The organism is Xanthomonas sp. BRIP62418 (genome assembly GCF_003993495.1).
In the GTDB taxonomy this organism is placed as follows: Bacteria; Pseudomonadota; Gammaproteobacteria; order Xanthomonadales; family Xanthomonadaceae; genus Xanthomonas; species Xanthomonas euroxanthea.
This window is the reverse complement of record NZ_QEZG01000059.1, coordinates 1-49,961: the sequence shown is the minus strand read 5'-3', so window position 1 is coordinate 49,961 and position 49,961 is coordinate 1. Positions and strand designations below refer to the sequence as shown.

At 66.0% G+C, this 49,961-nt stretch carries 38 protein-coding genes, 3 tRNA genes and 2 pseudogenes; 27 read left to right on the top strand and 16 right to left on the bottom strand.

All coding sequences use genetic code 11. The features are described from left to right. The 13 genes and pseudogenes from EO174_RS22125 to EO174_RS22060 all read left to right on the top strand — a co-directional run. Positions 1–392 (top strand): annotated as a pseudogene (locus EO174_RS22125) (tRNA (adenosine(37)-N6)-dimethylallyltransferase MiaA); the annotation flags it as partial. A 77-nt stretch (positions 393–469) separates the two neighbouring features. Continuing rightward, complete coding sequence (gene hfq, locus EO174_RS22120) at positions 470–748, top strand: RNA chaperone Hfq (protein WP_005915027.1); 279 nt, start codon at positions 470–472, stop codon at positions 746–748. An 11-nt stretch (positions 749–759) separates the two neighbouring features. Then, complete coding sequence (gene hflX, locus EO174_RS22115) at positions 760–2,079, top strand: ribosome rescue GTPase HflX (protein WP_104648528.1); 1,320 nt, start codon at positions 760–762, stop codon at positions 2,077–2,079. Between the two features lie 350 nt (positions 2,080–2,429). Continuing rightward, positions 2,430–2,924, top strand: coding sequence for a CinA family protein (locus tag EO174_RS22110; protein ID WP_164740302.1), 495 nt, complete (start codon positions 2,430–2,432; stop codon positions 2,922–2,924). Between the two features lie 223 nt (positions 2,925–3,147). After that, positions 3,148–3,351 carry a hypothetical protein gene (locus EO174_RS22105; RefSeq protein ID WP_241240063.1) on the top strand — a complete coding sequence of 68 codons (204 nt, stop codon included), beginning with the start codon at positions 3,148–3,150 and terminating at the stop codon, positions 3,349–3,351. A 370-nt stretch (positions 3,352–3,721) separates the two neighbouring features. Further along, positions 3,722–5,398: a 2-polyprenylphenol 6-hydroxylase gene (gene ubiB, locus EO174_RS22100; protein ID WP_115677095.1), complete on the top strand. Its 1,677-nt coding sequence runs from the start codon at positions 3,722–3,724 to the stop codon at positions 5,396–5,398. A gap of 91 nt (positions 5,399–5,489) precedes the next feature. Further along, a complete protein-coding gene (lexA, locus tag EO174_RS22095) occupies positions 5,490–6,134 on the top strand; it encodes a transcriptional repressor LexA (protein WP_126947571.1) in 645 nt (214 codons plus the stop codon). A gap of 172 nt (positions 6,135–6,306) precedes the next feature. Next, positions 6,307–7,341, top strand: coding sequence for a recombinase RecA (recA, locus tag EO174_RS22090; RefSeq protein ID WP_016904265.1), 1,035 nt, complete (start codon positions 6,307–6,309; stop codon positions 7,339–7,341). A gap of 274 nt (positions 7,342–7,615) precedes the next feature. Next, complete coding sequence (recX, locus tag EO174_RS22080; protein ID WP_104582899.1) at positions 7,616–8,104, top strand: recombination regulator RecX; 489 nt, start codon at positions 7,616–7,618, stop codon at positions 8,102–8,104. A 101-nt stretch (positions 8,105–8,205) separates the two neighbouring features. Beyond that, positions 8,206–10,854, top strand: coding sequence for an alanine--tRNA ligase (gene alaS / locus EO174_RS22075; RefSeq protein ID WP_126947565.1), 2,649 nt, complete (start codon positions 8,206–8,208; stop codon positions 10,852–10,854). Between the two features lie 138 nt (positions 10,855–10,992). Then, entirely contained in the window at positions 10,993–11,205 is a 213-nt protein-coding gene (csrA, locus tag EO174_RS22070) for a carbon storage regulator CsrA (RefSeq protein WP_003481884.1), read from the top strand. A gap of 83 nt (positions 11,206–11,288) precedes the next feature. After that, positions 11,289–11,381, top strand: a tRNA-Ser gene (locus EO174_RS22065). Between the two features lie 234 nt (positions 11,382–11,615). Further along, complete coding sequence (locus EO174_RS22060; protein ID WP_241240064.1) at positions 11,616–13,580, top strand: PAS domain-containing protein; 1,965 nt, start codon at positions 11,616–11,618, stop codon at positions 13,578–13,580. Positions 13,581–13,777: 197 nt separating this feature from the next. Here EO174_RS22060 and EO174_RS22055 read toward each other — a convergent pair whose 3' ends face one another. Continuing rightward, positions 13,778–14,479 (bottom strand): pirin family protein, encoded by a 702-nt coding sequence (locus EO174_RS22055; protein ID WP_126947561.1) that lies wholly within the window; start codon positions 14,477–14,479, stop codon positions 13,778–13,780. A gap of 137 nt (positions 14,480–14,616) precedes the next feature. On the opposite strand from EO174_RS22055, the gene EO174_RS22050 reads away from it, so the two are divergent. Together EO174_RS22050 and EO174_RS22045 are read left to right on the top strand one after the other, a co-directional pair. Then, complete coding sequence (locus EO174_RS22050) at positions 14,617–15,561, top strand: LysR family transcriptional regulator (protein WP_126947558.1); 945 nt, start codon at positions 14,617–14,619, stop codon at positions 15,559–15,561. A 44-nt stretch (positions 15,562–15,605) separates the two neighbouring features. Beyond that, positions 15,606–16,598, top strand: a complete 993-nt coding sequence (locus EO174_RS22045; RefSeq protein WP_126947555.1) for a DedA family protein/thiosulfate sulfurtransferase GlpE — start codon at positions 15,606–15,608, stop codon at positions 16,596–16,598. Positions 16,599–16,744: 146 nt separating this feature from the next. Here the strand turns inward: EO174_RS22045 and EO174_RS22040 are convergent. The 10 genes from EO174_RS22040 to EO174_RS21995 form a co-directional block, all read right to left on the bottom strand. Beyond that, positions 16,745–16,821: transfer RNA gene (locus tag EO174_RS22040), tRNA-Arg, on the bottom strand. A 107-nt stretch (positions 16,822–16,928) separates the two neighbouring features. After that, positions 16,929–17,005: transfer RNA gene (locus tag EO174_RS22035), tRNA-Arg, on the bottom strand. A gap of 40 nt (positions 17,006–17,045) precedes the next feature. Next, the gene (locus EO174_RS22030) at positions 17,046–17,927 is read right to left on the bottom strand and encodes an alpha/beta fold hydrolase (protein ID WP_126947552.1); all 882 of its coding nucleotides are present in this window, start codon (positions 17,925–17,927) and stop codon (positions 17,046–17,048) included. Further along, complete coding sequence (gene thiD / locus EO174_RS22025) at positions 17,924–18,733, bottom strand: bifunctional hydroxymethylpyrimidine kinase/phosphomethylpyrimidine kinase (RefSeq protein WP_164740301.1); 810 nt, start codon at positions 18,731–18,733, stop codon at positions 17,924–17,926. Before thiD ends, EO174_RS22030 begins: the two co-directional genes overlap by 4 nt. A 37-nt stretch (positions 18,734–18,770) precedes the next feature. Then, positions 18,771–19,442: a YoaK family protein gene (locus EO174_RS22020; protein WP_126947544.1), complete on the bottom strand. Its 672-nt coding sequence runs from the start codon at positions 19,440–19,442 to the stop codon at positions 18,771–18,773. A gap of 6 nt (positions 19,443–19,448) precedes the next feature. Beyond that, positions 19,449–19,931 carry a hypothetical protein gene (locus EO174_RS22015; RefSeq protein WP_126947541.1) on the bottom strand — a complete coding sequence of 161 codons (483 nt, stop codon included), beginning with the start codon at positions 19,929–19,931 and terminating at the stop codon, positions 19,449–19,451. Further along, positions 19,931–21,328 carry a PhoH family protein gene (locus EO174_RS22010; protein WP_104582909.1) on the bottom strand — a complete coding sequence of 466 codons (1,398 nt, stop codon included), beginning with the start codon at positions 21,326–21,328 and terminating at the stop codon, positions 19,931–19,933. Before EO174_RS22010 ends, EO174_RS22015 begins: the two co-directional genes overlap by 1 nt. A gap of 82 nt (positions 21,329–21,410) precedes the next feature. Continuing rightward, positions 21,411–21,893 carry a peroxiredoxin gene (locus EO174_RS22005; RefSeq protein WP_104582910.1) on the bottom strand — a complete coding sequence of 161 codons (483 nt, stop codon included), beginning with the start codon at positions 21,891–21,893 and terminating at the stop codon, positions 21,411–21,413. A 37-nt stretch (positions 21,894–21,930) separates the two neighbouring features. Further along, complete coding sequence (locus tag EO174_RS22000; RefSeq protein WP_104582911.1) at positions 21,931–22,281, bottom strand: ribonuclease E inhibitor RraB; 351 nt, start codon at positions 22,279–22,281, stop codon at positions 21,931–21,933. 13 nt (positions 22,282–22,294) lie between these two features. After that, positions 22,295–22,921, bottom strand: coding sequence for a glycine cleavage system protein R (locus tag EO174_RS21995; RefSeq protein ID WP_002813792.1), 627 nt, complete (start codon positions 22,919–22,921; stop codon positions 22,295–22,297). A 92-nt stretch (positions 22,922–23,013) separates the two neighbouring features. On the opposite strand from EO174_RS21995, the gene dapA reads away from it, so the two are divergent. Both dapA and EO174_RS21985 read left to right on the top strand, forming a co-directional pair. Beyond that, the gene (dapA, locus tag EO174_RS21990) at positions 23,014–23,922 is read left to right on the top strand and encodes a 4-hydroxy-tetrahydrodipicolinate synthase (protein ID WP_126942543.1); all 909 of its coding nucleotides are present in this window, start codon (positions 23,014–23,016) and stop codon (positions 23,920–23,922) included. Positions 23,923–23,938: 16 nt separating this feature from the next. Next, positions 23,939–24,457, top strand: coding sequence for a hypothetical protein (locus EO174_RS21985; protein WP_104582913.1), 519 nt, complete (start codon positions 23,939–23,941; stop codon positions 24,455–24,457). A 121-nt stretch (positions 24,458–24,578) separates the two neighbouring features. Here the strand turns inward: EO174_RS21985 and fdxA are convergent, their stop codons facing one another. From fdxA to EO174_RS21960, 5 genes are all read right to left on the bottom strand, one after another. Further along, a complete protein-coding gene (fdxA, locus tag EO174_RS21980) occupies positions 24,579–24,902 on the bottom strand; it encodes a ferredoxin FdxA (protein ID WP_006453280.1) in 324 nt (107 codons plus the stop codon). Between the two features lie 116 nt (positions 24,903–25,018). Then, positions 25,019–25,897 carry a 2-dehydro-3-deoxygalactonokinase gene (locus tag EO174_RS21975; RefSeq protein WP_126947538.1) on the bottom strand — a complete coding sequence of 293 codons (879 nt, stop codon included), beginning with the start codon at positions 25,895–25,897 and terminating at the stop codon, positions 25,019–25,021. After that, entirely contained in the window at positions 25,894–26,805 is a 912-nt protein-coding gene (locus tag EO174_RS21970; RefSeq protein ID WP_126947535.1) for an SMP-30/gluconolactonase/LRE family protein, read from the bottom strand. The genes EO174_RS21975 and EO174_RS21970 overlap by 4 nt, the downstream gene beginning before the upstream one ends. Then, positions 26,799–27,947, bottom strand: coding sequence for a galactonate dehydratase (dgoD, locus tag EO174_RS21965; RefSeq protein ID WP_104582916.1), 1,149 nt, complete (start codon positions 27,945–27,947; stop codon positions 26,799–26,801). Before dgoD ends, EO174_RS21970 begins: the two co-directional genes overlap by 7 nt. After that, positions 27,944–28,576, bottom strand: coding sequence for a 2-dehydro-3-deoxy-6-phosphogalactonate aldolase (locus tag EO174_RS21960; protein ID WP_126947532.1), 633 nt, complete (start codon positions 28,574–28,576; stop codon positions 27,944–27,946). The genes dgoD and EO174_RS21960 overlap by 4 nt, the downstream gene beginning before the upstream one ends. 374 nt (positions 28,577–28,950) lie before the next feature. Here EO174_RS21960 and EO174_RS21950 point away from each other — a divergent pair, with 374 nt between their 5' ends. The 10 genes and pseudogenes from EO174_RS21950 to EO174_RS21905 form a co-directional block, all read left to right on the top strand. Continuing rightward, positions 28,951–29,922 (top strand): LysR family transcriptional regulator, encoded by a 972-nt coding sequence (locus EO174_RS21950; protein WP_104582918.1) that lies wholly within the window; start codon positions 28,951–28,953, stop codon positions 29,920–29,922. A 262-nt stretch (positions 29,923–30,184) separates the two neighbouring features. After that, positions 30,185–33,115, top strand: a complete 2,931-nt coding sequence (locus tag EO174_RS21945) for a TonB-dependent receptor (protein WP_126947529.1) — start codon at positions 30,185–30,187, stop codon at positions 33,113–33,115. A gap of 340 nt (positions 33,116–33,455) precedes the next feature. Then, positions 33,456–36,179 carry a TonB-dependent receptor gene (locus EO174_RS21940; protein ID WP_119128403.1) on the top strand — a complete coding sequence of 908 codons (2,724 nt, stop codon included), beginning with the start codon at positions 33,456–33,458 and terminating at the stop codon, positions 36,177–36,179. Positions 36,180–36,288: 109 nt separating this feature from the next. After that, a complete protein-coding gene (locus EO174_RS21935) occupies positions 36,289–38,547 on the top strand; it encodes a cellulase (protein ID WP_126947526.1) in 2,259 nt (752 codons plus the stop codon). A gap of 106 nt (positions 38,548–38,653) precedes the next feature. Next, positions 38,654–40,570 (top strand): sialate O-acetylesterase, encoded by a 1,917-nt coding sequence (locus tag EO174_RS21930; protein WP_126947523.1) that lies wholly within the window; start codon positions 38,654–38,656, stop codon positions 40,568–40,570. An 83-nt stretch (positions 40,571–40,653) separates the two neighbouring features. Next, positions 40,654–42,324: a GH35 family beta-galactosidase GalD gene (galD, locus tag EO174_RS21925; RefSeq protein ID WP_126947574.1), complete on the top strand. Its 1,671-nt coding sequence runs from the start codon at positions 40,654–40,656 to the stop codon at positions 42,322–42,324. 122 nt (positions 42,325–42,446) lie between these two features. After that, positions 42,447–45,350, top strand: coding sequence for a TIM-barrel domain-containing protein (locus EO174_RS21920; RefSeq protein WP_126947520.1), 2,904 nt, complete (start codon positions 42,447–42,449; stop codon positions 45,348–45,350). A 91-nt stretch (positions 45,351–45,441) separates the two neighbouring features. Further along, positions 45,442–47,814 (top strand): glycoside hydrolase family 95 protein, encoded by a 2,373-nt coding sequence (locus tag EO174_RS21915; protein WP_164740299.1) that lies wholly within the window; start codon positions 45,442–45,444, stop codon positions 47,812–47,814. After that, positions 47,811–49,304, top strand: coding sequence for a xylulokinase (xylB, locus tag EO174_RS21910; RefSeq protein WP_104648549.1), 1,494 nt, complete (start codon positions 47,811–47,813; stop codon positions 49,302–49,304). Before EO174_RS21915 ends, xylB begins: the two co-directional genes overlap by 4 nt. A gap of 47 nt (positions 49,305–49,351) precedes the next feature. Next, a pseudogene (locus EO174_RS21905) lies at positions 49,352–49,961 on the top strand (xylose isomerase); the annotation flags it as partial.

Below are 49,961 nucleotides of genomic sequence, written 5' to 3'. Positions count from 1 at the left end.
TCGTACTGGCACCGCGCGAGCGCGCAGTGCTGCATGCGCGCATCGAACGACGCCTGGACATGATGCTGGCACAGGATTTCCTGGCCGAAGTGGAACGTCTCCGAGCACTGCCGCAACTGCGCGCGGTCGCCGCACCGCTGGATCTGCCAGCGGTGCGCGCGGTGGGGTATCGCCAGGCCTGGGAGTATCTGGATGGGGCCGGTAGCCTGGCTGAGTTCCGCGACAGGGCGGTGCAGGCCACCCGCCAACTGGCCAAGCGGCAACTCACCTGGCTGCGTGGCGAGCTCGACGCACGCTGGTTCGACCCGGACACTGACCGGCATCGACTGGAACGCGCACTTGTCGGCTTCCTCGGTCAACGTCCCGATGTACCGCAGGCTTCAGGCGTGTAACATCCCGTTTCCGGGACCGGCTGGGGATGGCAGGTGTCGACCGGGACTATAAGAACAATAATGACGAGGAGTTTTCGATGGCTAAGGGGCAATCTTTACAGGATCCATTTCTCAACGCGCTGCGGCGCGAGCGGGTGCCGGTCTCTGTGTATCTGGTCAACGGCATCAAGCTGCAGGGCACGATCGAGTCGTTCGACCAGTTCGTGGTCCTGCTGCGCAATACCGTGAGTCAGATGGTCTACAAGCACGCCATCTCCACGGTCGTGCCGGCGCGCAACGTGCGCGTGGGACCGGGTGGTGGGTATGTGCAATCCAATGAAGGCAACCAGGCGGAAGATGACGACGTCGAGCAGTAATGGAGTAGTGCGTGTTTGATCGCTCACGCAAGGGTGAACACGCGTTGTTGATTCAGACCCACTCCGGTGGGCCTGCCGAAGAGGATGTGCTGGAGGAGTTCGCCGACCTTGCCAAGTCGGCGGGCGCCACGGTGGCGGCCACGCTCACCGCGCGCATCGACAAACCGAACCCGTCGACCTTGATCGGCAGCGGCAAGCTGGAAGAGATCAAGGCCGCCGCCGAGGCCACCGGCGCGGATCTGGTGTTGGTCAACCACACCTTGTCACCCGGCCAGGAGCGCAATCTGGAGCGCTACCTGGAGCGGCGCGTGATCGACCGCACCGGCCTGATCCTGGACATCTTCGCGCAACGGGCACGCAGCCACGAAGGCAAGCTGCAGGTGGAGCTGGCGCAGTTGCGGCACATGGCGACCCGCTTGGTGCGCGGCTGGACCCACCTGGAGCGTCAGCGCGGCGGTTCGATCGGTCTGCGCGGGCCTGGCGAAACCCAGCTGGAAACCGACCGCCGCCTGCTGCAGAAGCGGGTGGAGCAGTTGCAGCAGCGGCTGGAAAAGGTCGAGGTGCAGCGCACCCAGATGCGGCGTGCGCGTATGCGCAGCGAACTGCCGCGGATTGCGTTGGTTGGCTACACCAATGCCGGCAAATCCACCTTGTTCAATGCCCTGACCGGTGCGGAGGCCTACGTGGCCGACCAGTTGTTCGCCACGCTCGATCCCACCGTGCGTCGCATTGCGCTGCCGGGCGGCAGTGCGATCCTGGCCGATACGGTCGGCTTCGTGCGCGATCTGCCGCATCAACTGGTCGCTGCGTTCCGTTCGACCTTGTCCGAAGCGCGCGACGCCGATCTGTTGTTGCATATCGTCGATGCGGCCGACCCGCTGCGCGAAGAACGCATCCAGCAGGTCGATGAGGTGTTGCATGCGGTGGGCGCGGGCGATTTGCCGCAGCTGCTGGTGTTCAACAAGATCGACAAGATCGAAGGCGCGCAGGTGCGTCACGATGCGCAGGACGGCATTCCCGACCAGGCGCGGCGTGAGCGCGTGTGGGTCTCTGCGCGTGATGGGCGCGGGCTGCCGGAACTGCAGCACGCCCTGGGGCAGCGACTGGATCTGCGCCATGTGACCGGGCAACTGCGGTTGCCACCGTCGGCAGGCCGCCTGCGCTCCAAGCTGCATCAGCTGGAAGTGGTGCGCGGCGAGCAGTCCGACGAGGACGGCTGGTTGCTGGATGTGGACCTGCCGATGGTCGAGGCCGAGCGCCTGGCTGCCGGCGACGACGGTGCACCACTGCGCGCGATGCTGCCGGATCGTCGCGAAGACTGGGAGTCGTAATCGGCGCTGCACGGTCGGCTTGGCCGGCCGTGCAGCGCGACGCTGGCAGGGCAGGCCAATGGCGTCGGAGCAGTGGGGTCGGACGGTCCGGTGATCGCGCCACGCCGGTCTTGGCGCTTTGGCAGATGGCGGCCAACACAGGTCTGACGCAGTCGCCAGGGCAGGACAATGCAGCCCATCGCAGCCGACAGCCTGACGATCCGCTCGCCATCGCAGCCGATGCCTGCTGCGATGGCTGCACACTGCCACTGAATCTGGGCCATGTCGTCGCTGGTGCCGAATGGACGCCGGCGCAGACAGGGGCGGCAAATTGGGCTAAAACGTCGGCTGCCCCTTCATTCGCCGTGCCCATGTCCATGTCCGCCGATTCCGAACTGCAGCAGCTGGCCGAACACCTCGGGCAACAGCTGCTTGCCGCGCGCGAGCGCCTGGTCACTGCCGAGAGCTGTACCGGCGGCTGGATCGCCAAGGCGGTCACCGATGTGGCGGGGTCTTCGCACTGGTTCGATTGCGGCATGGCCGCTTACAGCTACGAGGCCAAGCAGGCCTTGCTGGGAGTGCGCCCCCACACGCTGGAAGTGCATGGTGCGGTCAGCCGCGAAACGGTGATCGAAATGGTCTCGGGCGCGCTGGTCAATTCCGGCGCGAGCATTGCGGTGGCGGTGACCGGCATCGCCGGGCCGGGGGGCGGCAGTGAGGACAAGCCGGTCGGCACGGTATGGATCGGCTGGAAGCGGCGCGGCGGCTATGCCACTGCGCAGTTGTTCCACTTCGCTGGCGATCGCGATGCAGTGCGTCGCCAGACCGTGGTTGCCGCGTTGCGGGGCTTGAGCGCGCTGCTCTAGGCCACGCCGCAGCAGCCACGCGCACGTACCTGCTGCGCGGGGTGTGGCTCTGGCCGCGGCGGTTCTCGTCGACAGCGGGCGGTTGCGCATGTGATGCATGGTGGCAATGCAGCCTTGGCTGCGCCGGGTCCGCTGCGCGCTCCGATCTGCATCCGCAGAAGGTGCAACCGGGCTATACGGTGCTCGATGCGTGGCTGGGCATCGGCGCCGACGACGAGCGCTGGTGCTGATGCTGATGCTGATGCTGGAAGCGTGGGCAGAAGATATCGGCAACGCAACCTGTCGCCAGATCGTCATCGATGCGCCGCTACAGGGGGGGGCGTGGAATGCATTTCTGGGCACCCCTCGCACTTACGCGGGGCTGAGCTTGCGGTTGCGGCATCAGGCCCTGGTGCGGCCTTGCCACGGCATCAGGATGCCTGCGTGAGCGCAACCTCGGCTAAGCCCGCAGCTGTCCATGGCGCGACAGGCACGTGCAGATCGGCTACAAACAAGGTCTCGCCTTCAACCTGCGTGCCGATGCTTCCGCTTTCTGCTCATGTGCTGTCGTTGTCCGCGCCGCATCCATCTGCTGGCGGTGTCCTGGCATTGCTGGATGACCGGTGCGCAGCCCTCTGGCGCCCGATGCGTGAGGCAGCCGGTGATTGCGCTGTCCTGTGCGCGAGCAATCGCGCAGCGATGGGTGTTGCGCATGGCGGTGCGTGGTCAACCTTGGTTTCAAACGACGACAAGCGGCCGGCGATGCGGCATGGTGCTATGCCGCCTGTTGCCGCAGCGCAGTCGCAGGCGGTGTGCTGATGTGGGAGGCACTCGGCACCGTTCGTGATCTCGGGCGGCTGCAGGAAATCGCCGCGGTGCTGATCCGTTACGGATTTGGCGACGTGGTGCGGCGTATCGGCCTGGCCGACGTGCTCGAACGTGCCGGCAAGCTGCTGCACTGGCACAACGCCGAGGGGCGCCTGCGCCTGTCCGCGGCGATGCGGGTGCGGCGCGCGCTCGAGGAGCTCGGGCCGACCTTCGTCAAGCTGGGGCAGGTGCTGGCCACGCGCGTGGACCTGCTGCCGCCGGAGTGGATCGAAGAGCTGAGCGAGCTGCAGAACGCAGTGCCCGCGCTGCCGTTCGAACAGATCCGCCCGCAACTGGTCGCGGCCCTGGGCGCGGAGCCGGAAAGCGTGTTCGCACGCCTGGACGAACAGCCTTTGGCTGCGGCATCGCTGGCGCAGACGCATCGCGCCTGGCTGGCCGATGGCACACCGGTGGTGCTGAAGATCCGCCGCCCGGGCATTGGCGATGTCATCGATGCGGATCTGCGCCTGCTGGCACGCCTGGCGGAAATCGTGGAAACGCGCGCGCCCGATCTCAAGCGTTATCGCCCCGCCGAAGTGGTGCAGCAATTCACCGTCTCCTTGCGACGCGAGCTGGATTTCGCCGCCGAGTGTCGCAATGCCGAGCGCATCGCGGCCAACTTCGTCAACGACCCCGGGGTGGTGGTGCCGTCGGTCTACTGGCAGTGGACCTGCGAATCACTCAACGTGCAGGAATTCATCGACGGCATTCCCGGGCGGGACATGCGCGCTGTGGACGCGGCTGGACTGGACCGCAAGGCACTGGCGCGCACCGGCGCCGGGATCGTGCTGAAGATGGTGCTGCAGGATGGCTGCTTCCACGCCGACCCGCATCCGGGCAACATCTTTTACCTGCGCGACGGGCGCATCGCCGTCATCGATTTCGGCATGGTCGGGCGTGTTTCCGAGCAGCGTCGTTTCCAGGTCGCGCAACTGCTGCATGGCATGGTCAGCTACGACGCCGAAGCGGTCATCGATGTGCTGCTGGAATGGGCCGGCACCAGTCTGGAGATCGATGAATCGCGGCTGCAGCAGGACATCGGCGCCTTCGTCGACGAATACCGCGGCGTGCCGCTGAAAGAGCTGCGCATCGGTGCGATGCTGGGCGATGTCACCTCGATCCTGCGCGATCACGGGCTGACCCTGCCATCGGATCTGGCGCTGATGATCAAGGCGTTTCTCACCCTCGAGGGCATGGGCCGCCAGCTCGATCCGGATTTCGACATGGCCACCGAGGCGCGCCCCTATCTCGAACGCGTGGTGTTGCAGCGTTATGCGCCCAGCGCGATGCTGCGGCGCAGCCGTCGCACCGTGACCGGCGCAATCGATCTGATCGGCGACCTGCCACGCGATCTCAAACGGCTGCTGCAGGCCGCACGGCGCGGCAAGTTGCAACTGCAGGTCGAAACGCGGGCATTGCGCGAATTCGGCGAACAGGTCGATCGCGCGGCCAACCGGCTCACCATGGGCATCGTGACGGCCGCGCTGGTGATCGGCTCGTCGATCGTCATGAACAGTGTCGGCGGCAGTGCCAGCCGCTGGCTGCTTGCGTTGGGGGTCGGCGGCTTCATCGGCGCAGCCATCTGCGGTGTCTGGATCCTGTTTTCCATCTGGCGGAGTCGGCGCTAGACGCGGCGCCTGTACCGCCCGGTTGCCGGTCTGCGCGTGAGGCACCACGCGGCGCTTGCGCAGGCGTCAGTTAGTAGTAATACTACTAACCATGGACCTGACCGATACCCAGCAAGCAATCCTGGCCTTGATCGCCGAGCGCATCGATGCCGATGGCGTACCGCCCTCGCAGACCGAGATCGCGCGCGCCTTCGGCTTCAAGGGTGTGCGCGCCGCGCAATACCATCTGGAGGCATTGGAGCAGGCCGGCGCGATCCGGCGTGTCCCCGGGCAGGCCCGCGGCATCCGCCTTGCCGGGCAGGGCGCCCAGTCACGCACCCCGCCTGCCGCAAACGAGCCGATGCGCGACGATGTACTGCGCCTGCCGGTGCTGGGACGTGTGGCGGCAGGCCTGCCGATCGGTGCGGATATCGGCTCGGACGACTTCGTGGTGCTGGACCGGGTGTTCTTCTCGCCGTCGCCGGACTACCTGCTCAAGGTGCAGGGCGACTCGATGCGCGACGAGGGTATCTTCAACGGCGACCTGATCGGGGTGCACCGCACCCGCGATGCGCGCTCGGGGCAGATCGTGGTGGCGCGCATCGATGAGGAGATCACGGTCAAGTTGTTGAAGATCGGCAAGGACCGCATCCGCTTGCTGCCGCGTAACCCGGACTACGCGCCGATCGAAGTATTGCCGGATCAGGATTTCGCGATCGAGGGCCTGTACTGCGGGCTGTTGAGGCCGAATCGTTGAGCACTGCGCCGATGGCTGCACTGGCGTTATCCCGAGCCGCTACCACAGGATTTCCCGCTGCCATCGCCATGGCCACCTTTCTAATCTGAGTGTGTCGCAGCCAGTCTCAGCCTGTGCGATACACCGCCGTTACATTAGCCCTACACCGAAATCACTGACAAGGATCACCCAGATGGATGAGAACAAGAAGCGCGCCCTTTCCGCCGCACTGAGCCAGATCGAAAAGCAATTCGGCAAGGGCTCGGTGATGCGCATGGGCGACCGTGTGATCGAGGCCGTCGAAGTCATTCCGACCGGCTCGCTGATGCTGGACATCGCACTGGGGATCGGCGGCCTGCCCAAGGGCCGTGTGGTCGAAATCTACGGTCCGGAATCGTCGGGCAAGACCACCCTGACCCTGCAGGCGATTGCCGAATGCCAGAAGAAGGGCGGCACCGCAGCCTTCATCGACGCTGAGCACGCGCTGGACCCGATTTATGCCGCCAAGCTGGGCGTCAACGTCGACGACCTGCTGCTGTCGCAACCGGATACCGGCGAGCAGGCGCTGGAAATCGCCGACATGCTGGTGCGTTCCGGTTCGGTGGACATCGTGGTGGTCGACTCGGTCGCCGCGCTGACCCCCAAGGCCGAAATCGAAGGCGAAATGGGTGACCAGCTGCCGGGTCTGCAGGCCCGCCTGATGAGCCAGGCGCTGCGCAAGCTGACCGGCAACATCAAGCGTTCCAACACCTTGGTGGTCTTCATCAACCAGTTGCGCCACAAGATCGGCGTGATGATGCCGGGCCAGAGCCCGGAAGTGACCACCGGCGGTAACGCGCTGAAGTTCTACGCTTCGGTCCGTCTGGATATCCGTCGTATCGGCGCGATCAAGAAGGGCGACGAGATCATCGGCAACCAGACCAAGATCAAGGTGGTCAAGAACAAGCTGGCGCCTCCGTTCAAGCAGGTCGTGACCGAAATCCTCTACGGCGAAGGCATCAGCCGAGAGGGTGAGCTGATCGACATGGGCGTGGAAGCCAAGCTGGTCGAGAAAGCCGGCGCCTGGTACAGCTATGGCGAAGAACGCATCGGGCAGGGCAAGGACAACGCACGCGGCTATCTTCGCGACAACCCGCAGGTTGCGGTGCGGCTGGAAGCCGAGCTGCGCGAGAAGTTCCAGCCGGCCGAAGCGCCGCGCGAAGCCGGTGACGACGTCGAGAAGGAATGACAGCAGCCCGTCAGAGCGAGCTGAGCCGTGATCAGGTCGGTGTCGGAGGCAAGCGCGAACCAGGATAGCCGAGTAGGCCATCCCTGGTTCCGCCCACCGGCCGCGCCCGGCTGATGGCAGAACGGCCGAACTGATGGCTGCGGCAAGTTTTCTATCGCGGGGACGGCGGAGTCAGTGCCGTCGCTTCCCGCGGTAGATCTATCGAAGGCCAGGAGGGCAGGCGCCACGGATGGCGCGTTGATGCTGTTTGAGTTTCGTACTCGGGACACCCACGATGGACGAGCAACCGCCCGCGCCAAAGCGGGGACGCCGGTTCAAGGAACAGACGCCGGTTCAACGCGCACTGGGACTGCTGGTGCGGCGCGAGCATTCGCGCAAGGAATTGAACCGCAAGCTGCTGGCGCGCGGGATCGAGCCGGACGCCGCACAGGCGGCCGTAGAGCGCCTGGCGGATGAAGGATGGCAGGACGACACCCGTTTTGCGGCTTCGGTCGTGCGCAATCGCGCAGGCTCGGGCTACGGCCCGCTGCATATCCGTGCCGAGCTCGGAACCCATGGACTGGACAGCGACGCCATCAGTGCCGCAATGGCGACATTCGAGGGCGACTGGACCGAAAACGCGCGCGATCTGATCCGCCGTCGCTTTGGCGACCAGGGCCCCACCGACCTGCCGCAGCGGCGCAAGGCCGCCGATCTGCTGGCCCGGCGTGGTTTTGATGGCAACAGCATTCGTAGTGCCACGCGCTTCGACCTTGAGGACTGAGGGCGTCAGGCCTGCTACCCTTCGTGGTTTCAGGTTGTTCCGCTCATCTGCGCCCACATCTCATTGGGTGACCGGGACTGCCGCCCGCCCAATGCCAGCACATGAACGCACCCGCCAAATTCAGCACTTCCCAGATCCGCAGTGACTTCCTCGCGTTTTTCGAGGGGAAAGGCCACACCATCGTGCCATCCGCGCCACTGGTGCCGGGCAACGACCCGACCTTGCTGTTCACCAACTCCGGCATGGTCCAGTTCAAGGACGTCTTCCTCGGCGCGGAAAAGCGCAGCTACGTGCGCGCGGCCGACGTGCAGCGTTGCCTGCGTGCCGGCGGCAAGCACAACGATCTGGATTCGGTGGGCTACACCGCGCGGCATCACACCTTCTTCGAGATGCTGGGCAACTGGTCGTTCGGTGATTACTTCAAGAAGGACGCCATCAGTTGGGCCTGGGAGCTGCTGACCCAGGTCTGGAAGCTGCCGGCTGACCGGCTGCTGGTCACCGTCTACCATACCGACGAAGAAGCCTTCGCCTTGTGGCGCGACATGATCGGCATTCCCGAAAGTCGCATCGTGCGCATCGGCGACAACAAGGGCGCGCCGTATGCGTCGGACAACTTCTGGCAAATGGCCGATACCGGCCCGTGCGGTCCGTGCACCGAGATCTTCTTCGACCACGGCGACCACATCGCCGGTGGTCCGCCCGGTTCGCCGGACGAGGATGGCGATCGCTTCATCGAGATCTGGAACCTGGTCTTCATGCAGTTCGACCGCCAGCCCGACGGCACCCTGGTGCCGTTGCCGGCGCCGTGCGTGGACACCGGCATGGGCCTGGAGCGGCTGGCTGCGATCCTGCAGCACGTGCATACCAACTACGAGATCGATCTGTTCCAGGCCTTGATCGGCAAGGCCAGTGCGCTGACCGGGGTCGCCGATCTGGAGAACAAGTCGCTGCGGGTGATCGCCGATCACATCCGCGCCTGTTCGTTCCTGATCGTCGATGGTGTGCTGCCGTCCAACGAGGGCCGTGGTTATGTGCTGCGCCGGATCATCCGGCGTGCGCTGCGACATGGCTGGATGCTGGGGGTGCGCCAGCCGTTCTTCGGCAAGATGGTGCCGACCCTGGTCGAGCTGATGGGCGAGGCCTATCCCGAACTGGTGGTCGCACGGGAGACCGTTACGCGGGCGCTGCTGGCCGAAGAGGAGCGCTTTGCCGAGACGCTGGACGCCGGCATGAAGATCTTCGACGAGGTCGCCGCGCGCTCGCAGGAAGTGATTCCCGGCGCCGATGCGTTCCGCCTCTTCGACACCTATGGATTTCCGGTCGATCTGACCTCCGACATCGCCCGCGAGCGTGGCTTGCGCGTGGACATGGAGGGCTTCGAGTTCGCCATGGAGCGTCAGCGCGAGACCGCGCGTGCCGCCGGCAAGTTCGGCGGTGGCGTCGCATTGCCGGCCGATCTGGTCGCCACCATGTCGCCGACGGTGTTTCTGGGCTATGAAGCCTATGACGCCGATGCGCTCAAGGTGGTGGCGTTGCTCAAGCAGGGCCGCCCGGTCGAGCGCGCGCAAGCCGGCGACGAGGTCATCGTATTCACCGATCGCACGCCGTTCTACGCCGAATCCGGTGGCCAGGTCGGTGATAGCGGCCAGCTCAGCGGTGGCGATGTCTCCATCGAGATCGTCGACACCCAGAAATTTGCCGGCCAGTTCCATGGCCATGTGGGGCGCATCACCGAGGGTACGCTGGCAGTGGGTGATGTGCTGGCGGGCGGCATCGACGTGCAGCGTCGTGGCAAGACCATCCTCAACCACTCGGCCACGCATCTGCTGCATGCGGCCCTGCGCGAGGTGCTGGGCACGCATGTGCAGCAGAAGGGGTCGCTGGTTGCGCCGGACCGCTTGCGCTTCGACTTCTCGCACTTCCAGCCGATCACGCCCGAAGAGCTTGCTGTGATCGAACGCAAGGTCAACGCAGAGGTGCGCACCAACCACAGCGTCGAAGTGCACAACATGGCGATGCAGGAAGCGCTGGATTTCGGCGCGATGGCCTTGTTCGGCGAAAAGTACGGCGAGAACGTGCGCGTGCTGAAGATGGGTGGCTATTCCACCGAACTCTGCGGTGGCACGCACGTGACCCGTACCGGCGATATCGGCCTGTTCAAGATCACCTCCGAAGGCGGTGTGTCCTCGGGCGTGCGTCGCATCGAAGCGGTGACCGGGCAGGGCGCGTTGGATCATGTCGCCGATGAAGAGCGACGTCTGTTCGAGGCGGCCAGCCTGCTCGGCGGCAACGCTACCGAGGTGGTCGACAAGGTGCGCGCGCTCACCGAGCGTCAGAAGCGGCTTGAGCGTGAGCTGGAGTCGCTCAAGGCCAAGCTGGCCTCCGGTGCCACTGCGGACCTGGGTTCCAGTGCCGTCGACGTGGCAGGCGTCAAGGTGGTCGCTGTGCGTCTGGAGGGTTTCGATGCCAAGGCGCTGCGCGATGCGATGGATCGTCTCAAGCAGCAGCTGGGCGATTCGGTCATCGTGTTGGCAGGTGCCGCGGGCGGCAAGGTAGCGCTCGTGGCCGGTGTGAATGGCAGCCCAACTGGCAAGGTGAAGGCGGGGGAACTCCTCGGCCATATCGCCAGTCAGATCGGGGGCAAGGGCGGCGGTCGTCCGGATCTCGCCCAGGGTGGTGGCGAGGATGGTCCCGCCCTTGCGACCGCGCTCGACGGCGTGCCCTCCTGGGTCAAGCAACACTTGGGCTGAACACTTGTGCTGGTATGCCTTGCTGGTTGGCAGGGTGTCCCGCTACCATTTCCGGTCTATTCCCTTTACCTAGGGCGGGCCTTATCAATCGGCCGCCGATGCTGGTGGGAAGCCCACCGGTTCCAGGAGATTTGCAAAATGTTGATCCTCACTCGCCGGGTAGGCGAAACCTTGATGATCGGCGACTCGGTCACTGTGACCGTACTCGGCGTCAAGGGTAATCAGGTGCGCATCGGCATCACCGCACCGAAAGATGTTGCTGTACACCGCGAAGAAATCTATCAGCGGATCCAGCGTGGGGATGAGCCGGTCGCTTCCGGTGCGCATCACGGCGACGATTCTTCGAATTGATCGTCATAAAGGGTTTACGTTAGCCCCTCTTACCCGGTATTCTTCGCGGCCTGCAACGGACACCGCGGCAGGACGCAAAAACTGGAGCGATGCCCGAGCGGCTGAAGGGGCTCCCCTGCTAAGGGAGTATAGGGTCAAAAGCTCTATCGAGGGTTCGAATCCCTCTCGCTCCGCCAGTGTTTTGAACGCCCGCAAATCCATGATTTGCGGGCGTTTTCATTTGTGTCGCCGTGGTGGCGACGATTGCAGGCAGGCGCCGGCGCAACGCCGGCAGCCGCACCGGCGGCAGCGTCTGAATTGCCATAAACGTGCCGTAGGCAGCGATTCAAGTAACCCGGGCATGGGTCGCTAAGGCTGTGACACCTCTTTCGGATCTCAACCCGATGCGCCTACCGCCGCTACTTGGACGCCTGTTTTCTTCCCGGAGCCGTGGGCTGCAGCACAAGGCCGATGCCGTGGACCGGGTGATGGCGGTGATCGAGTTCGATCTGGATGGCCGCATCCTGCATGTGAACCAGAACTTCCTGTCACTGATGGGCTACCGGCTGGACGAAGTCGTCGGTCAGCATCACCGCATGTTCGTGACCCCTGCCGACCGCGACAGCGAAAGCTACCGGCAGTTCTGGCAGGCGCTGCGCCGCGGCGACTTCAACGCCGGGCGGTTCTGTCGCCTGGACAAGCATGGGCGCGAGGTATGGATCAACGCCTCCTACAACCCGTTGCTGGATCGTGCGGGCAAGGCCTATCGGGTGGTCAAGTACGCCACCGACATCACTGCGCAGGTGCGCCAGACCGCCGATTTCGAAGGCCGCATCGATGCGATCGACAAGGTCATGGCGGTCATCGAGTTTTCGCTGGACGGCACGGTGCTCGATGCCAACGAGAATTTCCTTGCGGCCATGGGCTACCGGCTCGATGAGATCCGCGGCAAGCATCACGGCATGTTCGTGGACGCGCAAACGCGTCAGTCGGCGGCCTATCGCGCGTTCTGGGACAAGCTTGGGCGCGGCGCGTTCGACGCGGGCCGCTACAAGCGCATCGGCAAGGACGGTCGGGAGGTGTGGATCCAGGCGTCCTACAATCCTGTCCTCGACGAGCACGGGCGGCCGTACAAGGTGGTCAAGTACGCCACCGATGTGACCCGTCAGGTGATCGATTCGGCCGATGCCGATGGCCGCATTCAGGCCATCGACAAGGTCATGGGCGTGATCGAGTTCGATCTGCAAGGGCGTGTGCTGACCGCCAACGACAACTTCCTGGCCATTTTGGGGTACTCCGCGGAGGAGGCGATCGGCCAGCATCACCGCATCTTCGTCGACGCAAGCTACGGCGCCTCGGAAGACTACCGGCATTTCTGGATAAAGCTGGCGCGTGGCCAGTTCGATGCGGGCCGCTACCGTCGGCTGCACAAGGATGGCAGTTCGGTATGGATCCAGGCGTCCTACAACCCGATCCTGGACGTGTCCGGGCGGCCGTACAAGGTGGTCAAGTACGCCACCGATGTCACCGACCAGGTGCGCTCTGCCGAGCGCATGGGACAGTTGATGCAGCAGACACTGAGCATCGCGCAGAACGTGCAGCGCGAGGCACACCATATCTCGGTCAGCAATCAGGAGCTGGTGAGCCGCTCGTCCACGCAGTCGGCAGCGGTGGCGCAGACCTCGACCACCATCGACCAACTGGCAGAGACCGTCCGTACCAATTCCGACAGCGCCAATTCGGCCCAGCGCATGGCCGAAGCATCGGCCGATGTTGCGCGACGCGGCGCCACCGTCATCGCCGACATGGTCAAGACCACGGCCGGCATCCGCTCGGCGACCGATCGTATCGGCCAGATCATCGAGGTGATCGACGGCATTGCGTTCCAGACCAATATCCTGGCCTTGAATGCCGCCGTGGAAGCGGCACGTGCTGGCGAGCAGGGCCGTGGATTTGCCGTGGTGGCGACCGAGGTGCGTAGCCTGGCGCAGCGCTGCAGCGTCTCGGCGAAGGAGATTCGTGGCTTGATCGACAATGCGACCGACCAGGTGGGCGACGGTTCGCGCCTGGCCGAGCAGGCCGGTGTGGTGATGCAGGACATGGTCGGCTCGGTGCTGCGCGTCACCGCGACCGTGGAGCAGATTGCCGCTGCCAGCCAGGAGCAGGCGCGGGACATTTCCACCGCCAATACCGCGCTGCAATCGATCGGTGTGCAGGCGCGCGACCAGGCGCAGATGGTCGACGACCTGGCGCGTTCGGCGCGTGTGCTGGAAGCCGATGCCGATGCGCTGTTTGCCTTGGTCAATGGCGATGGCGAAGGTGATCGCGACACCGGGGCGGCGGCTGTGCGCAGCGAGGCCCCGATCAAGCCGCTTGCCAAGCCGCAGGCCGCGTGATCCCGCGCAGGGATGTGCTGATGCGCGGCCGCGTCGATGCATGGCGTCATGCATGGCAGCGGCATCGCCGGTGCCTTGCAGGCTGATCGCCTGAGCACAAAAAAGCCCGCCGGAAGCGGGCTTTGTGCTGTCGGCAAGTCTCCAGCGCGCAGCGTGCCGCATTGTCTGCTGCACGCTGCATGCCGGGCTGGCGCCGTTTACCGCGGCAGGTCGAACACCAGCACTTCCGCATCGCGTGCATCGGCCAGCACGATCTCCGGCTCGCCGGTGATCTGCAGCGCGTCGCCGGCCGACAGTGCCTGGCCATTGACGCTCAGGCTGCCGCGCGCCACCTGCACGTAGCCGATGCGGCCATCGGCCAGCGGCTGTTGCAGGCGCACCTGGCCATCGAGGATGGAGGCATACAGGCGTGCATCCTGGTGCAGGCGCAGCGAGCCGTGCTCGCCACCGGGCGAGGCGATCAGGCGCAGCTGGTTGCGCTTGCTGTCGGCATCGAAATGCTTCTCCTCGTAGCTGGGCTCGATGCCGTTGCGTTCGGGCATCACCCAGATCTGCAGGAAGTGCACCGGCTCGCTGGCCGAGTGGTTGAACTCGCTGTGGGTGACGCCGCTGCCGGCGCTCATGCGCTGCACGTCGCCGTAGTGCAGCACCGAGCCGGTGCCCATGCTGTCCTTGTGCTCCAGCGCGCCACCCAGGACGTAGGAGATGATCTCCATGTCGCGGTGGGCATGGGTGCCGAAGCCTTCGCCCGGGGTCACCTTGTCCTCATTGATCACCCGCAGCGGGCCGATGCCCATGTGGCGCGGGTCGTGGTAGCTGGCGAAGGAGAACGTATGGCGCGAGGACAGCCAGCCATGTTCGGCGCGGCCACGGGTTTCGCTCTTGCGGATAGTCAACATGCTGCTTCTCCTTGAAAGGTTCGAGTGTCGCCGGGAAGGGGAAATCGGTGTCCCAGCGGTTTGATGCGTAGTCTGGGCCTGCGTATCGGCCACGAAAAGCGAGTAGATTTGGCAGCTACCATCGAAAAAATCGAACAATGAATATCAGCCTGGAAGCGCTGCAGATCCTGGATGCGATCGACCGCCGCGGTTCGTTCGCGGCGGCGGCCAAGGTGATGTTCAAGGTGCCGTCGACGATTTCCTACACGGTCTCCAAGCTGGAGGACGACCTGGGCGTGCAGTTGTTCGAGCGGGTTGGACCGAAGGCCACGCCCACGCAGGCGGGGCGTGAGTTGCTGCGCGAAGGGCGGCAGCTGCTGCGCGCCGCGCAGGAGCTGGAGGTGCGGGTGCGGCGGGTGGCGTCGGGCTGGGAGTCGGACTTTGCGATCGGGCTGGACGCGATCCTGCCGGTCGCCCTGCTGCAGGCGCAGATCCTGGACTTCTACACGGTGGCCGACAGCACGCGCCTGCGCGTGGTGAGCGAATCCTTGTCCGGCAGTTGGGAGGCACTGCTGGATCGGCGCGTGGACCTGATCGTCGCGGCGGGCGAGGGCCCGAGCGGTGGTGGCTACGTCGCCGAGGCGATCGGGACGCTGCGCTTTGTGTTCGCGGTGGCCTCCACGCATCCGCTGGCCGGCGCCGGCACGCTGGGCGCGGCCGAACTGGCCGAACATCGTGCGATCGCGGTAGCCGATTCGGCACGGCGTCTGCTGCCACGCACGGTCGGCCTGCTGTCCGCGCGCGATGTGCTCACCGTGCCGGACATGCAGACCAAGCTGCAGCTGCAGCTGGCCGGCGCTGGCTACGGCTTTCTGCCCGAGCCATATGCGCGCGGCGCGCTGCAGGATGGCCTGCTGTGCGAGCTGCAGGTGGAAACCCGCAAACCCGACGAAACGTTCTACCTGGCCTGGCGGCCGGGCGAGGAGGGCGAGGCGCTGGGCTGGTGGCGGCGCGCATTGCGCAGCGATGGGCTGTTCGATGGCTGGTTGCAGTCGCTTGCCGAAACGTATCGTTCCGTCGCCGCCGGGCAGTCGCGCGCTTGAAGAAGGGCCGATAATGGGCCCTCGCCGTCGCGCAGGGGCGCCGCATGCAGGGCTTGATCGAACAGTACGGATTGGCGCTGGTCTTTGCCAACGTGCTGGCGTTGTCGCTGGGCCTGCCGGTGCCGGCGCTGCCGACCCTGGTGCTGGTCGGGGCCGGCTACGCGCTGCAGGGCGGGGAGGATGCCTGGCTGGCCGGACTGACGGCCTTGGCGGTGTCGGTGCTGGCAAGCCTGCTCGGCGACCTGGCCTGGTATCTGGCCGGCCGCCGTTTCGGCAATCGCACCTTGCAGTCGCTGTGCCGGCTGTCGCTGTCGCGCGATACCTGCATGAAAAAGACCGAGCGGTTCTTCTCGCGCTGGGGTGTGCGGGTGCTGGCGGTGGCCAAGTTCGTGCCCGGTCTGTCGATGGTCTCGGTGCCGATGGCCGGTGCGATGCGGGTGCGCCCGGCGGCGTTCCTGCGCTACGACGCCCTGGGCGCGTCGCTGTGGGCATTGGTCGGCCTGGGCCTGGGCGCGCTGTTCGCGCATCAGGTGCAGGACGTGCTGGCGTTGCTGTCCGACCTGGGGTCCGGTGCGATCGTCGTCGTGGCCGTGTCGCTGGCCTGCTACGTCGGCTGGCGCTGGTGGCGCCGGCATGCCCTGCTGCGTTCGCTGGAGCATGCGCGGATCGCCGTGGAGGAGCTGGTGCCGCTGCTCGATGGCGACGAAGCACTGCGGCCAACGGTGCTGGATATCCGGGCGCCGGGCCACCGCGATCTGCAGCCGTACACGATTCCCGGCGCGGTGTTTGCCGACGAGCGTCAGCTGGCGCAGATCCTTGCCAGCGTGCCGCGCGATCGCAGCGTGGTGATCTATTGCGCGTGTCCGGACGAGGTGTCGGCGGCGTGGCTGGCCGCTCGGATGCGCGAGCGCGGATATCGCGACGTGCGGCCGCTGTTGGGTGGGCTGGATGCCTGGCGCGACGCCGGGCATCCGGTGACCTCGCTGCTGCCGGTCGTGGTGATGGCCGGGGCCGATGCGCTGGATGCGATGGCCTGATCGCCATGATGCGGTGACTTGCAGCGCGCATGCCGGCCTGTCGCGCGTCTTGCTTGGCGTTCGCTGCGTCATAACGGCGCAGCCACGATTCGTCCTCGAACGGCAGGCAAAAAAAAGACCAGCAAGCTGGTCGTTTTCTTCAAGATTGGTGCGCCCGGAGAGATTCGAACTCCCGACCGCCTGGTTCGTAGCCAGGTACTCTATCCAACTGAGCTACGGGCGCATTATCTTGTTTTGACTTGCGTTTCGACTTGCAGATCCATCGCAGTGCGATAAGACCTTTTAACTAAAAAGACAGCGTTTGAAGGCTGTCTCTCGTTGTTCTGAAGATGGTGCGCCCGGAGAGATTCGAACTCCCGACCGCCTGGTTCGTAGCCAGGTACTCTATCCAACTGAGCTACGGGCGCGTCGTCAGGAGCGGAATTATGCGGATGCCTGGAGTGCTCGTCAATCCCTTTGTGAAAGTCGATTGTCGCTGCCCGCATCGCCAAGCTGCCGCCGCAGCGCAGCGGCAACGGCAGCAGGCGTCTTCATCCACGCAAAATGATCGCTACGCGTGCCCAGTTGCGCATCGTCCAGGGCGATGCGCTCGGCAGGTGCCTGCGGCATTTTCTGCAGCAAGGCCTGCAAGGCGCCGGGCGGGCCGAGGCGGTCGCGTGCGAAGGTTACTGCGCTGATCGGCATGCGCAGTTGGCCCAGCGCCTGTTCGAGATTCCATGACGTGCCGACCGCACGATAACGATTGCTGCGACCGACCTGCGCCCAATCGGCGATCAGACTGCGCGCCTCGGTTCCGCCGAAACCGAGCGTTCGTCCATGCAGCACGCCCTGGGTACGTGCCAGCCATGGCAGCAGTCGGAAGATCAGCGGCAGGCCGTAGCGCATCGGCACCGGGAAATTGCGCCAGTACGGCGAGCCGCTGGCGACCAGCCACAGCTGCGCAATCCGTGCAGGCTGCAACGCGGCATGGCAGCAGGCCAGTTGGCCGCCGAGGCTGTGACCGCCGAGCACGCACGGCAGCTGCGGGTCATGCAGGTCGAGCAGCGCCCGGCTGGCGGGAATATCGTCGGCAAGCAGCGTGCGATAGCCCCAGTCGTGCTGGCGCGAGGGGCGCAGGGTGCTGCTGCCATTGCCGCGCCATTCGTGCAGGTACACCGCAATGCCGGTGCCGGCCAGTGCATGCGCGAACGGCTGGTAGTGTCGCGCGGCGACCCCGAGTGCCGGCAGCCACAGCAGGCTGGCGATCGGCCGCGCCGGGGCGTGGCGCAGCACCTGCCAGGCATGTCCATCCACGGCGGTGACGGTGAGCGTGCTGGCGTGCAAGCTCATGGGCTGGGCGCGGCACCGAAATGGTCCAGGACCAGCACCTCGCCGTGACCGGGGCTGTGGCCGAGGCGGATGGCGCGCGCGACGTAGTCGATGGCCGCTTCGCAGGCATTGAGCAGGGACAGGCCCTGGCACACCTGCGCGGCAATAGCCGCCGACAAGCTGCAGCCGGTGCCGTGCGCATCGACCTGCAGGCGCGGATGCATGAACACGTCCTGGGTGACGCCGTCATCGAAGCGGTCGATCACGCGCGTGCCCTCGTGCAGGTGACCGCCCTTGAGCAGCACCGCGTTGGCGCCGAGGTCGAGCAGGGCGGCGGTGGCGTGCTCGGCGGCATCGGCATCGTCGATGCGGCGGCGGGTTAGCAGTTCGGCTTCGGGCGTATTCGGTGTGATCAGCGTGGCCAGCGGCAGCAGGCGCGTGCGCAGGGCCTCCAGCGCGGCGTCTTCGAGCAGGCGGGCGCCACTGGTGGACACCATCACCGGGTCGAGCACCACGAACGGCGGGCGATGGCTTTCAAGCAGATCGGCCACGCAATGGATGACCTCGGCATTGGCGAGCATGCCGAGCTTGACCGCCTGGATCTGGAAGTCGGCAAAGCAGGCATCGATCTGCGCCTGCAGGAACGCGATCGGCGGGACATGCACGGCAGTGACGGCGCGGGTGTTCTGCGCGGTCAACGCAGCGATGGCCGACAAGCCGTGCACGCGGTGCGCGGCGAAGGTCTTGAGGTCGGCCTGGATGCCGGCGCCACCGCCGGAATCGGAACCGGCGATGGTCAGGGCGGACAGCGTGCTGGACGTGGTCATGAGGGGATTCTGCACTGCCGCCTGGCGGAAGTGCGGATCATTGCGTGCGCCAGCGACGCCATTGCAGGTAGGCAATGTAGCCGGCACCGGTCAATCCGGTGAGGCCGGCTGGCAGGTAGAGCGCGTCGTAGTGCCAGCGCTGGAACAGCCAGGTGCCAAGCATGCTGCCGGCGAGAAAGCCGCTGATGATCAACCCGCTCAGCGTGAGCCGGCGCACCTGCAGCGGGCGCCCGCGCAGCAGGTGCCCCAGGCCGATGCCCAGGTCGGTGAACATGCCGCTCAGGTGCGTGGTGCGGACTGCGGCGCCACTGAGGGTGGTGGCCATGGCGTTCTGCAGCCCGCAGGCACCTGCGGCGACCAGCGCGCCGCCGACGTGATGCAGCTTGAACAGCGGAATCGCGGCCAGCAACAGCAGCGCTTCGAGCAGCAGCGCCGCGCCGTAGCGCTGTCCGAGCCGCAGGACATCGTCCTGGATGATCAGGCCGCTGAGCATGGAGCCTGCGCAGAAGGCGATCAGGATGCCCCACAGGAAGCCGATCTCCGGTGCGCTGTCCTGCACCAGGGCCACGCCGAGCAGGCTGGTGGTGCCGGTGAGGTGGCTGACCACCTGGTGTTCGGAACCCAGGTAGCCGACCACGTTGACCATGCCGGCCACACCCGACAACGCGACCGCGCCGATCCAGACCCAGCGCGGCAGCAACAGGCCCATCGCCGGTCAGGGCGTGCCGTTGATGGCGATCTGCGAAAACGCGCCGGTTTGCGGGTCGTACAACGCGCCCCAGAACGCACCGCCGCCATCGCACACCCGGATCGCGTCCCTGGCCGGTTTCACTGGCGGATCGTTCGGCAGCCTGAAGGCGTTAATGTAGATCAGCTGCTGGCCCTGGATCACCACGCCGACATACTGGCGGTCGAAATCACGTGGCTCGGGGATGGTCGGGGTCAAGGCATCCTGCCTGGATTCGAGCTGCTCGATCTGCTGCTGGCTCGGTGTCCAGTAGCCGGTGATCTGGCCAGGATGACGCGCCGGGCTGTCGCGCGAGCAGGTGTCCAGCACCTGCTCGGCGACGCTCTGGCGGGTGATGACCCAGGATTGCCCGCTCTTGAGGTTGGTGGGCACGCTGGCCGGAGGCGGCGTGGTCGCGCAGCCGGCAAGTGCCAGGACGGTGAACGCCGCCGCGCCGCGCAGCAGGTGCATCACAGCACCTCCGAGGCGAAGTCGGCCAGGCGCGACCGCTCGCCACGACGCAGCGTGATATGCGCGCTGTGCGGCCAGGCCTTGAAGCGGTCCACCGCATAGGTCAGGCCCGAGGTGGTCTCGGTGAGGTAGGGCGTATCGATCTGTTCGACATTGCCCAGGCACACGATCTTGGTGCCGGGGCCGGCACGGGTGATCAGCGTCTTCATCTGCTTGGGCGTGAGGTTCTGCGCTTCGTCCAGAATCAGGTAGCGCGACAGGAAGGTGCGCCCGCGCATGAAGTTCATCGAGCGGATCTTGATGCGGCTGGCGAGCAGGTCGTTGGTGGCCGCGCGGCCCCACGAGCCGCCTTCCTGGTTGTGGGTGAGCACTTCCAGGTTGTCGGTCAGTGCGCCCATCCACGGGGTCATCTTTTCCTCTTCGGTGCCGGGCAGAAAGCCGATGTCTTCGCCGACGCTGACGGTGGCGCGGGTCATGATGATTTCGCGGTAACGCTGCTGATCCATCGTCTGCGCCAGGCCGGCGGCCAGGGCGAGCAAGGTCTTGCCGGTACCGGCGGTGCCGAGCAGGGTGACGAAATCGATCTCCGGGTCCATCAAGGCATTGAGCGCGAAGTTCTGCTCGCGGTTGCGCGCCACGATGCCCCACACCGCGTGCTGGCCGCTGCGGAAATCGTCGACCAGGCACAGCGTGGCCTTGCCGCCGCCGACCTTGGCCACGCGCAGTTCCACTTCGTCCTCGCCCGGCAGATACAGGTACTGGTTCGGATACCAGTCCTCGTCGTCGGCCAGCACGATCTCGTAATGGGTGCGGCCACGCTCGTTCCAGCTGCGCAGGTCCTGGTTGTGCTTTTCCCAGAAGTTTTCCGGCAGCTCGATGGCGCCGGTGAACAGCAGGCTGAAATCGTCCAGCGCGCGATCGTTCTGGTAGTCCTCGGCATTCAGGCCGCTGATGTAGGCCTTGATGCGCAGGTTGATGTCCTTGGACACCAGGATGACCGGTACATCCGGATTCTCCTCGCACAGCGCCAGCACCGATGCCAGGATCTTGTTGTCCGGAATCATCGCGCCGAAGGTGCGGCCCGGGTCGATCGGATGGATCTGGAAATACAGCCGGCCGATCGCGGCCTGGCCCTTGAGCTGGATGCCCTGCGGATGGCTGAGCAGGATGCCGGCCTGGATCTGCTCGGCGTTGGTGTTCTCCAGCAATTCGTCCAGGAAGCGGCTGACCTGGCGCGCATTCCGGCTGACTTCGGACGTGCCCTTCTTGGCGTTGTCCAGTTCCTCGATCACCTGCATCGGCAGGAACACATCGTGTTCCTCGAATTTGAACAGCGCGGTGGGATCGTGCATCAGCACGTTGGTGTCCAGCACGTAGATGCGCTTGCCTCGGGTCATTGGGTCTTCCAAGTGATGGAACAGGGGCGAGCCATCACGCCTGCGGGGCAGGGTGATGGAGGACACGGGAAACCAGGGGGCGTCACTGTCTGGCGTGCGCCTTCAACGCGGCCAGCACGGCGTCGGCGTGGCCGGCCACCTTGACCTTGCGCCAGGCCTGCACCACCACCCCTTCGGGCGACAGCAGGAAGGTGCTGCGCTCGATACCGAGCACCTGCTTGCCGTACATGTTCTTTTCCTTGATCACGTCGAAGGCGCGGCACAGGGCCTGGTCGCCATCGCTGACCAACGGGAAGGCAAAGCCCTGCTTGGCGCAGAAATTGTCGTGCGACTTCACCGAGTCGCGCGACACGCCCAGCACGACCGCGCCGGCCTGCGTGAACTGCGGCAGCAGCGCGTTGAAATCCAGGCCTTCGGTGGTGCAGCCGGGCGTGCTGTCCTTCGGGTAGAAGTACAGCACCAGCCATTTGCCGGCGTAGCCGCGCAAGGTGGTCTGAATGCCACCGGACAGCGACAGTGGCAGGTCCAGGCTTGCGGCGGGGAGGTCAAGTACAGCGTCGGTCATCGTTGCTCAGCCCAAAGTGGAGGGGCGTGCGGCGCGGTCATGCCGGGCCGACGTCCATCCCATCATAAGCAGCCACGTGGAAACGTTTGGCAAGCGCGTCGAACTGCGCATTGCGCTGATTCAGCGACTCGATGGTGTGCTGTTCCAGCTTGTCCACATGCAGGAAGTAGGACTCCTCGTCGTCGCCATCGTCTTCGTCGCGTTCGCCGAGGAAGATGTCGATGACGCGATAGCCGTCCTGGGTCAGTTGCGCGGCGAGCTGTTGCAGCGGTTGCTGCGCCGGGTCGGCGAAGAAATATTCCCAGCGCAACGGCCCGTCGAGATTCCAGTCGGTCTCGGAGCGGATGTGCTCGAACATCTGTTTCAGTGCGGAAAGGGCAATGGCCATCGGGACGTCTGCCTCAGAACTTCATCGGGTCCATGATCGCGTCGAGATTGAGGTGATCACAGAATTCCAGGAAATCATCGCGCAGTGCGGCGATGTGCATGTTGGCCGGCACGCCGATCGTCACCTGCGCAGAGAACATCTCCGCGCCGGTCTGCATGGCGCGGTAGCGCGTGCTCTGCAGGTTCTCGATGGTGATGCCCTGGCGGTCGAAGAAATCGGCCAGCTGGAACAGGATGCCCGGCTTGTCGGCGGCGATGACTTCGACGATGTAGGGCAGCAGGTTGGACTGGGTCTGCTTGGGGCCGGTGCGGTACCACACCAGCTTCAGGCCTTCCTCGCGCTCGAGGCGGGTCAGCATGGCCTCCAGCTTGGCGACCGAGTCCCAGGAGCCGGTGGCCAGGGCGGTGACCGAGACATCGCGCCCCACGGTGGCCAGGCGGGCGTCCACGAGATTGCAGCCGCTATCGGCGATGCGGCGGGTGACGGGCAACAGGGGGGACTCCGGATGCGTCGTGTAGGCGTTGATCAGGAGGTGGTTTTCGGTCGGCGAGGGCCGGGGAGTTGAGTCGGTCAAAGGGGCTTCCGGCATTGCATCAGGCTGAATGGCCGCCCGGGCAGGCGCCCTGGCGGTGACCAGCATACTTGCCCGTGGTTTCGCGCCGCAAGTAACATGCAGGCGGCCACAACCCGCGTGCGCGCGGGCCTTTCCTGTCACGTAAGAGCAGCAGAATCTTGTCCCTTTCCGGCATCATCACCGCGCTGGCGACCCCTTTCGGTCCGGACGGCGCACTCGACCTGGATGCCTGGCGGCGGTTGCTGGAACAGCAACTGCACGGCGGCGTGCAGGGAATCGTCGTCGCCGGTTCCACCGGCGAGGCCGCCGCATTGAGCGACGAGGAGTACGACACCTTGTTGCGTGCCGCCGTCGCGCAGGTGGCCGGCCGCGTGCCGGTGCTGGCCGGCACCGGCCTGTCGGGCACCGCCAAGACCATCGCGCAGACGCGCCGCGCCGCTGCGCTGGGTGCGCAGTACGCGCTGGTGGTGACGCCGCCGTACGTGCGTCCGACCCAGGCCGGCCTGCAGGCGCATTTCCTGGCGGTTGCCGACAACGGCGGCTTGCCGGTGGTGCTGTACAACGTGCCTGGCCGCACCGGATGCGACCTGTTGCCGGAGACGGTTGCCGCGCTGGTCGGGCATCCGAACATCGTCGGCATCAAGGAAGCGCGCAGCGAGCCGGAGCGCGTTGCCGCGCTGGTGGCGCTGCGCAGCGAGTCCTTCGTGGTGCTCAGCGGTGATGACGGCAGTGCCGCGCAGGCGATGCTGTCCGGCGCCGACGGGTTGGTTTCGGTGGCGTCCAACGCCTTGCCGTCAGCCTATCGGCGCCTGTGCGACCTGGCCCGCGACGGCCAGCGCGAGGCAGCCACCACGTGGGACGCACGCCTGAGCGAGTACCACAGTTTCTGCGGCATCGAATCCAATCCCATCCCGGTCAAGGCGCTGCTGCAGCGCGCCGGGATCGGGCACGGCCTGCGTTTGCCGTTACTGCCCCTTTCTGCGGCGCACCAGCCTGCCGCCGACCGCCTTGCCGCCGACGCTATTGCGTTGGAAGCGCTTTCCAGCCGCGAAATGCTCGCGGCCTGACCCAGGAGATCTATCGATGCGTCATTCCGTTTCCCCCGTCCGCGTGCTCTCGCTCGCGTTGCTGGCGACCGCCACCGTCGCCGCCACGAGCGGTTGCAGCTGGTTCCACAAGGGCGCACGCGGTGACTACGCGCTGGCCCCGGAAGCCCGTCCGCTGGAAGTGCCGCCGGATCTGAACCTGCCCGATACCTCCGGCGCGATGAAGGTGCCGACGCTGGCTTCGACCGCGCAGCAGAACACTTCGGCGCCGCCGTCCGCCAGCGCCAACAGCGGCTTCACCGTGCCGGGCGAGCGCGACGAGGTGTTCGCCAAGGTGGGTGCGGCACTGGCCGACATTCCCGGCCTGACCATCGCCAGCAAGGCGCAGATGCTCGGTTCCTACGACGTGAGCTACGAAGGGTCCAGCTTCCTGGTGCGCGTGGTGAAGGTCGACGCCGGCAGCTACGTGTCGGCAGTGGATCCGCGCGGCATGCCGGCCACCGCGGCAGCGCCGGTGGCGGTGATCACCGCGTTGAAGGGCAAGCTGGGCGGCTGAGGCCGCTGCAGCCATCGCAGACAGCAGAACGGGCGCTTCGGCGCCCGTTTTGCGTTTCTGATGCGGTGTCGTCGCAGCGCTGCCGTGGCGTTGCTGCGGCTGGAGGCGGTCAGGCGCTATGTCAGCGCTGCAGCAGCGGCAGCTTGTTCGGCTTGCCGTCCCATTCGGCGGCATCGGGCAGCGGCTCCTGGCGCACGGTCAGCACCGGCCAGGCCTTGGCCAGCTCGGCGTTGAGCGCGACGAAGCCTTCCTGGCCTGCCGGGACGTCGTCTTCCGGGTAGATCGCGTTGGCCGGGCATTCCGGCTCGCACAGCGTGCAGTCGATGCACTCATCCGGGTCGATGACCAGGAAGTTCGGGCCGACATGGAAGCAATCCACCGGACAGACCTCGACACAGTCGGTGTATTTGCACTTGATGCAGTTTTCGGTGACAACAAAAGGCATGGCGGAATCCGGCGTTTAGCCTGTCAATTCTAAAGCAGTCCGGTGGCCGGTGTGGGATTGGCGGGGATTTGTCCGCCCCGGCCGTGGCCGGCCGGTTGCGTGCTGGGCGTCTGCGCTCAGGCCAACCCGCGCTGCCTGGCCAGCGCGAACAATCCCGTGGCGGCCAGATCTTCCGGATGCCGCTGTGTCTGCACGCCCAGATGCGCCAGCGCCAGCGCATAGCGTTGTGCCAGGCCGGGGCTGCCGACCAGGTGCACGGTGGCGTGATCGCCGCGGTGCTCGCGCAGTTCGTGGCCGATCAGCAGGCCCGACAGATAGGACGGCAGTGCGGCGGCGGTGAGGCGGTCGAACAGGCCCAGGGTACGCGCGCCGAACAGGTGGTGGCTGAGCCCGCCGGGCTCGGCGCTGCGATCAACGCCTTGCGCGAATGCGTCGGTGTCCAGGTCCGCAGGATCGTCCTGCATCAGCTTGCCCAGGATGCTGTGCTGGCGCAGCACCGCATACAGCTCGCCGGTCATGACGGTGGCAAAACCGGTCAGCTGGCCGTGGTCGAGCTGTGCCCATTTGCTGTGGGTTCCGGGCAGGCAGGCGACGTGCGTGCCGTCGCCGAGCGCGGCGAGCAGGCCGACCAGCTGGGTTTCCTCGCCACGCATGACATCGGGCACGCCATGCTGCTGGCCGGTGCTCACGCCGGGCACGAACCACAGCGTGCGTCCGGGCAGCAGGTCGTCGTAGCTGCGCATCGCCTGCGCCAGCGCGGCGGTATCGGCCGGGCAGGGCAGATAGGCCTGTTCGACCCAGCCATTGCGGCTGCCGATCATGCCCGACAGCAGCAGCGGGCCGTCCCAGCCCTCGGTCAGCGTGCTCAGCACCTCGCCGAAGCGGCCCTGGCAGGCCAGGATGCCGTCGCTGCCGCGGCGCTGCTCCAGCACCTGGCCGTCGGCAGCGAGCAGATAGCCGCGCAGGCTGCTGGTGCCCCAGTCGATGGCGATCATGCGCTGGCCACCCGACTCTCGGGCAGGCCGTTGATCGGCACGTCGCAGACGTACAGGCCGCCGGCTTCCGGGGTGCGGGCCAGTTCCTCGGCGCTGTGGTCCAGGCGCGAGCTGATCACGTGCAGGCGGTCCAGCGCGGCGCCGCCGAAGGCGCTGCAGGTGGGGTGCTTGACCGGCACTTGCACGATGCGCTCGGTGCTGCCGTCGGGGCGGTAGCGCACCACGCGCCAGGCGCGCCACTGCGCATTCCACAGATGGCCCTGGCTGTCGATGATGGAGCCGTCCGGCTCGGCATCGGCGCGGTCCAGCGTGGTGAACACGCGCACGTTGCTGGTCTGGGCGGTGTCGGCATCGTAATCGCAGCACAGGATCTGCGGGCGCAGCGAGTCGCAGTAGTACAGCGTGCGGCCGTCGGGGCTGAAGCAGATCGAGTTGGGGATCGACACGCCCGGCAGCGGCAACGCACGCAGGCCGTGGCGCAGCGAGAACTGGTACATCGCACCGCGTGCGGCCTTGTGGTCGTGCTCGTCCATGGTGCCGAACACGAGGTTGCCGTTGCGGTCGGCGCGGCCATCGTTGCTGCGCGTATGCGGGTTGTCGGCTTCGATATCGGCCAGGTGCTGGAGCGGCAGGCTGTCGCCGTCGGCATTGTCCGGGTCGGCGATGCAGATCGACTTGGCCAGCGCGATCAGCACGCGGCCGTCGTCCATCAATCCCAGGCAGCCGGGGCGGTCCGGCAACGTCCAGTACCGGGTGTGGCCGCTGTGCGGATGATGCCGCCACAGGCGCTTCTCGCTGATGTCCACCCAGTACAGCGCTTCACGCTGCTCGCACCACAGCACGCCTTCGCCATGCGTGCAGCGGCTGTCGACCGCCAGCACGGCGGTGTGTTCGGGCGTGCTCACCATTCGGCGATGCTGCCATCGCTGTGACGCCAGACCGGGTTGCGCCAGTCCGGCGGATTTTCGTTTGCGCGCTTGAGCATGTCTTCGTCGATCTCCACACCGAGCCCGGGCTTGGGCAGGGCGGCGATACTGCCATCGACACACTGAAAATCGTCTTTATTGATGACGTAGTCGAGCAGGTCGGCACCTTCGTTGTAGTGGATGCCGATGCTCTGTTCCTGCAGCACCGCGTTGTGCGACACGAAGTCCACGTGCAGGCAGGCGGCCAGCGCGATCGGGCCGAGCGGGCAGTGCGGCGCGAAGCCGACATCGTAGGCCTCGGCCATCGCGGCGATCTTGACGCACTCGGTGATGCCGCCGGCATGCGACAGGTCCGGCTGCACCATGCCGATCCCGCCGGCGCACAGCACGTTCTTGAATTCGAAGCGCGAGAACATGCGCTCGCCGGCGGCCAGCGGAATCGAGGTGCTTGCGGCCAGGCGCGGGTAGTACTCGGCCTGTTCGGCCAGCACCGGTTCCTCGACGAACAGCGGCTTGAACGGTTCCAGCTCGCGCAGCAGCGCCTTGGCCATCGGCGCGCCGACGCGGCCGTGGAAGTCGATACCGAAGTCGATGGTGTTGCCGAAGGCCTCGCGGATCTCGGCGACCTTGACCACCGCCGCATCGACCGCGCGCGCGCTGTCTATCAGCTTCATTTCCTCGGTGCCGTTGAACTTGAAGGTGTCAAAGCCCAGTGCACGGTAGTCGGTGATCTGCTGGATGATCGCACCGGGGCGGTCGCCGCCGACCCAACGATAGGTCTTCATGCGATCGCGCACCAGCCCGCCCAGCAACTCGTACACCGGCACGCCCAAGGCCTTGCCCTTGATGTCCCACAAGGCCTGGTCGATGCCGGCGATGGCGCTCATCAGGATCGCGCCGCCACGGTAGAAACCGGCGCGGTACATGGTCTGCCACAGGTCGTTGATGCGCGCCGGATCCTTGCCGATCACATAGCCGGCCAGTTCATGCACGGCAGCTTCCACCGAGCGCGCGCGGCCTTCGATGACCGGCTCTCCCCAGCCGGTGATGCCCTCGTCGGTCTCGACCTTGAGGAACAGCCAGCGCGGTGCGGCGTGGTAGGTGGTGAGGCGGGTGATCTTCATCCTTGCAGTTCCTGGTAGGCCTGCACGAAGGCGCGTGCATGCGTCTGGGTCGTTTCGAGCGATTGCGCGGGTTTGTACAGTTCGCCACCGATGCCGGCGCCGGCGGCGCCCTGGGCAACGAAGCCGGCCAGGGTCTGCGGGCTGACGCCGCCGACCACGTAGACCGGAATGTGGGTGGGCAGCACCGAGCGCAGCGCGCGCACATGCGCTGCGCCATAGGTGGCTGCCGGGAACAGCTTCAGGATCGTTGCGCCGGCATCGATGGCGTCGAACGCCTCGCTGGCGGTGGCGAAACCGGCCACCACGGTGAGCCCGCGCGACACCGCATGGCGGATCAGCGACGGGCGCGTGTTCGGGGTGACGATGAAGCGCGCACCAATCTCGGCCAGGGTGTCAACATCGTCGTTGCGCAGCACGGTGCCGGCGCCGATCCAGGCGCGCTCGCCGTAGGTCTGCTGCGCGAGCGCGATGCTCTCGGCCCAGCGCGGCGAATTGAGCGGGATCTCGATCGCGTCGAAACCGGCGTCGATCAGTGCACCGACATGGTCGAGCGTTTCTTCCGGCGTGATGCCACGCAGGATGGCGATCAGTGGCAGGGCGAACAGGCTGGCGGTGGTGTCTGAGGTCATCGTGTTACTCGCGATAGAGCGGAAAACGGCCGTCGGCGACCGAAGGGCCGCCAACGTCGGGGGAGGGTGCAGCGCTGCACGGCGCTGCGCGGAGGATGGCAGGCAGCGACGACGCGGTGGCTGCGGCACCTGCGTGCGCACTCCAACGGCCTGCAATTGGCCGGCAAGTTACCGTCATCGTCGTCCACCTCCGCAATCATGGCGTGCGTGTTGCCATCTCGTGGAAGATGGGGTCACGTCTGTTCTGGCCGCGCCCGGGAGGTAGGGGCTCCTGCTGCGGCGTTCGATAGCCTCGCGCGCGGAGATATGTGCTGCAAATGAAATTTTCGGCATATTCTATTCCTCCTACGAATACACCTGCGTGGCGATACCCCATGGCAAATTCCAGCACTCCCTGGTTCAACGCTGCCCGCCTCAAGACGCGCCAGCTGCTGCTGCTGCTGCATCTGCACGAACAACGCTCGGTGCTGCGTGCGGCCGAGGCCGCCAGCATGACGCAACCGGCCGCCTCCAAGCTGCTGGCGGAAATGGAAGACATGCTGGGGGTGAAACTGTTCGAGCGACATGCCCGCGGGGTGGAGCCTACCTGGTACGGCCATGTGCTGATCCGGCGTGCGCGTGCGGCGATGTCGGAGATTGGCCGGGCGCAGGAGGAAATCGCCGCGTTGCGGGCCGGGCGCATGGGCCAGGCCTCGATCGGCACAGTGGTCAATCCAGGCACCAACCTGGTGCCGCAGGCGATCGCCGAGGTCAAGCGCGAGTTCCCCGACATCCTGGTGCGGGTGGAAATGGACTACAGCCGTCCGCTGGTGGCCAAGTTGCTGGACGGCCAGCTGGATATCGTGATCGGCCGCATCCTGGGGCCCGAGGGCGTAGGCGAGCTGGAATTCGAGCCGCTGGCCGACGAGCCGCATTCGGTGATCGCGCGGGCCGGCCATCCGCTGGCCAGCCGGGTCGGCCTGCAGCATGCGGACCTGGTACGCCATGGCTGGATCCTGCCGCCAGCCGACAGCGTGCTGCGCGCGCGGCTGGACTCGATGTTCATGGAGCACGGCGTGCAGACGCCGACCAATGCGATCGAGACCTCGTCGCTGCCGGTGACCTCCACGCTGCTGCGCGGCACCGACATGCTGACCGCCTTGCCGGTGGAATCGGTGGCGCCGCTGATCCAGGCCAAGCTGCTGACCGTGCTGCCGATCGAGCTGGGTGTGCGCATGGAGTCGTTCGGCATCATCCGCCGACGCGATTACATCCTGCCGCCGGGGGCCGAGCGCATCCTGCAGGCGCTGCGCACCACTGCACGGCGTTTGTATCCGGCCTTGCGCGGGCCGGAATCCACTGGATAAGCGGGCTCTTCCATTCGTATTCCAGAAGGGCATACCAGACTGTGAATTTTTCATTGGCTGGCGCTAGACCACGCGCCTATATCTGTGAGCCAGATCGCACGCTGAAGCGCACGTGAAGTCGGGCAGGTGATCGGCGGCCAAGCCGCCATGCAGTGGGAGGTGGAGCCGGGCGGCAACGTCCGTGTCCTGCACGATCACGTGGCCCGTTGACGGTGCCGCGCTAACCAGTCTTCCGTCGTCTTGCGTCCTGGGAGGGATTCAGATGTACAAGTTTTCAAGCCATGCCTCGGCAGGGACGGGCGTGCACGCACGTCGTACCCCGCGTTTGCGTCATTCCGCCATGGCCGTCAGCATCGGGCTATTGCTCGCCGCACCGGTGTACGCCCAACAGACGCAGTCGCCCCCGACTGCCCCCGCCGGCAATACTGCCGGCAGCGCGGTGGATCTGGATGCGGTGGAAGTGCGCGGTGTGCGCGCCAGCCTGATCAAGTCGCAGGTGATCAAGCGCGATGCCAGCCAGATCGTGGATTCGGTCAGTGCCGAGGACATCGGCGCCTTGCCCGACCGCAGCGTCACCGAGACCCTGCAGCGCGTCAGCGGTGTGACCATCGATCACTTTGCCGCGCGCAGTGACCCGGACCATTTCTCCGCCGAAGGCAGTGGCGTGATGATCCGCGGCCTAACCCAGGTGCGCGGCGAACTCAATGGCCGCGACATCTTCAGCGCCGCCAGCGGCCGCGGGCTGAGCTTCGAAGACGTGCCGGCCGAGTTGATGGCCGGGGTGGACGTGTACAAGAACCCCTCGGCGGAAATCATCGAAGGCGGCCTGGGCGGCACGGTCAATCTGCGCACGCGCATGCCGTTCGACAACCCGGGCCGGATCGTCGGTGGCAATGTCGATTACAACTACGGCGACATGAGCAAGAAGTACAAGCCGTCGGCCTCGTTCCTGTTCAGCGACCGCTGGAACACCGGCATCGGCGAAATGGGCTTCATGATCGACGTCGCGCACTCGGAGCTGGCCACGCGCTCGGACGGCATCCAGGTGGAGCCGTACGTGCGGCGCACCGACGAGGCCGTGCTGGCCGGCAGCGGACGCAGCGAGGTGTTCGTGCCGGGCGGGGTGAACTGGCGTCAGCTGGATTTCGAGCGCAAGCGCGACGGCATCGCGGCGGCGTTCCAGTGGAAGCCCAGCGATGCCACCGAGATCTACGCGCAGTTCCTGCGCTCGCGCTACGAAATGAACTGGCAGGAGCGCGCCGCGTTCTTCAACGACAGCAACAACAGCATCACGCCGGCGCCAGGCACGACCTTCGACTACGACGATCGCGGCGGCTTCCTGCGCGGCTCGCCGGTGTCCAGCTCGTGGCGCGGGGTGCTCACCGGCGACGGCGTGCGCTTCAACACCGACAACCGCTATTCCGAACAGCGCACCACCACCACCGACATGTCGGTGGGTTTCAGCCACTTCTTCAACGACAACCTGCAGATCAAGGGCGATATGCAGCTGGTGGAGTCGGAGAACGAACAGCTGGATTTCACCGTGTTCAGTGCGACCTATCTGCCGGGCCTGTCGTATGACGTGTCGGGCAGGTATCCCAGCGTGCAGATCGCCAACCCGGCCTTCACCCAGGACCCGTCCAACTACTTCTGGGCGGCGGCGATGGACCACCTGGGCAAGAACCGCGGGCGTCAGCTGTCCACGCGCGTGGATCTGGAATACACCTTCGATGACAGCAGCTGGTTGCGCTTTGCGCGCTTCGGCATGCGCGCCACCGACCGCAACCAGATCAACAAGAATTCCGGCTACAACTGGGGCGTGATCTCCGACAACTGGGCCGCCATTCCGGGCACCAGCAACGGCCTGGCCAACATGTCCGAGTTCATGACCGACCAATCGTCGTTGTTCACCTTCTCCGACTTTTTCCGTGGCGGCGTGAACGTGCCGACCACGCTGGTGGTGCCCAACAGCGGCCTGGTCAACAACTACGCCTCGGCCTCGCAGATGATCCAGCAGATCGTGGCGCTACGTGGCTACGGCTGGGCGCCGGACACCTATCAGCCACAGGACACCAACCGGCAGCACGAACGTACCCAGGCCGCCTACGCGGCGCTTTACTTCGGCAACGACGAGGCCTGGGGCGTGCCGGTGGACGGCAACATCGGCATCCGCGTGGTGCAGACCAAGACCCAGGCCGAAGGCTTCGGCCAGTTCCAGACCCTGGCCGGGCTCAATGTCTCGCCGGAACTGCAGGCGCGCTATACCGGGCAGTACTTCGAGAACAACTCGCAGGGCAGCTACACCAACGTACTGCCCAGCCTGAACCTGCGCCTGCGCTTCACCGACAGCCTGCAGTGGCGCTTTGCCGCCTCCAAGGCGATGGCGCGCCCGGACTACACCCAGTTGCAGCCGTATGTTTTGCTCAACGTGGAAACCAACGACGCCGGCCAGGCGACCGATTTTGTCGGCACCGCCGGCAACCCGAACCTCAAGCCTATGGTGGCCAACCAGTTCGACACTGCGCTGGAGTGGTACTTCGACACCAGCGACATGCTGTACGCCACGCTGTTCTACAAGAAGGTCAAGGACTACTTCTCCACCCAGACCCGCAGCGAGATCTACGACAACCGCCCCTGGCTGGTGACACGCCCGTACAACATGGACGAGGGCACCATCCGCGGCGCGGAGCTGGGCTATACCCAGTTCTTCGACCAGCTGCCGGGCTGGCTGAGCGGGTTCGGCGTCAATGCCAACTTCACCTTCGTCGACAGCCAGGGTGGCGCCAACACCGCCACCGACCCGTACACCAACACCACCGTCACCGGGGTCGAGCTGCCGCTGGAAGGCCTGTCGCGGCGCAGCTACAACCTGGCCGGCATCTACGAGAAGGGGCCGTTGTCGCTGCGCCTGGCCTACAACTGGCGCTCGCGCTACCTGCTGACCACCAGCGATGCGTCCACCCGTCTGCCCACCTGGGCCGACGACTACGGCCAGCTCGACGGCTCGTTCTTCTACCGCTTCAACGCGCACCTGCAACTGGGCGTGCAGGCCAACAACCTGACCAACACGGTGACCAAGGTGCTGATGGGGCCGACCTCCTACGAAGGCGGTGAAGTGGATCCGCGTCTGTATACGCGCTCTTCCTTCGTCAACGACCGGCGCTACTCGCTGGTGCTGCGCATGAACTGGTAAGCGAAGGCCGTCACGGAACTGCTGTGTCCGGGCTCGCGGAGTTGAGCCCGCTTTTGCCGATCCGGCCCGCCGGGTCGGCAATGCCAGACCCGGCGGGTTTGTCGGGGTTGCTATAGTTTTTACGAATAGCTTTCCAGGAATATTTCATTGGTGTGGCACGACGGCGCCGCCCTATGCTCCGGCCGCAGCCGCTAGGTAAGCCTTGTCAGGATTACCACGCATCGCAACCGCCCGGCCTTCCGGTCGTGGGCGGATGCGGGCCAGCACCAACGACGGGCAGGGCGTTCGCGCACCGACCCGCTAAAAAATTAGAAGTACATGCGTCCTGGGAGGGAGCACCATGTCAGTGCAACATCGCCACATTCCGGCAGGCCGGACTGTGGGTCAGCGTTCGATCCGTGATTTCCGCCGCTCCGCGATGGCCCTCAGTGTGGCCACGCTGTTGAGCGCGCAGGCCTACGCGCAGGATGCGACCACCACTGCCGCTCCGGCTCAGGATTCCACCACCCAGCAGCTCGACACCGTGCAGGTCACCGGCACGCGCAGCAGCGTCACCAAGGCGCAGCTGGTCAAGCAGAACGCCGAGCAGATCGTCGATTCGATCGTTGCCGAAGACATCGGCAAGCTGCCCGACAACAACGTCGCCGAGGCGCTGCAGCGCATCTCCGGCATCCAGATCACGCGCAACTACGGCGAAGGCAGCTCGATCGCCATCCGCGGCCTGACCCAGGTGCGTACCGAACTCAATGGCCGTGACATCTTCACCGCCAACGATGGCCGTGGCCTGAGCTTCGAGGACGTGTCGGCCGAACTACTCGGCGGCGTCAACGTCTACAAGAATCCCTCGGCCGACATGATCGAAGGTGGCCTGGGCGGCACCGTCGACCTGCGCACGCGCCTGCCGTTCGACTACGACGGCCGCAAGATCGCCGGCAGCGTCCAGTACAACTATTACGACCTGGCCGACGACGGCAAGCCGGCGTTCTCGGGCCTGTTCAGCGATCGCTGGCAGACCGGCATCGGCGAGATCGGCCTGCTGGTGAACTACTCGCAGCAGAAGAGCCCGTTCCGCCAGGACACCATCTCGATTGAGCCGTGGTACACCCAGACCGATCTGCCGGGCTATGAAGGCCAGGGCGTGTCGGTGCCGCATGGCGCCGGCATCAACACCACCGTCGGCGAGCGTGAGCGCAAGACCGGTGCGTTCGCGATGCAATGGCGTCCCAACGATGCGGTGGAGGTCTACACGCAGGTGCTGCGTTCGGAATACGACTTCAGCTGGCACGACTATTCGTTCTTCGCCCTGACCGGCGCCAACCCGATGCAGGGCCTGCCCGGCATCGAAGTCAACGACCGCAACGAATTCGTCAACGGCGCGTTCCAGAACGTGCCGACAGAGTCCAACACCAGCCTGACCGAGCGGCATTCGGTGACCACCGATTACTCGCTGGGCGCCAAGTGGACGGTCAACGAGAAGCTGACCCTGAGCACCGACTTCCAGTATGTCGATGCCACCACCACCGGCACGCGCTACATCCTGTCCACCGGTCAGTCCACCAGTCCGCAGTTCAACGTCGACTTCCGCGGCGACCTGCCGCGCCTGTCGGTGACCGATGCCAGCGGCGCGGAAGGCTACCTGGCCGACGTCAACAATTACGACGGCTGGCGCTATCACCTGGACAACAAGGACGACAACAAGGGCACCGAGTTCGCCTGGCGCGCCGACATGGATCTGGCCTTCGACAGCGACTTCGTGCGCAGCTTCAAGGCCGGTGTGCGCTACACCGACCGCGATGCCGAGACCAAGGGTAATATCTATCGCTTCATGTGCATCAACAACTGCGCGGGCGCGCCGTTCTCGCAGTTCCCCAGCGTTGGTGTCGTGACCAATCCGATCACCGATTTCTTCCGCGGTGAAAGTCATGCCTTCGGCCCGACCCTGACCGCCTCCGATGCGGCGGTGGCGAACTATCGGCAGACCCTGGCCACCTTCGGTGCCAGCCCTCTGGAGTTTTCGCCCAACAACATCAACGCGCAGACCGAGAAGACCTACGCGGCCTACGGCGTGTTGCGCTTCGGTGTGGACAGCGATTCGATTCCGTTCGACGGCAACATCGGCGTGCGCGTGGTGCGGACCGAGGTCGGCTCCACCGGCGTGCGTACCGGCACCGACGGCGAGGGCGGCGGCCTGATTCCGGTGGACGCGCAGCAGACCTATACCGACGTGCTGCCGAGCTTGAACCTGCGCTGGATGCTGAGCGATCAGCTGCAGTGGCGTTTTGCCGCCTCGCGCGGTATCTCGCGTCCCACCTTCGATCGCCTCAACCCGAACCTGAGCCTGAGCACCGGCACCTCCAACGGCGCCTCGACCTTCACCGGCAGGGCGGGCAACCCCGATCTGGAGCCGGTCAAGGCCGATCAGTTCGACACGGCGCTGGAGTGGTATTTCGGCCAGGGTTCGATGATGTACGGCACCCTGTTCTACAAGAAGGTCGAAGGCTTCATCGCCGACAGCGTGTTCAACGAGGTCTACGATGGTCGCGTGTGGCAGATCACCCGTCCGGTCAATGGCGATGCCGGCAAGATCCGCGGTGCGGAACTGGGCTACACGCAGTTCTTCGACTTCCTGCCGGGCTGGCTGAGCGGCTTCGGCCTGCAGACCAACTACACCTATGTCGACAGCGAGGCACCGAGCCCCACCGCCACCGACACCAACGGCCAGGCGCTGACCGTGCCGCTGGAAGGCCTGTCCAAGAACAGCTACAACGCGATCCTCAGCTACGAAACCTCGCGCTTCCAGGGCCGTGTGGCCTACAACTGGCGCAGCGACTGGCTGGTGACCACCGCAGGCAACGGCACCGGCAATCTGCCGGTCTACAACAAGGGCTTCGGCCAGCTGGATGCCTCGCTGCGTTTCAACATCAATGATGTGTGGTCGATTTCGCTCGATGGCGTGAACCTGCTCGATACCCGGCGCGAAAGCTACCTGGGGACCGAGTCGCGCTACCGCGACTTCGTGATCAACGATCGTCGGTATGGCCTGACCTTGCGGGCCAGCCTGTAGAACGCGCCGTAGGAAGTGCGTCGCCGGTTCGGCGAGCTGTGCAGGCAGCCCGTCGGACCGGTGTTTTTCCTATCGACGGCATGCCGTCGATCGCAAGGGAGCCGGAGGAATGATCGCTGTAATCGATCCGCCTACTGTGCGCCGCGTTACCGCAGCGATGCGGCCGGTCCGTGCGTGGCTGGCACTGCTGTTGCTGTTGCCGTTTTCGATCCTGCCGCTGCAGGCTGCCGATCCGGCGGTGCAGGGGCCTTACCAGTGGCGCAGCGTCGCCATTGGCGGTGGCGGATTCGTCACCGGTGTGCTGTTTCATCCCGCCGAGCGCGATCTTGCGTATGCACGTACCGATGTCGGTGGTGCGTACCGCTGGGATGGGCGCGCGCAGCAGTGGGTGGCGCTGACCGATTGGCTGGGCGCCGACGACTGGAATCTGATGGGGATCGACGCGTTTGCGGTCGATCCTGCCGACCCGCAGGCGCTGTATCTGGCTGCGGGCACCTACATGCACGAACGTGCCGGCAATGCCGCGCTGCTGCGCTCGTTCGATCGCGGCCGCAGTTTCGAGCGTGCCGCGCTGCCGTTCAAACTCGGCGGCAATCAACTGGGCCGGTCAAATGGCGAACGCCTGGCGGTGGACCCGCACGACGGCCGTGTGCTGTTGTTGGGCTCACGCGATGCAGGCCTATGGCGCAGCGACGATCGCGGCGCGCACTGGGCGCGGGTGGACGCATTTCCTGCCGAGGCCCTGGCAGGTGCAACCGCGCGCAATCATGTCGGACGCGAACAGGCAGTGGGCATTGCCTTTGTCGTTTTCGATGCCGCCAGTGGCCGCGACGGTCGGCCGACCCCGCGCATCTATGTCGGCGTGTCCACCGCGCAGACCAGCCTGTATGTCTCCGACGACGCCGGGCGCAGCTGGTCGGCAGTGGCCGGGCAACCCAGGGGCCTGCGTCCCAGCCATATGGCCGGTGGCAGCGATGGGCAGTGGTACCTGAGCTACGGCGACCAGCCCGGCCCGGATCTGATGGCCGGTGGCGCGCTGTGGAAGTACACCCCGGCGCTTGCGCGTTGGAGCGAGATCAGCCCGATCGCGCAGCCGGCCAGCGGCGATGGCTTCGGCTGGGGCGCGGTGGCGGTGGATCCGCAACAGCCGCAGGTGCTGCTGGCCAGCACCTTCCGCCGTCGTAGCCCGCGCGATGAGCTGTTCCGCAGCGTCGATGGGGGGCGCAGCTGGACGCCGTTGCTGGCTGGCGCGCAGTTCGATCACAGCGCCGCGCCGTGGACCGCGAAGGCCACGCCGCACTGGATGGGCGCGCTGGCGATCGATCCGTTCGACAGCAACCACGCCCTGTTCGTCACCGGCTACGGCATCTGGGCCTCGCGCAATCTGCAGCAGTTCTCTGCGCAGCGGCCGTTGCAGTGGTGGTTCCAGGATCGCGGGCTGGAAGAGACCGTGCCGCTGGATCTGCTCAGCCCCATGGCCGGCGCGCATCTGCTCAGCGCACTCGGCGATATCGACGGTTTTCGGCACGACGATCTGGAACGTGCACAGCTGCAGTACGCCGGCCCGCGCCTGACCAATGGCGAGAGCATCGACGCCGCCGGGCAGGCCGCGCAGTGGGTGGTGCGCAGCGGCACCGTGCGTGATCGCCGCAACAACGAGATCCGTGCGCTGTATTCGCGTGATGGCGGCGCGCAGTGGACGGCATTCGCCAGCGAGCCGCCGGCCGGGCAGGGCGCCGGCAACATCGCCATTGCCGCCGATGCCTCGCAGGTGGTGTGGGCGCCGGACGCCGGCGGTAACTGGCGCACAGCCGATTTCGGCAAGCACTGGCAGCGTGTACAGGGGTTGCCCGAGACCGCGGTGGCAGTGGCCGATCGCGTCGATGCACGGCGCTGGTACGCGGTGGATACCGCCAGCGGGCGCCTGTTCGAAAGCCGCGATGGCGCAGCGAGCTTTCGCGACACCGGTGCCCAGGTCGGCAGCCCGGCGCGCGACGAGCGTGCGCGTCCGCAGCTGCGCCCGGATCCGTGGCGGGCGGGGGTGGTGTATCTGGCCAGCCCCACGCTGGGCGTGATGCGCTGGCAGGGCGGGCGCTTGCAGACCTTGTCCAAACCGGACCAGGCGCGTTCGCTTGGCATCGGCAAGGCGCTGCACGCGGGCGCACCGCCGGCGCTGTATCTGGCCGGCCGCGTGGATGGGGTGGACGGCGTGTTCCGCTCCGACGACGAAGGCGCGCAGTGGTTGCGCATCAACGACGACGCGCACCGGTTCGGCAAGCCGTACAGCGTCACCGGCGATCCGCGCATCCCCGGGCGCGTGTACTTCGCCACCGGTGGGCGTGGCATTTTCTACGGCGATCCACGATGAGCGCTGCGTCGCTGCGCGCGTCATCGCGCTGTCTTACCGTGTACGGCGGCGTGCGTCGTCGCATCGCTGCGCGCCGATTGGTCGCGCCGTCCCTAGAGATCATTGCATGAGCGCTTCCCTTATCCGTCGTGGCTGCCTGTTGGGCCTGGTCCTGGCCAGCCCCACCGCATTGGCACAACCGAGCTTGCCGTTGTTGTTTGCCGATGGCGCGGTACTGCAGCGCGATCAGGCCATGCCGGTGTGGGGTTGGGCCACGCCCAATGCCGACATCATGGTCAGCTTCGACGGCAAGCGGGCCACCGCCAAGGCCGATGCCAAGGGCCAGTGGAAGGTCAGCCTGCCCGCGCACAAGGCCGGTGGCCCCTATGTGCTGAGCGTGCAGGGCGACGGCGGCCAATTGCAGGTGCGCGATGTGCTGGTCGGCGATGTGTGGCTGGCCAGCGGGCAATCCAACATGGAGTGGCCGTTGGCACAGGCCAGCGATGGTCCGCAGGCGGTGGCCGCCGCCAACGACCCGCAGTTGCGGCACTTCAAGGTGCCCAAGTCGTGGTCGCTGCAGCCGGAAGCGCGCCTGACCGGCGGCGACTGGAAGGCTGCCACGCCGGACAACGCCGGCGAGTTCACCGCAGTGGGGTATTTCTTCGCCAGGGAGCTGCGCGCCAGCACCGGCGTGCCGATCGGCATCGTCAACAGCACCTGGGGCGGCAGCGCGATCGAGGCGTGGATGGACGCGGCCTCGCTGGGCTTGAATGGCGAGCAGAACCAGGGCGCGATCGAGGCGATCAAGCAGCGCGATGCCGCCGCGCAGGCCGCCACCGGCAAGCGCATCGCGCGCTGGCCCAAGGTCGATGGCGACATGCCGCAGTGGCGCCAAGCGTCGTTCGACGACAGCGACTGGGACAGCATCCCGACCAGCCAGCAATGGGAATCCAGCGGCTATGACGGCATGGACGGCATCGCCTGGTATCGCACCACGGTCACCCTGAGCGCTGCCGAGGCCAAGGCCGGTATCGAACTGGGCGTGGGCCAGATCGACGATTCGGACATCACCTACGTCAATGGCCAGCAGGTCGGCACGACCGAAAAACAGTGGAACCTGCCGCGCGTCTACCAGGTGCCTGCCTCCGCCTTGCATGCAGGCGTCAACCACATCGCGGTGCGGGTGGAAGATCTCAGTGGCGGCGGCGGCATGCATGGCCCGGACGAGCAGCGCTTCGTGCAGACCGGCGCCGGTGCCAAGCGCGCGTTGGGCGGCTGGAAGTTCCGTCCCGCCGCCGTGCGCGTGTCGCTGGCCGACAACAAGAATCAGCTGCCCACGCTGCTGTACAACCAGATGATCCATCCGCTGCAGCCGTTCCCGGTCAAGGGCGTGATCTGGTACCAGGGCGAGACCAATGCCAGTGAGGCCGGCGCGGTGAAATACCGCGCGCAGTTCGCCGCGATGATCCAGCAATGGCGCGCCGAGCGCGGCGCGAAAACGCTGCCGTTCCTGTGGGTGCAGCTGGCCAACTTCAAGGCCGGTGGCGACAGGGGCGAGCTGAGCCCGTGGGCACTGTTGCGCGAGTCGCAGTCCAAGACGCTGGCGCTGCCGGCGACCGGGCAGGCGGTGATCATCGATATCGGCAACCCCACCGATATCCATCCGACCAACAAGCGCGATGTCGGCCATCGACTTGCGATTGCTGCACGTCATGTGGCGTACGGCGAAACGCTGGTGTACAGCGCGCCGGTGTTCAAGCAGGCGCGCTTTGAGCAGGGCCAGGCCGTGCTGCGCTTCGATCTGCAGGGCAGTGCCTTGCAGGTGCGAAATGGTGGCGATGTGCAGGGCTTCCGCGTCGCCGGTGCCGACAAACACTTCCATCCGGCCACCGCGCGCATCGACGGCGATCGGGTAATCGTGCGCAGCGACGCGGTGGCTGCACCGGTCGCGGTGCGTTACGGCTGGAGCGAAAACCCGGAAGACGCCAACCTGGTCAATCGCGAACACCTTCCTGTTTCCCCCTTCCGCACCGATACCTGGTGACACGGAGTCTTATGTCCATGCATTCCCCCGTTGCACGTGTGATTACTCCTTCCCCTGCACGCCGCTGCCTGCGTCCGCTGCTGCTGTCCGCGCTGACGCTGGCACTGGCTGCGTGCCAATCCGGCGAGCAGGACGACAAAGCCAAGCCGGCCGCAGTCGCACCGACTGCCGGTACCGCAGCGACCGCACCTGCCACGGCAGCGGCGCCGGCTGCGCAGACGCCGATGCCGCAGTTCGTCAGCAAGGACGGCAAGCACGCGTTGATGGTCGATGGGGCGCCGTTCCTGATCCTGGGCGCGCAGGTCAACAACTCCAGCAACTATCCCGGCGTGATGGACAAGGTGTGGCCGGCGATGCAGGTGCTGGGCCCCAACACCGTGCAGGTGCCGATCGCCTGGGAGCAGGTCGAGCCGGAAGAAGGCAAGTTCGATTTCTCCTTCGTCGATACGCTGCTCACGCAAGCGCGCGAGCACAAGGTGCGGCTGGTGCTGCTGTGGTTTGCGACCTGGAAGAACAACGGCCCGGCGTACGCGCCGCACTGGGTCAAGACCGACAACCAGCGCTTCCCGCGCGTGGTGACGCGCGAGGGCAAGGCGATCGGGTCGCTGTCGCCGCATGCGCAGGCCACCCTGGATGCCGACCGCAAGGCCTTCGTGGCCTTCATGCAGCATCTGAAGCAGGTCGATCCGCAGCACACCGTGATCATGATCCAGCCCGAGAACGAACCGGGCACCTACGGCAGCGTGCGCGACTTCTCGCCGATGGCGCAGAAGCTGTTCGACGGCCCGGTGCCGGACGCACTGCTCAAGCGCCTGAACAAGCAGCCGGGCAGCTGGGCACAGGTGTTCGGTGCCGATGCGGACGAGATCTTCCATGCCTGGTCGATCGGTCGCTACATCGACCAGGTGGCCGAGGCCGGCAAGGCCGAATACCCGTTGCCGATGTACGTCAATGCCGCGCTGCGCGGCCCGTTCAATCCCGGCCAGCCCGGCCAGTACGCCAGCGGCGGCCCCACCGACAACGTGCTGGACGTGTGGAAGGCGGCCGGCCCGCATATCGATCTGCTGGCGCCGGATATCTACATGCCCGAGTACCGCACCTACACCACGGTGCTGGAACGCTACGCCCGCCCGGACAATGCGCTGTTCGTCGCCGAAACCGGCAACCGCCCCGAATACGCACGTTACCTGTTCCCCGCGCTGGGCCATGACGGCATCGGCTGGTCGGCGTTCGGCATGGACTACACGCGGTACTCCAACTATCCGCTGGGCGCCAAGCACGTCAACGAAGAAACCCTGGCGCCGTTCGCGCTGGGTTTCGAGCTGGTCAAGCGCGGCATGCGCCCGTTCGCCAAGGCCGCCTCCGAAGGCAAGCTGCACGGCACCGCCGAAGAGCCCGGCCAGGCGGTGCAGGAGCTGAAGCTCAACGACCGCTGGAGCGCCACCATCACCTACGGCGTGCCGCAGTTCTGGTTCAAGGGCGAGCCGCCGGGCAACCCCGAGCCGATCGGTGCGGCGTTGATCGCCGAGTTGGGTCCGGACGAATTCCTGGTCACCGGCTATCACGTGCGCGTGACCCTGCATCCGGCCAGCGAGGCGACCGCCAACATGCTCTACGACCGCGTCGAGGAAGGCGTCTACGAAGGCAGCGACTGGAAGTTCGAGCGCAACTGGAACGGCGACCAGACCGATTACGGAGTCAACTTTTCCAGCGCGCCGCAGCTGCTGAAGATCAAGCTGGCCACCTACAAATAAGCCTGCTCGGCCGCGTGCTGCACAGCCCCACCGCCGCGCAGCACGCGGTCCGCCAGGCTGAATCCAATGAACCATGCGCTGCCGCCCCCGCGGCACCGTTTCGTAATTCCAAGGGAGTGAACATGCAAACCATCAACCGTTCCGCCGGCCATGCGCCTGCCACCCGACGTACACCGCTTGCCCAGTGCCTGGCGTTGTCGCTGGCCCTGCTGGCCAATGCCGCGCACGCGCAGGAAGTGCGCAAGGCCGCCGACGGCGTCACCGTGGTGCCGAGCGCCAAGGGCGCCGCACCGGTACGTCTGCAGGTCGTCGACGCCGGCATCATCCGCGTCAGTGCCGACCCGGATGGCGACTTCGCCCGCAGCCCCAGCCTGATGCGCGTGCCGGTGCAAGGCGACACCGCCTTCCAGGTGGCCGAGCAGGGCGACAGCGTGCAGCTGAAGACCGGCAAGGTCACCGCCACCGTGTCCACCGTCGATGGCCACGTCAGCTTTGCCGATGCCAATGGCAGGCCGGTGTTGTCGGAAGTGGCCGGCGGGCGCAGCTTTGCGCCGCTGAAGGTGGAAGGCAAGCAATACCTGACCGTGCGTCAGCGCTTCCAGTCGCCCGACGACGAAGCACTGTACGGCTTCGGCCAGCACCAGCAGGGCTGGATGAACCAGAAGGGCCGCAACGTCGAGCTGCAGCAGAACAACATCGACATGGCGGTGCCGTACCTGGTGTCCAGCCGCAACTACGGCCTGCTGTGGGACAACAACTCGATCAGTCGCCTGGGCGACCCGCGTGGCCTGCAGCCGCTGCCCAAGACGCTGAAGTTGTACGACGCCAAGGGCAAGGCCGGTGCGCTGACCGCGCGTTATGCGATCGATGGCAAGCAGATCGTCGAACGTCGCGAGAGCGAGGTGAACTACCAGTACCTCAGCGACTTGACCAAGTATCCGAAGAAGGCGATCACCAAGGACAAGAACAGCCGCATGCAGGTCACCTGGGAGGGGCAGATCGAAGCACTCACCGGTGGCGAGCACACCTTCTCGCTGTATTCGAGCGAGTACGCCAAGCTGTACGTGGACGGCAAGCTGATCGTCGATCGCTGGCGCCAGAACTGGAACCCGTGGAATCACGAGTTCAAACTGGCGCTGGAGCCGGGCACGCGCCACACCGTCAAGGTCGAGTGGGACCTGATCGACCCCAGCTACATCGCGCTGCTGCATCGCGACCCGCTGCCGGCCGCCGAAGCGAAGGACCTGTCGCTGTGGTCCGAAGCCGGCCAGATGATCGACTACTACTTCGTCTCGGCCGATTCCTACGACCAGGCCGTGGCCGGCTACCGCGAACTCACCGGCAAGTCGGTGATGCTGCCCAAGTGGGCGTATGGCTTCTGGCAGAGCCGCGAGCGTTACAAGAGCCAGGACGAGCTGGTCGGTGCGGTGGCCGAATACCGCAAGCGCAAGCTGTCGCTGGACAACATCGTGCTCGACTGGTCGTACTGGCCCGAGAATGCCTGGGGCTCGCACGATTTCGACCCGCAGCACTTCCCCGATCCGGACGGCATGGTCAAGGCCGTGCATGACATGCATGCGCAGATCATGATTTCGATCTGGCCCAAGTTCTATCCCACCACCGCCAACTACAAGGAACTGGACGCTGCCGGTTTCATGTACAAGCGCAATGTCGAAGTCGGTGAGCTGGACTGGATCGGCAAGGGCTACAAGAACTCGTTCTACGATCCGTATTCGGAAAAGGCGCAGGCGATCTACTGGCGCCAGGTCAACGAGAAGCTCAACAGCAAGGGCTTCGATGCCTGGTGGATGGACGCCGACGAACCGGACGTGCATTCCAACCTGGACATCGGCGAGCGCAAGGCACGCACCACGCCCAACGCGCTGGGCTCGTCCACCGAATACTTCAATTCCTATCCGCTGCCGCACACCCATGGCGTGTACGTGGGCGACCGCGCGGCCGACGACAAGCGCGTGTTCATCCTCTCGCGCAAGGGCTATGCCGGCACCCAGCGCAATGCAGTGGCGGTGTGGAGCGGCGACATCGTCTCGCGTTGGGACGACATGCGCGACCAGATCTCCGGGGGCGTCAACATGGCGCTGTCGGGCCTGCCCAACTGGACCTTCGACATCGGCGGCTTTGCGGTGGAGAAGCGCTACGAGAACCAGGACCCGGCGCATCTGCCGGAGTGGCGCGAACTCAACACGCGCTGGTTCCAGTTCGGCGCATTCGTGCCGATCTTCCGCTCGCACGGCCAGTTCCCGTACCGCGAGATCTGGAACATCGCCCCTGAAGGCACGCCGTTCTACGAGAGCATGGCGTACTACAACCGCCTGCGTTACGCGTTGCTGCCGTACATCTACAGCCTGGCCGGCGATACCTACCAGCGCGATGGCGTGATCATGCGCGGCATGATGATGGACTTCCCCAACGACGCGAAGGCGCGCGACATCAACGACCAGTACCTGTTCGGCCCGGCGTTCCTGGTCGCACCGGTGACCCGCTTCGGCGCCACCTCGCGGCAGGTGTATCTGCCGGCCGGCAGCAGCTGGCTGGATTTCGCCACCGGCAAGCGCTACGAGGGCGGCCAGAGCATCGAGGCGGCCGCGCCGATCGAGCGCATGCCGTTGTTCGTGCGCGCAGGCTCCATCGTGCCGACCGGCCCGGTGCAGGAATACGTGGATCAGAAGCCGGATGCGCCGCTCACCGTGGTGGTCTACACCGGCGCCGATGGCCAGTTCTCGCTGTATGAGGACGACGGCAAGGGCTACGGCTACGAGAAGGGCGAGTTCAGCCGCATCCCGTTGGTCTGGAACCAGGCCAAGGGCGAGCTGAGCATCGGCAAGCGCGAGGGCAGCTGGACCGGCATGCAGGCCAAGCGCACCATCAACGTGCGCTTCGTCGATGGCCCGCGCGACGACGCCGGTGCGCTCGAGCCCAAGACCGATACCAGCATCCAGTACGACGGCAAGCCGGTCAGCGTGTTGCAGCGCAAGATTGCGTCCGGCAAAGCGCGTCGTCGATGATCGCAGGCTGTCTTCAGTCGATGAGCAAGCAGATGCCGGAACGCCGCAAGGCAGTCGCGGGCGGTTCCGGTGAGGCAGCACGGCGGTGGCCGTGCTGACCCGTCGCGAACTGTGCAAGGCAACCGGGGCCGCGATTGCGGTCCTGGGCGCTGCACCGGTTGCCGTGCAGGCTGCCGCATCGTCCAGACACGCCGCGTTGCCGGCCGCGGCGCCCGCCGATGCCTTGCAGCTGTGGTACCGCGAACCGGCCAACGAGTGGGTGCAGGCGCTGCCGGTTGGCAATGGCCGGCTGGGCGCGATGGTGTGGGGCGGCATTGCCCACGAGCGCCTGCAACTCAACGAGGACACGCTGTACGCAGGCGGCCCGTACGACGCCACCAGCCCCGACGCGCTGGCGGCCCTGCCACAGGTGCGCGCGCTGGTGTTTGCCGGGCGCTATGCCGAGGCCGAGACACTGGCCGACGCCAAGCTGCTCTCGCGTCCGCTCAAGCAGATGCCGTATCAACCGCTGGGCGATCTGCTGCTGGACTTCGATCGTGCCGACGGCATCCGCGAGTATCGCCGGCAGCTCGATCTGGATACCGGCGTGGCCACCACCACGTTTCGCTCCGGCGGTGCTGTGCACACGCGCGAGGTGTTCGTCTCGGCGCAGGCGCAATGCATCGTGGTGCGCCTGTCCTGCGATCGGCCCCGCGCGATTTCCCTGCGCGTGGGCATCGACAGCCCGCAGACCGGCGAGGTCACGGTGGAGCAGGGCGGGTTGCTGTTCAGCGGCCGCAACGGCAGCTTCGCCGGCATCGACGGCAAGCTGCGTTTTGCCTTGCGCGTGCTGCCACAGGTCAAGGGCGGCACGCTCAGTGGCCTGCGCGACCGTCTGCGCATCGAAGCGGCCGATGAAGTGGTGCTGCTGCTCACCGCCGCCACCAGCTACCAGCGCTACGACGCCGTCGATGGCGACCCGCTCGCCTTGGCCGCCGCAAGCATGCAGAGGGCGGGCAAACTGGATTACGCCGCATTGCTGCGTGCGCATCTGGCCGATCACCAGCGGCTGTTCCGGCGCGTGGCGATCGACCTGGGCAGCAGCGACGCAGCCAAGCTGCCCACCGACGAACGCGTGCAGCGTTTTGCACAGGGCAACGATCCGGCGCTGGCCGCGCTGTATCACCAGTTCGGCCGTTACCTGCTGATCTGCAGCTCGCGGCCCGGCACCCAGCCGGCCAATCTGCAGGGCATCTGGAACGACCTGATGCAGCCGCCGTGGGAAAGCAAGTACACCATCAACATCAACACCGAGATGAACTACTGGCCCAGCGAGGCCAACGCGCTGCACGAGTGCGTCGAACCGCTGGAAGCCATGCTGTTCGATCTGGCCAAAACCGGCGCGCACACCGCGCGCGCGATGTACGACGCACCGGGTTGGGTGGTGCACAACAACACCGATCTGTGGCGCCAGGCCGGGCCGATCGATGGCGCCAAGTGGAGCCTGTGGCCGATGGGCGGCGTCTGGCTGCTGCAACAGCTATGGGATCGCTGGGATTACGGCCGCGACCGCGCCTATCTGGGCAGGATCTATCCCCTGTTCAAGGGCGCGGCGGAGTTCTTCGTCGCCACGCTGGTCAAGGATCCGCAGACCGGCGCGATGGTGACCAACCCCTCGATGTCGCCGGAAAACCAGCATCCGTTCAACGCCGCGCTGTGTGCCGGCCCCACGATGGATGCGCAGCTGCTGCGCGATCTATTCGCCCAATGCATCGCGATGAGCAAGCTGCTCAAGGTCGACGCTGCCTTCGCGCAACAACTGAGCACGCTGCGCGAGCAATTGCCGCCCAACCGCATCGGCAAGGCAGGGCAGCTGCAGGAGTGGCAGCAGGACTGGGACACGCAGGCCCCGGAGATCCATCACCGCCACGTCTCGCATCTGTACGCGCTGCATCCATCCAGCCAGATCAATCTGCGCGATACGCCCGAGCTAGCGGCTGCCGCAAGGCGCACGCTGGAAACCCGTGGCGACAACACCACCGGCTGGGGCATCGGCTGGCGGCTGAACCTGTGGGCGCGGCTGGCCGATGGCGAGCATGCCTACCGCATCCTGCAACTGCTGATCTCGCCCGAACGCACCTACCCGAATCTGTTCGACGCGCATCCGCCGTTCCAGATCGACGGCAACTTCGGCGGCACCGCCGGCATCACCGAAATGCTGCTGCAAAGCTGGGGCGGCAGCGTGTTCCTGCTGCCCGCCCTGCCCAAGGCCTGGCCGCGCGGCAGTGTGCGGGGCTTGCGCGTGCGCGGCGGCGCCAGCGTGGATCTGCACTGGGACGGCGGCCGCCTGCAGCAGGCCCGCGTGCACAGCGATCGTGGCGGGCGCTATCAACTGTCTTACGCAGGGCAGACCCTGGACCTGGAACTGGGCGCCGGTCGCACCCAGCAGGTGGGCCTCAACAACAACCGATTGGTGATGCAATGAGCTTGTACGTAGGACTGGATGTGGGCACGCAGAGCGTCAAGCTGGTCGCCTACGATCCGCAGGAGCGCGCCGTGGTCGCCACGATCGCCGCGCCGATGGAGCTGATCAGCCGTGACGATGGCACCCGCGAGCAGCAGGCGCAGTGGTGGATCGACGGCATCGTGCATTGCTTCGCCCAGCTCGATGGCGAGCAGCGTGCACGGGTGCGCGGTATTTCGGTCTCCGGCCAGCAGCACGGCTTCGTGCCGGTGGCCGCCGATGGCAGCGTCACCGCACCGGTGAAGCTGTGGTGTGACACCAGCACCGCGCTGGAATGCGACGAAATCATGGACGCGGTGGGTGGTGCGGCAGGCAGCGTGGCCGCCGCCGGCAACCCGATCATGGCCGGCTACACCGCCTCCAAATTGCCGTGGACACGCAAGCATCGTCCCGAGGCGTATGCAGCGATGACCACGGTGATGCTGCCGCACGACTACGTGAATTTCTGGCTCACCGGCGAGCGCTTTGCCGAAGTCGGCGATGCCTCCGGCACCGGCTGGCTGGACGTGCGCACACGGCAGTGGTCCGAACGCATGCTAGGCGCGGTGGACGCACAGCGCGACCTGCGCGAGGCATTGCCGCCGCTGGTGGAGACCGGCGCGGTCTATGCCTTGTCCGATGCAGCCGCCGACGCATTGAACCTGCCGGCCGGCGTGCGTGTCACCACCGGCGGCGGCGACAACATGATGGCCGCGATCGGCACCGGCAATGTGGTGCCCGGTCGCCTGACCATGAGCCTGGGCACCTCGGGCACCTTGTTCGCCTACGCCGATCACCCGGTGGTGGACGAGGACGCACGCTGGGCCGCGTTCTGTTCGTCCAGCGGCGGCTGGCTGCCGCTGATCTGCACCATGAACTGCACCGTCGCCACCGAGGCGGTGATGCGCATGTTCTCGATCACCCGCGAGCAGACCGAGGACTTGATCGCCAGCACCACGCCGGGCGCCGATGGCCTGGTGCTGCTGCCGTTCTTCAACGGCGAGCGCACGCCCAATTTGCCGGACGCCCGCGGCTGCCTGTTCGGCATGGACCTGCACAACACCACCGCCGCGCATTTCTATCGCGCCGCGATGGAAGGGGCGACCTACAGCCTGCGCAACGGCTTCGATGCCTTTGTCGCGGCGGGTCTGCAGTTCGACACCATCCTGCTCACCGGCGGCGGAAGCAAGAGCGCGCAATGGCGGCAGATGGTGGCCGATATCTTCAACCTGCAGGTCGTGGTGCCGACCCAGCCCGAAGGCGCTGCCTTCGGTGCCGCATTGCAGGCCCTGTGGGCCTGCAATCGCGACGACGGCGGTGCGGACGCATTGTCGGATGTGGTGCTGGAGCATCTGCAGATCGACCAGGACCTGTCGGCGCGCCCGGATCCGCAACGCGTGGCCCAGTACCAGCAGCACTACCAGAGCTTCCTCAAGCACCTGCAGGTGGTCAGCCCGCTCTACGCCGGCTGATCGACCCGCTTTCTACGACTCCCCCAGCAGCAAGGACATTCCACCCCATGAGCAACACCGTCTACATCGGCGCCAAAGAATATTTCCCCGGTATCGGCAAGATCGGCTTCGAAGGCCGCGACTCGGACAACCCGCTGGCCTTCAAGGTCTACGACGCCAACAAGCAGATCGGCGACAAGACCATGGCCGAGCATCTGCGCTTTGCCGTGGCCTACTGGCACAGCTTCTGCGGCAATGGCGCCGATCCGTTCGGCCCCGGCACGCGTGCGTATCCGTGGGATATCGGCAACACCGCGTTGGACCGTGCCGAAGCCAAGGCCGATGCCGCGTTCGAATTCTTCACCAAGCTCGGCGTGCCGTATTACTGCTTCCACGACATCGACCTGTCGCCGGATGCCGACGACATCGGTGAGTACGAGCGCAACCTCAAACACATGGTCGGCATCGCCAAGCAGCGCCAGGCCGACACCGGCGTCAAGCTGTTGTGGGGCACCGCCAACCTGTTCTCGCATCCGCGCTACATGAACGGTGCATCGACCAACCCGGACTTCAACGTGGTGGCGCGTGCGGCGGTGCAGGTCAAGGCCGCGATCGATGCCACCGTCGAGCTGGGTGGCGAGAACTACGTGTTCTGGGGCGGCCGCGAGGGCTACGCCT

Excerpts from the sequence above, each read along its gene's own strand:
- hfq (WP_005915027.1), top strand. The coding sequence starts at position 470 with ATGGCTAAGGGGCAATCTTTACAGGATCCATTTCTCAACGCGCTGCGG.
- EO174_RS22110 (WP_164740302.1), top strand. The coding sequence starts at position 2,430 with ATGTCCATGTCCGCCGATTCCGAACTGCAGCAGCTGGCCGAACACCTC.
- ubiB (WP_115677095.1), top strand. The coding sequence starts at position 3,722 with ATGTGGGAGGCACTCGGCACCGTTCGTGATCTCGGGCGGCTGCAGGAA.
- lexA (WP_126947571.1), top strand. The coding sequence starts at position 5,490 with ATGGACCTGACCGATACCCAGCAAGCAATCCTGGCCTTGATCGCCGAG.
- recA (WP_016904265.1), top strand. The coding sequence starts at position 6,307 with ATGGATGAGAACAAGAAGCGCGCCCTTTCCGCCGCACTGAGCCAGATC.
- recX (WP_104582899.1), top strand. The coding sequence starts at position 7,616 with ATGGACGAGCAACCGCCCGCGCCAAAGCGGGGACGCCGGTTCAAGGAA.
- alaS (WP_126947565.1), top strand. The coding sequence starts at position 8,206 with ATGAACGCACCCGCCAAATTCAGCACTTCCCAGATCCGCAGTGACTTC.
- csrA (WP_003481884.1), top strand. The coding sequence starts at position 10,993 with ATGTTGATCCTCACTCGCCGGGTAGGCGAAACCTTGATGATCGGCGAC.
- EO174_RS22055 (WP_126947561.1), bottom strand. The coding sequence starts at position 14,479 with ATGTTGACTATCCGCAAGAGCGAAACCCGTGGCCGCGCCGAACATGGC.
- EO174_RS22050 (WP_126947558.1), top strand. The coding sequence starts at position 14,617 with ATGAATATCAGCCTGGAAGCGCTGCAGATCCTGGATGCGATCGACCGC.
- EO174_RS22045 (WP_126947555.1), top strand. The coding sequence starts at position 15,606 with ATGCAGGGCTTGATCGAACAGTACGGATTGGCGCTGGTCTTTGCCAAC.
- EO174_RS22030 (WP_126947552.1), bottom strand. The coding sequence starts at position 17,927 with ATGAGCTTGCACGCCAGCACGCTCACCGTCACCGCCGTGGATGGACAT.
- thiD (WP_164740301.1), bottom strand. The coding sequence starts at position 18,733 with ATGACCACGTCCAGCACGCTGTCCGCCCTGACCATCGCCGGTTCCGAT.
- EO174_RS22020 (WP_126947544.1), bottom strand. The coding sequence starts at position 19,442 with ATGGGCCTGTTGCTGCCGCGCTGGGTCTGGATCGGCGCGGTCGCGTTG.
- EO174_RS22015 (WP_126947541.1), bottom strand. The coding sequence starts at position 19,931 with ATGCACCTGCTGCGCGGCGCGGCGGCGTTCACCGTCCTGGCACTTGCC.
- EO174_RS22010 (WP_104582909.1), bottom strand. The coding sequence starts at position 21,328 with ATGACCCGAGGCAAGCGCATCTACGTGCTGGACACCAACGTGCTGATG.
- EO174_RS22005 (WP_104582910.1), bottom strand. The coding sequence starts at position 21,893 with ATGACCGACGCTGTACTTGACCTCCCCGCCGCAAGCCTGGACCTGCCA.
- EO174_RS22000 (WP_104582911.1), bottom strand. The coding sequence starts at position 22,281 with ATGGCCATTGCCCTTTCCGCACTGAAACAGATGTTCGAGCACATCCGC.
- EO174_RS21995 (WP_002813792.1), bottom strand. The coding sequence starts at position 22,921 with ATGCTGGTCACCGCCAGGGCGCCTGCCCGGGCGGCCATTCAGCCTGAT.
- EO174_RS21985 (WP_104582913.1), top strand. The coding sequence starts at position 23,939 with ATGCGTCATTCCGTTTCCCCCGTCCGCGTGCTCTCGCTCGCGTTGCTG.
- fdxA (WP_006453280.1), bottom strand. The coding sequence starts at position 24,902 with ATGCCTTTTGTTGTCACCGAAAACTGCATCAAGTGCAAATACACCGAC.
- EO174_RS21975 (WP_126947538.1), bottom strand. The coding sequence starts at position 25,897 with ATGATCGCCATCGACTGGGGCACCAGCAGCCTGCGCGGCTATCTGCTC.
- EO174_RS21970 (WP_126947535.1), bottom strand. The coding sequence starts at position 26,805 with ATGGTGAGCACGCCCGAACACACCGCCGTGCTGGCGGTCGACAGCCGC.
- dgoD (WP_104582916.1), bottom strand. The coding sequence starts at position 27,947 with ATGAAGATCACCCGCCTCACCACCTACCACGCCGCACCGCGCTGGCTG.
- EO174_RS21960 (WP_126947532.1), bottom strand. The coding sequence starts at position 28,576 with ATGACCTCAGACACCACCGCCAGCCTGTTCGCCCTGCCACTGATCGCC.
- EO174_RS21950 (WP_104582918.1), top strand. The coding sequence starts at position 28,951 with ATGGCAAATTCCAGCACTCCCTGGTTCAACGCTGCCCGCCTCAAGACG.
- EO174_RS21945 (WP_126947529.1), top strand. The coding sequence starts at position 30,185 with ATGTACAAGTTTTCAAGCCATGCCTCGGCAGGGACGGGCGTGCACGCA.
- EO174_RS21940 (WP_119128403.1), top strand. The coding sequence starts at position 33,456 with ATGTCAGTGCAACATCGCCACATTCCGGCAGGCCGGACTGTGGGTCAG.
- EO174_RS21935 (WP_126947526.1), top strand. The coding sequence starts at position 36,289 with ATGATCGCTGTAATCGATCCGCCTACTGTGCGCCGCGTTACCGCAGCG.
- EO174_RS21930 (WP_126947523.1), top strand. The coding sequence starts at position 38,654 with ATGAGCGCTTCCCTTATCCGTCGTGGCTGCCTGTTGGGCCTGGTCCTG.
- EO174_RS21920 (WP_126947520.1), top strand. The coding sequence starts at position 42,447 with ATGCAAACCATCAACCGTTCCGCCGGCCATGCGCCTGCCACCCGACGT.
- xylB (WP_104648549.1), top strand. The coding sequence starts at position 47,811 with ATGAGCTTGTACGTAGGACTGGATGTGGGCACGCAGAGCGTCAAGCTG.